The sequence below is a fragment of the Psychrobacter piscatorii genome (genome assembly GCF_904846415.1).
Taxonomy (GTDB): Bacteria; Pseudomonadota; Gammaproteobacteria; order Pseudomonadales; family Moraxellaceae; genus Psychrobacter; species Psychrobacter piscatorii.
The window spans coordinates 57672-115342 of sequence record NZ_CAJHAR010000009.1 but is presented as its reverse complement, the minus strand read 5'-3'; the positions used below and the strand labels follow the sequence as shown (position 1 = coordinate 115342).

42 protein-coding genes (1 of these 42 only partly in view) are annotated in these 57671 nt (G+C 43.7%); 21 read left to right on the top strand and 21 right to left on the bottom strand.

Translation table 11 applies throughout. From position 1 onward, the window contains the following. From JMX83_RS06220 to rsmG, 10 genes are all read right to left on the bottom strand, one after another. A protein-coding gene (locus JMX83_RS06220; protein ID WP_201599715.1) for a PilZ domain-containing protein crosses the window boundary here: on the bottom strand, window positions 1-102 show its 5' end (the start). It extends 246 nt beyond the left edge of the window; the window shows 102 of its 348 coding nt (coding positions 1-102); its start codon is at window positions 100-102; the stop codon falls past the left edge of the window. Between the two features lie 112 nt (window positions 103-214). Continuing rightward, on the bottom strand, window positions 215-1345 hold the full coding sequence (locus JMX83_RS06215; protein ID WP_201599709.1) for a DNA polymerase III subunit delta': 1131 nt from the start codon (window positions 1343-1345) through the stop codon (window positions 215-217). Between the two features lie 95 nt (window positions 1346-1440). Further along, entirely contained in the window at window positions 1441-2253 is an 813-nt protein-coding gene (gene kdsB, locus JMX83_RS06210) for a 3-deoxy-manno-octulosonate cytidylyltransferase (RefSeq protein ID WP_201599708.1), read from the bottom strand. A 47-nt stretch (window positions 2254-2300) separates the two neighbouring features. Next, window positions 2301-3422, bottom strand: a complete 1122-nt coding sequence (gene lpxK / locus JMX83_RS06205; protein WP_201599707.1) for a tetraacyldisaccharide 4'-kinase — start codon at window positions 3420-3422, stop codon at window positions 2301-2303. Window positions 3423-3488: 66 nt separating this feature from the next. Beyond that, a complete protein-coding gene (gene msbA, locus JMX83_RS06200) occupies window positions 3489-5276 on the bottom strand; it encodes a lipid A export permease/ATP-binding protein MsbA (RefSeq protein ID WP_227675759.1) in 1788 nt (595 codons plus the stop codon). A 76-nt stretch (window positions 5277-5352) separates the two neighbouring features. After that, window positions 5353-5784 carry an ExbD/TolR family protein gene (locus tag JMX83_RS06195; protein WP_058024949.1) on the bottom strand — a complete coding sequence of 144 codons (432 nt, stop codon included), beginning with the start codon at window positions 5782-5784 and terminating at the stop codon, window positions 5353-5355. Window positions 5785-5854: 70 nt separating this feature from the next. Beyond that, window positions 5855-6568 (bottom strand): MotA/TolQ/ExbB proton channel family protein, encoded by a 714-nt coding sequence (locus JMX83_RS06190; protein WP_201599706.1) that lies wholly within the window; start codon window positions 6566-6568, stop codon window positions 5855-5857. Window positions 6569-6669: 101 nt separating this feature from the next. Next, window positions 6670-7812 (bottom strand): ParB/RepB/Spo0J family partition protein, encoded by a 1143-nt coding sequence (locus JMX83_RS06185; RefSeq protein WP_201599705.1) that lies wholly within the window; start codon window positions 7810-7812, stop codon window positions 6670-6672. A 104-nt stretch (window positions 7813-7916) separates the two neighbouring features. Beyond that, window positions 7917-8696 carry a ParA family protein gene (locus tag JMX83_RS06180; RefSeq protein WP_201599704.1) on the bottom strand — a complete coding sequence of 260 codons (780 nt, stop codon included), beginning with the start codon at window positions 8694-8696 and terminating at the stop codon, window positions 7917-7919. 271 nt (window positions 8697-8967) lie between these two features. Then, window positions 8968-9684: a 16S rRNA (guanine(527)-N(7))-methyltransferase RsmG gene (gene rsmG / locus JMX83_RS06175; protein WP_201599703.1), complete on the bottom strand. Its 717-nt coding sequence runs from the start codon at window positions 9682-9684 to the stop codon at window positions 8968-8970. Between the two features lie 410 nt (window positions 9685-10094). On the opposite strand from rsmG, the gene JMX83_RS06170 reads away from it, so the two are divergent. The 3 genes from JMX83_RS06170 (at window position 10095) to JMX83_RS06160 (ending at window position 14846) form a co-directional block, all read left to right on the top strand. Beyond that, window positions 10095-12830, top strand: a complete 2736-nt coding sequence (locus JMX83_RS06170) for an ATP-binding protein (RefSeq protein ID WP_227675758.1) — start codon at window positions 10095-10097, stop codon at window positions 12828-12830. A gap of 194 nt (window positions 12831-13024) precedes the next feature. Further along, the gene (locus tag JMX83_RS06165; RefSeq protein ID WP_201599701.1) at window positions 13025-14149 is read left to right on the top strand and encodes a helix-turn-helix transcriptional regulator; all 1125 of its coding nucleotides are present in this window, start codon (window positions 13025-13027) and stop codon (window positions 14147-14149) included. A gap of 49 nt (window positions 14150-14198) precedes the next feature. Next, window positions 14199-14846 carry a TerD family protein gene (locus JMX83_RS06160; RefSeq protein WP_201599700.1) on the top strand — a complete coding sequence of 216 codons (648 nt, stop codon included), beginning with the start codon at window positions 14199-14201 and terminating at the stop codon, window positions 14844-14846. Window positions 14847-14979: 133 nt separating this feature from the next. Here JMX83_RS06160 and JMX83_RS06155 read toward each other — a convergent pair whose 3' ends face one another. Beyond that, complete coding sequence (locus tag JMX83_RS06155; RefSeq protein WP_201599699.1) at window positions 14980-15963, bottom strand: ion transporter; 984 nt, start codon at window positions 15961-15963, stop codon at window positions 14980-14982. Window positions 15964-16138: 175 nt separating this feature from the next. After that, window positions 16139-16366, bottom strand: coding sequence for a hypothetical protein (locus JMX83_RS06150; protein ID WP_201599698.1), 228 nt, complete (start codon window positions 16364-16366; stop codon window positions 16139-16141). Window positions 16367-16748: 382 nt separating this feature from the next. Between JMX83_RS06150 and JMX83_RS06145 the strand changes: the two genes are divergently transcribed. Beyond that, a complete protein-coding gene (locus JMX83_RS06145) occupies window positions 16749-17375 on the top strand; it encodes an OmpW/AlkL family protein (protein ID WP_201599697.1) in 627 nt (208 codons plus the stop codon). Window positions 17376-17538: 163 nt separating this feature from the next. Here the strand turns inward: JMX83_RS06145 and JMX83_RS06140 are convergent, their stop codons facing one another. Together JMX83_RS06140 and aceE are read right to left on the bottom strand one after the other, a co-directional pair. Then, window positions 17539-19233, bottom strand: a complete 1695-nt coding sequence (locus tag JMX83_RS06140) for a 2-oxo acid dehydrogenase subunit E2 (protein ID WP_201599692.1) — start codon at window positions 19231-19233, stop codon at window positions 17539-17541. A 25-nt stretch (window positions 19234-19258) separates the two neighbouring features. Further along, window positions 19259-22072, bottom strand: coding sequence for a pyruvate dehydrogenase (acetyl-transferring), homodimeric type (aceE, locus tag JMX83_RS06135; RefSeq protein ID WP_201599690.1), 2814 nt, complete (start codon window positions 22070-22072; stop codon window positions 19259-19261). Between the two features lie 860 nt (window positions 22073-22932). Between aceE and JMX83_RS06130 the strand changes: the two genes are divergently transcribed. The 5 genes from JMX83_RS06130 (at window position 22933) to JMX83_RS06110 (ending at window position 34980) form a co-directional block, all read left to right on the top strand. Beyond that, a complete protein-coding gene (locus tag JMX83_RS06130) occupies window positions 22933-25773 on the top strand; it encodes a DUF11 domain-containing protein (RefSeq protein WP_201599688.1) in 2841 nt (946 codons plus the stop codon). 258 nt (window positions 25774-26031) lie between these two features. Next, window positions 26032-26496, top strand: coding sequence for a hypothetical protein (locus JMX83_RS06125; RefSeq protein ID WP_058025306.1), 465 nt, complete (start codon window positions 26032-26034; stop codon window positions 26494-26496). Between the two features lie 43 nt (window positions 26497-26539). Continuing rightward, window positions 26540-28639 carry a hypothetical protein gene (locus JMX83_RS06120; protein WP_201599686.1) on the top strand — a complete coding sequence of 700 codons (2100 nt, stop codon included), beginning with the start codon at window positions 26540-26542 and terminating at the stop codon, window positions 28637-28639. 200 nt (window positions 28640-28839) lie between these two features. Next, on the top strand, window positions 28840-34071 hold the full coding sequence (locus tag JMX83_RS06115) for a DUF11 domain-containing protein (protein WP_227675757.1): 5232 nt from the start codon (window positions 28840-28842) through the stop codon (window positions 34069-34071). A 123-nt stretch (window positions 34072-34194) separates the two neighbouring features. After that, window positions 34195-34980 carry a hypothetical protein gene (locus JMX83_RS06110; RefSeq protein WP_201599684.1) on the top strand — a complete coding sequence of 262 codons (786 nt, stop codon included), beginning with the start codon at window positions 34195-34197 and terminating at the stop codon, window positions 34978-34980. A gap of 73 nt (window positions 34981-35053) precedes the next feature. Here the strand turns inward: JMX83_RS06110 and JMX83_RS06105 are convergent, their stop codons facing one another. The 4 genes from JMX83_RS06105 to glpK all read right to left on the bottom strand — a co-directional run bounded on the left by JMX83_RS06105 (window position 35054) and on the right by glpK (window position 39729). Further along, on the bottom strand, window positions 35054-35746 hold the full coding sequence (locus JMX83_RS06105) for a TetR/AcrR family transcriptional regulator (RefSeq protein WP_058025302.1): 693 nt from the start codon (window positions 35744-35746) through the stop codon (window positions 35054-35056). Between the two features lie 237 nt (window positions 35747-35983). Continuing rightward, entirely contained in the window at window positions 35984-37003 is a 1020-nt protein-coding gene (locus tag JMX83_RS06100) for an endonuclease/exonuclease/phosphatase family protein (protein WP_201599683.1), read from the bottom strand. 318 nt (window positions 37004-37321) lie between these two features. Beyond that, the gene (locus JMX83_RS06095) at window positions 37322-37834 is read right to left on the bottom strand and encodes a hypothetical protein (protein WP_201599679.1); all 513 of its coding nucleotides are present in this window, start codon (window positions 37832-37834) and stop codon (window positions 37322-37324) included. Window positions 37835-38082: 248 nt separating this feature from the next. After that, window positions 38083-39729 carry a glycerol kinase GlpK gene (glpK, locus tag JMX83_RS06090; RefSeq protein ID WP_201599677.1) on the bottom strand — a complete coding sequence of 549 codons (1647 nt, stop codon included), beginning with the start codon at window positions 39727-39729 and terminating at the stop codon, window positions 38083-38085. Between the two features lie 497 nt (window positions 39730-40226). On the opposite strand from glpK, the gene JMX83_RS06085 reads away from it, so the two are divergent. The 5 genes from JMX83_RS06085 (at window position 40227) to JMX83_RS06065 (ending at window position 46687) form a co-directional block, all read left to right on the top strand. Next, on the top strand, window positions 40227-41903 hold the full coding sequence (locus JMX83_RS06085) for a TolC family protein (protein ID WP_201599675.1): 1677 nt from the start codon (window positions 40227-40229) through the stop codon (window positions 41901-41903). 165 nt (window positions 41904-42068) lie between these two features. Then, window positions 42069-42935 carry a YihY/virulence factor BrkB family protein gene (locus JMX83_RS06080; RefSeq protein ID WP_201599673.1) on the top strand — a complete coding sequence of 289 codons (867 nt, stop codon included), beginning with the start codon at window positions 42069-42071 and terminating at the stop codon, window positions 42933-42935. A 48-nt stretch (window positions 42936-42983) separates the two neighbouring features. Then, complete coding sequence (locus tag JMX83_RS06075) at window positions 42984-44183, top strand: HlyD family secretion protein (protein WP_201599671.1); 1200 nt, start codon at window positions 42984-42986, stop codon at window positions 44181-44183. A gap of 3 nt (window positions 44184-44186) precedes the next feature. After that, window positions 44187-45497 carry an ABC transporter permease gene (locus tag JMX83_RS06070; protein ID WP_201599670.1) on the top strand — a complete coding sequence of 437 codons (1311 nt, stop codon included), beginning with the start codon at window positions 44187-44189 and terminating at the stop codon, window positions 45495-45497. Next, window positions 45497-46687: an ABC transporter permease gene (locus tag JMX83_RS06065; RefSeq protein WP_201599669.1), complete on the top strand. Its 1191-nt coding sequence runs from the start codon at window positions 45497-45499 to the stop codon at window positions 46685-46687. The genes JMX83_RS06070 and JMX83_RS06065 overlap by 1 nt, the downstream gene beginning before the upstream one ends. 93 nt (window positions 46688-46780) lie before the next feature. Here the strand turns inward: JMX83_RS06065 and sthA are convergent, their stop codons facing one another. From sthA to ppsR, 3 genes are all read right to left on the bottom strand, one after another. Continuing rightward, window positions 46781-48430 (bottom strand): Si-specific NAD(P)(+) transhydrogenase, encoded by a 1650-nt coding sequence (sthA, locus tag JMX83_RS06060; RefSeq protein WP_227675756.1) that lies wholly within the window; start codon window positions 48428-48430, stop codon window positions 46781-46783. 79 nt (window positions 48431-48509) lie between these two features. Further along, window positions 48510-48911 carry a DUF4377 domain-containing protein gene (locus JMX83_RS06055; RefSeq protein ID WP_201599668.1) on the bottom strand — a complete coding sequence of 134 codons (402 nt, stop codon included), beginning with the start codon at window positions 48909-48911 and terminating at the stop codon, window positions 48510-48512. A gap of 64 nt (window positions 48912-48975) precedes the next feature. Further along, window positions 48976-49872: a posphoenolpyruvate synthetase regulatory kinase/phosphorylase PpsR gene (gene ppsR, locus JMX83_RS06050; protein ID WP_371531258.1), complete on the bottom strand. Its 897-nt coding sequence runs from the start codon at window positions 49870-49872 to the stop codon at window positions 48976-48978. Between the two features lie 584 nt (window positions 49873-50456). Here ppsR and ppsA point away from each other — a divergent pair. From ppsA to JMX83_RS06015, 7 genes are all read left to right on the top strand, one after another. Beyond that, window positions 50457-52841 (top strand): phosphoenolpyruvate synthase, encoded by a 2385-nt coding sequence (gene ppsA, locus JMX83_RS06045; protein WP_201599667.1) that lies wholly within the window; start codon window positions 50457-50459, stop codon window positions 52839-52841. A 114-nt stretch (window positions 52842-52955) separates the two neighbouring features. Beyond that, window positions 52956-53939 carry an RDD family protein gene (locus JMX83_RS06040; protein ID WP_201599666.1) on the top strand — a complete coding sequence of 328 codons (984 nt, stop codon included), beginning with the start codon at window positions 52956-52958 and terminating at the stop codon, window positions 53937-53939. A 274-nt stretch (window positions 53940-54213) separates the two neighbouring features. After that, window positions 54214-54618, top strand: coding sequence for a 30S ribosomal protein S6 (gene rpsF / locus JMX83_RS06035; RefSeq protein WP_101205443.1), 405 nt, complete (start codon window positions 54214-54216; stop codon window positions 54616-54618). Between the two features lie 16 nt (window positions 54619-54634). Next, window positions 54635-54865, top strand: coding sequence for a 30S ribosomal protein S18 (gene rpsR / locus JMX83_RS06030; RefSeq protein ID WP_010198808.1), 231 nt, complete (start codon window positions 54635-54637; stop codon window positions 54863-54865). A 20-nt stretch (window positions 54866-54885) separates the two neighbouring features. Then, window positions 54886-55392, top strand: a complete 507-nt coding sequence (gene rplI, locus JMX83_RS06025) for a 50S ribosomal protein L9 (protein ID WP_201599665.1) — start codon at window positions 54886-54888, stop codon at window positions 55390-55392. Between the two features lie 321 nt (window positions 55393-55713). Then, window positions 55714-55953: a hypothetical protein gene (locus JMX83_RS06020; protein ID WP_075107364.1), complete on the top strand. Its 240-nt coding sequence runs from the start codon at window positions 55714-55716 to the stop codon at window positions 55951-55953. A 333-nt stretch (window positions 55954-56286) separates the two neighbouring features. Beyond that, window positions 56287-57642, top strand: a complete 1356-nt coding sequence (locus tag JMX83_RS06015; RefSeq protein ID WP_201599664.1) for a GntP family permease — start codon at window positions 56287-56289, stop codon at window positions 57640-57642. The last annotated feature ends 29 nt before the right edge of the window (window positions 57643-57671 follow it).

The following is a 57671-nucleotide window of genomic DNA, read 5'->3' as shown; positions in this document are numbered from 1 at the left end:
AAATAATGCGCCGTTATTCACAAAAGATAAATAGCTGGCATACAGCGTGTCGATACTTTCAATGTGACAGGTTAAGATCCCGCCGCGTCCTGGCATTGCCATAGTCAGCTTCCTTTATCAACTGGGTCTAATATATTTTTATGAGTTATTGAGAGATTATAAATAAAAGCAATTGTGAATGAATAAGCGATAATTAAGCGCTATATCACGACTTTTACAAGTCAGCTAATTCTTGCATTAGCTTATCATAGGCAAATTTTTCTTGCACATTTTGTTGCAAAGCAACTTTGGTCTGCTGCAAGCTGGTGGCGAATGTCTCTAATCCGCTATCGGTAGGTTGATAAGATTCTAGTGCAACCGATAGTTTGATATCTTTTTGGAGTTCACCAATCCCCAGACAAACGCGGCGCATATCAAGCAGCATCAGCTCAGACAGTTGGATAAACTCTTTTATACTTAACTGACTTTGCCAATAGTCACTTGCTGCTACGCTACTACGCTTACCACTACGTAGCGCTTGCCATGTGGTCAGCCATAAGGATCGCTTGCCATACCACGATGCCTGTGCCAGTGCTATCGCAGCGAGTGGCGCTCCGTTCGCTAGCTGTATAAGCTGTTCAATCGCCATTTTACCAACGGCTTCACGATTGATGGTGTGACCGAGAGCACGGGTCACATAATCGATAGCAACAGCAGGCTCAATAGTCTGTAATGCCAACTGTTGTACACGGCTCTTAATCGTTGGAAGTAGCTGAGCAGGCGTATCACTGATTAAAAACAGGTGAACTTGTGCTTGCGGCTCTTCTAATGTCTTGAGTAACGCATTGGCAGCGGCGACGGTCATTTGCTCTGCGTAGTCCAACACACAGATGCGCACCCCTTGCCCGCCTTGATAAATAAAAGGCTGCAAGGCACGAATGTCATCCACTTTGATTTTAAGCGCGCTGCTGCTTGTGGTCTTGGCACTTTTTTTATCTTTTGCGCTGCTTGGTTTGTCCTGAAGGGTGTCGCTATCCACATTGATTGGCATACTCACAATTGGCAGCACTTGCAAGCTTGGATGAGTGCCCGACTTAAGCCACTGACAACTTTCACACGCGCCGCATGCGCCTAGTGGATTCGTATCACGCTCGCGGCATAACAGCCAAGCCACTAACCGCCATACAAAGGCGCGTTTACCCATCCCTTGCATACCAGCAGCGAGCAATGCATGCGGCAAGGACTGCTGCGTCAATACTCGCTGTGTTAATTGTGACCACAACGTCTGCTGCCACGGCAGCAAGGGCTCAAAATAGATACTGTCTGAACACTCTTGCGTGCCTACATTTGCTGTCAGATCATTCATAGTTATAGCTCTATTGGCTCTATCACGTTTTTAGATATTTAGGATGCGGCACGCTAACGATACTCTGGATAATGTGCGAGTGCTTACTCAAACCATTATTTAGCAGGGTTTTTAAAATCAGCTAAGCTCATCGCATTTAAACGGTCTAGATCTTCTTGTGTATCGACACCAGCCGGCAGTTGACAAGCAGCTTCTGCAATGGCGATAAGCTCGCCATTTTCCAGCACACGTAGCTGCTCTAGACTTTCAAGTAACTCAAGTGGCGTCTGTGGCCAATGCACAAACTGCTGTAATAAACTAACGCGATAGGCGTATAAGCCCAAATGGCGATACGCATTCTTTGGTGGCTGTCTTTGATTGTCATCCGCCAATACGATATCACGATCACAAGGAATCGGTGCTCGACTAAAATAAAGCGCGCGCTGTAGATCGTTAGTATATTGACTGACCACTTTTACCACAGAAGGTCGCTGGAACGTATCGTAATCGTCGATAGGCTCACAGAGTGTCGCCATGACGCTGGCCTCATCCGCTACCAAAAGCGCCTGTACCTGCTCAAGCAGTAAGGGCGGTACAAGAGGTTCATCACCTTGCATATTGACCACAATATCATGATCAGCCCAGCCTTTAATAGCAGCCACTTCCGCCAAGCGGTCAGTGCCTGACGCATGCTCGCTACTTGTCATCACAACATCAAAACCGGCATCGATACAGACCTTTGCAATTTGCTCATCATCAGTCGCAATACACATATCGTCAGCAAAGGTTGCTGTTTTTGCCTTTTCAGCCACCCAAAGTATCATCGGTTTAGCATGAATGCTCAATAATGGCTTACCAGGTAACCGTGTGCTCTTAAAGCGTGCAGGAATCACAATATGGGTTTTGGCAGGTGTGGTGACAAGCGACATGGTTTATTCCTAAAAATTGTGGTTCAGTTTGACGTATCGACTATTATCTATGATGGCATTTTTGTACCAACATAAGAGTCAGCCTCAATACCCAAAGCTTTCAATTGCTGGTTTAGATTATCATAACAGTTATCGGATAATACGGCTGTCACAGGCAAAACCCACAACCTGCTAACGAGTTCTGTATACTCATCACTTGATGCTTGGTCCGCCGTATAGTCTGACAATAATGCTTTTATTTTTACCGCATCTTTACTAGTAACAACGATAGGATAATCGCTGTATTGTAAAAGCTCAGCCAAATTAAAGTCATAGTGATCAGGATAAGGATGCCCTATCACCTCAAAACCAAGAGACTCTAACGTATTAAAAAAACGCTGTGGATAGCCGATACCACTGACTGCGTGTACTCTACTATTACTGGTAGGTACGACATTATCTATTTGCTTGGTAGATGAGTGAGGACGCCATAGACGTTGCAATTCATCAGCTTGCAAACGCATGGTCAAACGCTCAGAATTCTGTGGCTTACTACTACTTTTAGTCGAGTCTGTATTTGGTTTTTCATGATAAATAACATGAGCACCTTCTAGTCGTGACATTGGCTCACGCAAAAATCCGGTTGGCAATAATTGCTCATTACCAAACCCTCGCGCGGCATCTACCACAATCCACTCTATATCCCGCTTGAGCGCATAATGCTGCAGCCCATCGTCAGCGATAATTAACTGCAAATCAGGATCAGCATCCAACAAGGTAGTAATCGCTTGCTGGCGATTGGGAGATACTGCCATGACAACACCTGTCATATGAACAATCAAACATGGCTCGTCGCCTACTACATTAGGCAAACTGGTCGTGCTAACCAATGCTGGCATTTGGCTCGTATCACCACCATAACCGCGGCTGATGACGCCGACTTTTATGCCTCGTTTTTGCAAGTGATTGACCAAGGCGATAATTAACGGTGTTTTGCCGCTACCACCCACACTAATATTACCAATAACCATGACGGGTATAGGTGCGCGATAACTTGATAGCAGCCCAATTTTATAAGCGTGACGACGAAGTAATGTGATCAATCCATAAAGCCAGCTAATAGGTAGCAAAAGCCATAACCAAGCGGCCTTACGTTGCCATGCATTAGTAACTGTCGTTTCAATACTCATGAATAATTGCCATGTATCTTATCGATTCGCTGCTTAGGCGTTGACGCTTTATCAAATAAATCTATTCTACTCAAAGTCTCGAGCATACATTTGCGCATAATGACCTTGCAGCTGCATCAGCTCATTATGGGTGCCAAGCTCAACTATCTGACCACCATCCATCACAGCAATACGATCTGCAGATTCAATAGTCGTTAAGCGGTGCGCAATCACTAGCGTCGTACGGTTTTTCATGACGTTATCGAGGGCTTGCTGAATATAATACTCTGACTCATTATCAAGCGCACTGGTGGCTTCATCCAAAATCAAAATCGGAGCGTCTTTTAACAGCGCACGAGCAATAGATAGTCGCTGACGCTGTCCACCAGATAGCTGAAGCCCTTCGGCCCCGATTTCGCTTTGGTAGCCGTTTGGCATTTTCATAATAAAGTCATGAGCGAAAGCCGCTTTTGCGGCCTGCTCGACCTCAGCTTGGCTCTTATTAGCCAAGCCGCCATAAGCAATGTTATTAAATACTGTCGTATTAAATAGTACGACTTGCTGATTCACCATGGCAATTTGCGCACGCAGACTTTCTAATTTGATGTCTTCAATTGGTATGTTATCTAAAGTAATTTGCCCAGAGGATGTCTCCAGAGTACGCGTTAAAAGATTCACTAAGGAGGACTTGCCTGCTCCGCTTCGTCCCACCAATGCAACCGTCTCGCCTGCTTTTATATTTAATGTAAAATCACGCAGAGCAACCGTCGAGTCTGGATATACCAAACTGATATTATCCAACGACATTTGACCAGATAATGCCTTGCTAATAGTGCCTGTGTCTTCTTCTTCTGGCTCATCAAGTAATGCAAAAATCGACTCACCAGCAGCAATGCCTTTTTGCAATTTTTGATTGATATCAGTCAGTGAGCGTACCGGTTTGCTCAGCAGACCAGCCGCCGCAATGTAAGAGATAAACTCACCCGCTGAGATATTGCTAATGACTGAAGGTCTCAATGCAAGCCATACCACCACCGACATGGCTATCGCCATCAGCAGCTGTACTGCTGGGGTATTGATACTATTGGTGACGACCACCTTCATGCCTTGGCGTAAGTTCTTTTTTGAAGTCTTATCAAAGCGCTCGGCTTCATATGCTTGTCCGCCATAATTCTTTACCACCTGATAGCCACTGATGACCTCATTGGTAATATGACTGACACTACCCATCGTTTTTTGAATACCTTTAGAGAGCTTAAGATAGCGCTTGGAGGCAATGCGGATGAGCCACAATATAGGCGGCAACACGACAAATAAAATGAGCGTCAAGCGCCAGTTGCTATAAAGCAAAAAGCCTATCAATGCCACAACCGTCAAACCATCACGCAGTAATGTCTTCATTGAGTCTGTACTGGCAGCAGTGACTTGCTCAACATCAAATATCAGCTTGGATGAGATCGTACCAGCAGGATTGGCCAAATAGAACGAACTTGGTAAGCGCAGTAGCTTATTAAAAACCTCGACCCGCAGCTCATAAACCAAATTACGTGAGACCAAAGCCGAGTAATAGTTACCCAAAAAACTGCCCAAACCGCGTACAAAAAATAGAGCAATGATGAGTAATGGAAATAACGCCTGCTTGCTTCGATCACTTTGGTTAATGGCATCAGTAATGTATTGCAACAGCTTGGCAATCCAAATCTCAGTTCCTGCGTTGATAGCAAAGCCCAAAACCGTCAGTAGCAAAGCCCACCAATACGGCTTTAGATATCTTAATAGACGCAGTAAGGTCTTACTTTTTGGCGGACTAGAAGGAGCTGCTGAAGGTTTTTTAGCAGAAGGTTTTGTAGAGTCAGGTATATAAGCTTGGCTCATAAAAGCCTCAATGTAGGTGTCATGACATGAATGGGCTGTGCTTGATACACAGTTTATAGTAATGATGCGGCAAATGTTATTGCGGCAAAGTTTGACCAAGTGGGACAACGGTGCTGATATTTAAGTTCAAAAATCCGAGTTTACCAGCGACATCCATCACCCGTACGACAGATTGATGGGTAGCGTTGGCATCTGCTGCGATGACAAATAGCATATCGCGATTGCTTCCTGCTTCTTGCTGCAACATGCTGGTCAGTTCAGCCTCATTGCTACTGGCGAGCGTAATACCATTGACCAAGTAACTGCCATCTTCTTGTACAGCTACTTCTATACTATTTTTTTGCTCTGTCTGTGCCACACCTTCTGCTTCAGGAAGGATAATATTTAAACGACTAAAATGATTAAAGGAGGTAGCCAGTAGCAGAAAGACGATTAAGAATAATAAACAATCAATCATCGGTGTCAGATTAATTTCAAGCGGCTCAACAGTCGGTTTTCTAAAACGCATATGAATCTCTTATATTTACCTGCTGTTACGAATGTACTTTGAGCATCAAACTTGGTAGAAAATATGACAATTATATTGTCGCCACATTGGTTTTATCTATATTTAACCGGTCAGGAGCACGCTCATCAATAGTGGTCGTACTATTAGCAGGGGCCGCTGCGTTAGCATTATCGAGCAATTGATAGTCGTATAATTCTTGAATCATCAGTCCTGCTTGAGTCTCGAACTGTGCATTTATGTCGATAATGCGGCGCTGAAAGTATCGATACGCGACAAGCGCTGGGATAGCGACGATCATACCAGCAGCCGTGGTGATTAGCGCTTGTGAGACACCAGCAGCAAGCATCGTTGGATCTTGCATCGCACCATCAGTAATCGCCAAAAATGAAGAAATAATACCTAATACCGTACCTAATAATCCAAGCAATGGTGCAATAGCACCAATTGTTCCCAGCATATTGATATTTTTTTCTAACTGGTGAACTTGTACGCTGGCACGGTTCTGCATATGCATGGTCATAGATTCTAGACCATACTGACGATAGAGCAAACCTGTCGCTAAGATATCACCAAGCGCCGTCTTTTCTTTGACATTCATCAATTGCGTACGGCCGATATCTCCATTTTCGCGTAAGCGAGTGATGAGCTGTTCACGCAATCTGCTAGGCACAATCTTGCTAAACTGTAGTGTATGGCTACGCTCAATAATGATAACCAACGCCAATATAGAACAGACGACAATAGGTGTCATTAGCCAGCCACCTGCCTTTACTAACTCCCACATATTTGCTCTCTTCCATATTTTTCAAAGCAGTTATTACGTAGATGGATTTATACGTAAATAGTCGTTATTAATAAATCAGTCCTACTAGCTTGCGTATTGTCTTAAGCCTGTGCTTCTATGTGCTTAATCAAAGCAGCTAACTGGTCTTGACTGTGAAAAAAGATCTCAACACTACCCTGCCCGTCTTTTTTGTGCTTAAGTTTTACCTCAGCACCCAGCATATCTGTCAGTCTTTGCGTGAGACGTTCTTCATCACGAGACTGTGCTTGTTCGACACGGTTGGCTTTGGGCGCAGGGTTCAAAATGGATTTGACCAGCTTTTCAGCTTCTCGCACCGTCATACCGCCATCGATGATCTTTTGTGCAATAATCGGCTGCTGCTCAGAAGACAATGCCAATAGCGTTCGGGCGTGACCCATATCTAGCGCGCTATTTGCCAAATGATCTTTTACCGTATCATGCAATTGATTTAGGCGTAGTAAATTCGACACCGTCGTACGCGCCTTGCCCACCACTTCAGCAATCATGGCATGACTCATACCAAACTCTGTATGAAAGCGCTGCAACGCGGCTGCCTGCTCGATCACAGATAAGTCTTCACGCTGGATATTTTCAATTAATGCCAGTGCAATGGCAAGCTCATCAGATAGCGCACGCTCAATCGCCGGAATAACCGACTTTCCTGCCATTTTTGCCGCGCGCCAGCGACGTTCGCCAGCGATAATTTCATGAGTAACAAAGGCTTCACTCTTATCTTCATTGGCAAGTAATGGGCGGATAACGATAGGCTGCATCACGCCATGCTGCTCAATAGAAGATGCCAATTCTGCAAGCGCTGTTTCACTCATATCACGGCGCGGTTGATATTTACCTGCTTGTAGACGCGTGACATCGATCTGCACGAGGCTGATTTGATCCTCTGAAGCGTTTACGTCTGTGTTATTACCACGCGTTTTGTTGCTAGCCGTCTTGTTCGTCACACGTGATGAACGAGTACTGTTACTGACAGTAGTGTCATTATCAGTGGATTTTGCAGCCGATTTTTTACTGGCTTTGGGCGCAGCCGCATCGACGGGTGCAGTTTTCACAGGCATATTGGTATCTAGCGTTTCAGCTGGCACGGCCATATCACGTGCAGCCATATCATCTTGCAAGGCAGAGGCGGTGATTTGCTTTTCTTTCTTGATTGACCCTAATAAGGCATCTAAGCCTCGATTGGCAGCCAACCCTCTTTTCTTCGCCATGATTACCTATCCTCTAACGCTAAAATAAAAGCCTATTGATTACTGCTGCGGCTTACTAAATACAATGTTAAGTGCTTTGTTGTTCAAAAGCTTTTATAGAAAAACTAGCTGCTTTGCTTCATCACTTCAGCGGCCAGTTTTTGATAGGCGCGCGCGCCTTTCGACCATCTCTCATATACAATAACTGGCAGACCATGGGCAGGTGCTTCTGCTAAGCGAATATTTCTTGGGATATGAGTCTTATACATAATATCGCCAAAATGCGCTTCTAATTCAGCAGACACATCACGGGCAAGCGTGTTACGCGCATCAAATAGCGTTCTCACAACACCGCGAATATATAACTTAGGGTTTAATTCAGTGAGACGCTCAATCGTCTGCGACAAATCTGCTAGCCCTTCTAGTGCATAATATTCACACTGCATTGGAATAATCACACTATCAGTTGCGACCAACGCATTAATCGTTAATAAGTTCAAACTTGGCGCACAGTCTATAATGACATAATCGTATGACGGCTTTTTTGTAGTGGCTTGATCGCTAACCAAATCTGCCATGGCCGTTTTGAACAATTCATGACTGTCGGTCTTACCCATCAAGGTGATATCCATGCCAGCCAAATCACGATTGGCACCGATCACATCAAACCCTGCCGGACTGGTCACAATGGCTTCAGACAGCGCTACACCATCCAGTAAAACATCGGCTATGGTAAGCGTCAGATCGTTTTTGTCGACACCAGTACCGCTGGTTGCATTGCCCTGTGGGTCTAAGTCAATCAGTAGTACGTGCTTGCGCTTAGCAGCTAAACTGGCGGTCAAGTTTACCGCCGTTGTGGTTTTGCCCACGCCGCCTTTTTGATTCGCAATTGCTATGATTTCCATACACTCACTCAATTTTATTAAGGTCTGTTACTGACTTTTTCTTTTAATTTATTTGACGCAGAATTTGCCGCTCAATCTTATATGCTTATGCAGTGCTGCTAACTCAGCGCTTCATGAAGGGCAGCCATTTATAAAAAAATTCTTTTATAAATTACCCAATTTTCGTTTGTATATTTTCAGTGCTTTTAAATACTATGCCATTTAGGTACAAACGTAAACTGCGTTTCACAAAAAAACGACTGCTGTTTCATGACTGAGAAGTATCTACCATTCAGGCATTTTTAGCAGACATTTCAATCAAATGACGACTATCATGCAGACGCGGTACTGTCAGCTTAATCGTCTTAATGTGCCAATCACTATCGAGCGCTTGCAGCTCTTCATCGCTCGGTGCTTTGCCTTTCATAGCACACAAATAACCGTCATCTGCCAATCTCGGCTGCGCTACTTCAACAAAATCTATCAAACTGGCAAACGCTCTAGAAGTCACCACATCATAGCTGGCTTCGTGCGCTTCAATACGCGAAGCGATCGGTTGCATATTACGTAAGCCAAGCTCACTGCTGATCTGCTTGATAAAGCGAATCTTTTTTTGATTACTATCAAGGGCTGTACACGGGCGCTCAGGCTGACAAATCGCAATAATCACTGCAGGCAACCCTGCGCCTGTACCGATATCAAGCAGCGACCCTGTCGGCAAATGCGTTATAATAGACAAGCAATCAATCACATGTTTGATCAGCGCTTCTTCTGGATCGGTGATGGCGGTCAGATTATACGCCTTATTCCACAACAAAAGCTGGTCTAAGTACAATAATAACGTGCGCTGCTGTTTCTCACTTAGTGATAGACTTAGCTCATTTACGGCTTGTGCTAAGATACTGGCCAGCTTTGGCAATTGTGAGCCAAGCTTCACAAAGCCAGTCGGATCAATATTGATATGACCCGTGCTAGTAGACGACGAAGAGGTTTTAGCGGAAGCTGACATACAACGAGTTATCCAGTTTTGACATGTGAACCGCCTATTTTATCATGCAGTCTGCTCATTGAATAGTTGCAGATTGCGCCAATGTGGGACATCTTATACTATCTGCACCGTTCATGACGCGTTATTCTGCGTTAACAGCATAAAACGCCTTGCCTAGTTTCTTTATTTTTCGTTTATCATGATCAAAGATTTCTGTAAATATGATACAAAACTGCGCTTAATGACTTCGCTAAAATGTGACTATATCTTGTAAGATGTCACTATTAATTATAAAAAGTTCAATGCGCGCATGACCAGAATAAATATATTGTCCCTCATACTCTTTCAATACTTTTAAGACGATTTCTCAAAAACCTATGACCGAACAATCCTATACCCCTATATCTCAAATATCAAAAGACGCTAATAATATGGTGCCACCTACCGCTGACTCACAAGACGACGGACAAATAACATCTAACGCCCCAAATCCTATTTTTACTGAGGTTCAAAAAAGCTGCCGTATTTCGGCTGAGCAACTAAAACGCTATAGCGACCCTGATGAGTTGCCTACAGACACACGTACTGCGCCTGACTTAGATGTTGGCTTCGGTCAACAGCGTGCACTCAAAGCCTTACACACTGCGTTAGACATCAAAGCAAGTGGCTATCATGTGTTTGCTGCTGGCGAGAACGGCTTGGGTAAGCGTACTGTCATCAGTCGCCTGTTGGCCCGTATTGCCGCCGATGCACCAACGCCTGATGATTGGGTATATGTGCACAACTTTACTGATCCACGTACGCCACTGGCTCTGCGTCTACCTGCGGGGCAAGCCGCCTTGCTACAACAGCAGGTCAATAACTTGTGGCAACAAGCGAAAAAGCGACTAAGCCAACGCTTTCGTAGTGACCAGTATCAAAGCAAAATCGAAGCAATCAAGAACAGCACGCACCAAAAAGAGAGTCATGCTTACGACGCGCTAAACGCTGAGGGCAAGCAGTATGACCTCGCCTTAACGTTTCGCTCATTTGATAATAAGGCAGTTTTTGTCCATCCCAGTCAGCTGACGACAGACAGTAGCAGCAACCCTATAAAGGCTTCTGAATCATCTAACAATAATGAAGACTTATCACCAAGAAATGATAACCAAAAAGTCAACATACTGAGCAACGATAAGACTAACCCTGATGAAGATCAAAACAACGCTCAAAACTCTGAGTATGGTAACAGTGAGTACGAGGCTGAGTTAAATAACTTTGTACAGAAAAACCATATGCAAAAGCGCCTCAGTCAACTAACCATTGCGTTAGAGCAGTTAGAAGACGAAGCCAACGATGCGATAGAATCACTGCATCGCAGTATCGCGCGCCGTGCATTACAACCTTTGTTTGCGCCTGTTTATGAGCAATTTGCCACGCACCCGCTTGTTGTTGATTATCTCAAAGCCGTATTTTCCGATATGGTTACTCATGTAGAGCGTATCGTTAACGGCGATGATGAAGAATTTGTGACAGCTGTATTGACCACAACACCCAGCCGTTACGCGGTCAATGTCATTGTCAGTCACGCACCAGACAGTGGCGCACCTGTTGTCTTTGAAGACCTACCGACTCACCTTAATTTGTTGGGTCATGTTGAGCAAATTACCCAATTAGGGACTGTAACGACGGATGTCAGCATGATTCGCGCAGGTGCCCTACACCGTGCCAATGGCGGCTACCTGCTGCTAGAAGCTAGCCATTTACTTGAGCATCCTTATGCATGGCAGGGTCTAAAGCGCGCGCTACAGTCACGCAAAATCAAACTCTCAAGCCTTGAGCAAATGCTGACCTTAACAGGTAGCTTGTCTTTATCACCAGCGCCCATTGATCTTGATATCAAAGTGATCTTATTAGGTGAAGCAGACTTATATTATGAGCTGCTAGAGCTTGAGCCTGAGTTTGATGCGGTGTTTAAAGTTCGTGCGGACTTTCATGATGATGTGACGCGCACCAGCGAGCATGAATTGGCACTGGTAGCGAAAATGGCAGACATCATTGATTATGCCGACCTTTATCCATTCGATAGTAGCGCGCAAGCCACGTTACTTGAGCATTTGAGCTTGCAAGCCGAAGAGCAGGACCGTTTAAGCCTACACAGTGATTTGTTGATTAAACTGTTGCATGAATCAAACCGTCATGCTCGTTTAAATAATGAGACAATGGTGACAGCAGATCATGTCATTCAGGCAATCGACGACATGGATGAGCGCTCAGGATATTTGCGCGATCTATACTGGGACGAACTCAAAAACGGCCAGCAGCTGATTCAAACCCAAGGCAGTGCGGTTGGGCAAGTCAACGCTCTGACCGTCGTCAGCTATGCCGATAGTGAGTTTGGCATGCCGGCGCGCCTCACTGCTGTTATTCAGCCCAATATTGGCGCAGGTGAAATCCTCGATATCGAGCGTGATGTAGACTTGGGTGGTAGCTTGCACGCTAAGGGTATGTTGATCATGACCAGTTATTTGCGTGCGTTATTTAGCCAACACCATGCGCTAAATTTTAGCGCTTCGCTCGCGTTTGAACAAAGCTACGCCCATATCGATGGTGATAGTGCCACCGTTAGCGAAGGTTGTGCGCTACTATCCGCCTTAGCAAATATCCCTATTGATCAATCCTTTGCCATTACTGGTTCTATGAATCAGCTGGGCGAAGTGCAAGCAGTTGGTGGTATCAATGCCAAAATCGCCGGCTTTTTTGATGCGTGCCGTGAGCAAGAGTTGACGGGCGCTCAAGGCGTGGTCATTCCGATGGCCAATGTCAAACAGCTCATGCTACGCGACGATATCATTGCTGCAGTAAAAGACGGCGACTTTCATATTTATGGCGTTTATACCTTGAGTGAAGCATTGACCTTGATGACAGGCCTACCCATCGATACCATGAATAAAAAAGGTCGCTACCGCAAGGACACCCTATTTGGCAAAGTTCTAAATCGTCTGATGCTATGGGATGAGAACCAAGACGGCGACGATGAGGTAGATGATAAAAAGTCAAAAAAGAAAGAGAAGAAAAAACGCAAAGCTAAGCGCCAAAAAAAAGAGGACAAAATAAAAAAAGAAAAACGTAAAGGCGAAAATAACGATAGTGACGTCATTGATAACCGTGAGCAAAGTGAAGCTTAAAGTGTCAATGACAACACACCAAAATGATAATTAGGACGTTTCTAGACTATGTTTAGACGGCGCCTAGACAGCGCCTAAACGATGCCTAAATGTATACGAACGTCCCTAGACGCTTTGATACTTTTCTGAGATGATAAACAACTAGCCAAAATCTGTAGAACAATGACCTGTGACTTTATAAAGGGTATTTTTTAATGACTTTACATTCTACTAACGCCGAGAACATCCAAGCTCAGTCAGATTCTGATGAGCAAGCGATTGCCATAGAGGCGGCAGAAAATGATGTGTTAAAAGAGACCCAAGATAATCGTCACGGGGCAGCAACAACGGCTCGTCAATGGCAAGTACTGTCACAGCTGCAGCGCAATCGCTGGGTAGGTACGACACATATTTATGAACAGCTCATGATGGCCGGTTTTGACATTAGCCTGCGTACCGTGCAACGTGATTTGAACGCATTGGCCAAACGCTTTCCTATCGAAAAAAACAATGCCAATCCACAAGGTTGGCGCTGGAAGGAAGACGCACCGCTACAAAGCTTGCCGCATATGAATCTATCGCAAGCAGTTGCCTTTAACATGGTTGAGGCCAATCTCACTCAGCTGTTGCCACCTGTGATTTTAGATGAGCTATTCCCGTGGTTTGATCTAGCAAGAAGACAGCTCAAAAACAGTAAAGTCACGCATTCATGGATAGACCGCGTGCGTATCGAACCTGCTACCCAACCACTTATTGCCCCAGATATAGATTTAGATAGCAAAGACAACATTTACCATGCATTGTTTTATCAGTTGCAAATTAATGCCTGCTACACTCGCAGCAATAAGTCAGAGGCCAGTGAATACACACTAAATCCTATTGCCATTATCCAGCGTGGCGTGATTATTTACCTACTGGCGACTCGTACCGATGACCCAAAAGCCACCATCCGCACTTTTGCGCTGCATCGATTTGATAGAGTCGAGATTTTAGAGAGCGCAGCACAGACACCAGATAACTTTCAGCTCGATACTTATTTGGATGAAGGCAGCATGGGCTTTAGCCATCCGTTGTTTGGTGAACTGGCTGAGCGTGGTAAAAATACAGCTGTTGAGCTACAATTTACGCAACAGGCAGGCAGAAGCCTCACGGAGAGCAAGCTGAGTGATGATCAAATCGTCACATCAAACGACGACACCCTGACGATAAAAGCGACTGTTAATTTGACCTCACAGCTGGTTTGGTGGTTACGTGGTTTTGGCAGTGGCCTGTTGGACGCCAAGCCTGCACTCCTTTATCAAGCAGTATTGGACCAACCTGCAATGACGAATAACGAATAACACTCGAATGACAATAATCGTTAACCACTAAAAATTAAAAAGGAATATTATGCCGACCACTGCCCCATCACCGCTGCTTTCCGACAGTTTAAGAGGACTGGGCTTGGATACGGGAACGTTATTTTTTGCGCTCAACTATGAGTTTACTAAGATCGAGCCAAAAGGGTTGTTTAAGCGTTTTAAAAAGGACAAAAGCGCGGTAGATATCGACTTGGCTTGCGTATTGTATGATGACAATTGCATCATTAGTGATATTGTCTGGTTCAAACAATTACGTGACAAAGCTGAGTCCGTCAAGCACCAAGGAGACAGTCTAAACGGTAAGGATCGCGGAGAGCAAGCCATGTATTTGGCTCCGCTTGATCAAGAACAAATTAGACTGGAGCTAGAAGAAATTCCCTTACATATCACTCATATCGCTTTGATTGCCAACTCCTATCACGGGCATTCACTCTCTAGGGTCAAAAAAGGTGAGATTCATTTGAGTGATGATGAGGGTAACCGCTGTTTTGAAGTCAACCTAAAGCAGCTCCCACGTGATTGTAAGACGCTTTGGGTGGCTCATTTGCGCCGATCTGTTGATGATTGGCATTTAACCCTACAAAACTTACCATTGAGCGCTGAAGATCTATCGAATGCAGCACAAGAAGTCGCACATGAATTGGCACGGGCGCTACCGATTCCTCAAGGAATATAGCGTTAGCCAATCATAAAATCTAAAAAAGGTACTGCGTCTCAATCACACAGTACCCTTTTATGTTTCCTGCCAAATATACTTGTTTCTAGAAATTTTAAGCATAAATTTCTATGATTGCCTGATAGATACTGAGCTATAAAACCTCACCGCAATGTGGGCAAAAATTCTTTTGACGCACTTCTACTTCTCTTTCTCGCCGCTCAAGTTCTTGTTCACGCAGTACTTGTAATACGATATTTTGTGCTTGCTCTTTGTCTAATCCTAGCTCTCGGCGAATCTTATCAATCATCATCTGATTTTGTACCAAATCAAAGTCGCTATCGATCAGTTGCTCACGAAAATGTTGCTCAAGCTCTTCACGGCGCTGCGCCAACTCATTTGCAAGACCCGTTGCCAAAATACCCGCAGGCAGTGCCGCTAGACCCACACCCAATATCGTAATAATAGCACCCAATATCTTGCCAGCATTAGTGATTGGTGTGACATCCCCATAACCCACGGTCGTGAGCGTTACCACAGCCCACCACATCGCCTTGGGTATTGACTCAAACTCTTCTGGCTGCGCATGATTTTCGACCAAATAAATGCCACTCGAGGCGGTCACAATCATAATAATTAATATAAAAATAACTGCTTGGAACGAGCCGCGTTCTTTACTGATGACCACCAAAAGGATACGCATGGACGCAAAATAGCGGGTCAGTTTGAGAATACGGAACAAACGCAAAATACGTAAGAAACGCAGATCAATATTGACAAAGAAGTTTAAGAAGGCTGGAACAATGGCTACCAAATCAATGAGTGCGGAAGGACTTCTCACCCAATCCCAGCGCTGCCTCCACGTTGTATTGTCCGGTTTGGCTTCAGCAACACTCCATAGCCGCAGCAAATATTCAATAGAAAAGATCACAATGGAGAAGTTTTCGAACCAAGTAAAATAATCTTGATAAGGGTAATACCAACTATCAACTGACTCGGCAATCACAGCGGCCACATTAGTCATAATCAGGAATATGAGAAAATAATCAATATAGCGGCTAAACAAAGTGTCATGTTCATCATTTTGCAAAGTATCATAAACAAAATGACGCAAGCGCCTTATAGATTTGAGTAGCATGCCATCCCTATTCGGTGAAATACCGGTGTTATATAAATAAAATAAAGTCACTATCGTAAAATATGTCTTGAACGCTCTGTCACAAAACAGCTCATCTCAATAAAAATTAAGATAGAGATAGTTTCAAATTGCCAATAGCAACACTGAATCATTGAGCACCAACCACAATCAACCCTCATGTGACATGCAAATAGTGAACATAGACCGCTATTAATAGCACCAATACTATTAATAAAACAGAAAATCGTAAAAACTGCTCATCAGCGAGCAATTGCTGGGTTATGTCTTGAGCAGGCACCAAAAATAAATGACATTCAGGGCAACAAGAATCTACCTGAGTCAGTATCTTTGCAGAACGCGCATTCTCACAGCGTAGTGGAGAGTTGCTACAATAACCGAGCATAATATATTACGCCTCTTGTCATATCATGAATATCAATTCAGTAAGCCATCACCATTTATTTCCAATTCTACCGTTTAGACATTAGCAATCATCAATATAATTCTTAGCTATCTATTTTCAGAATATCACAACACGCTTATACCCTACCTCACAATAATTATTTTTTAAATAATCAAAATAATTATACAGTTATCATCTTTACTATAAATAATTAAATAAAACTTAGTAAAGCACAATTAAAACCTTACAGTAATTGTGGTTTTATACTATAATAGAGTCATAATGTTACCGCTTTATCATCCATTATAACATTATGTATCAGTGTGCAATGTCATCCCTCATTTAGCACTGATAACCTTTTAATATATTAAGGAACCAAATCATGAAACTACAATCCCTAGTTTTAGCCGCTGCTACTGCCCTTACCATGACTACTGCTTTTGCTGTGCCTGCTGGCACTTGGTCTATTGCGGCTGGTGCACATTATGTTGACCCTAAAAGTGATAATGGCACTCTAGATAATGGTTTGTCTGTTGATGTTGACGGCGATATACAACCAACCATCAGTGGTGAGTATTTCATTGCCAACAATGTCGGTGTTGAGCTACTCGCAGCACTTCCATTTCATCATGATTTTGATCTAAATAGTGCTGATGGCACACAAGTTTTAACAGGTAAAACCCAACATTTACCACCAACTCTTTCTGTGCAATATCACTTTGACTCTGACAACATGCCAATGAATATCAAGCCATTCGTTGGTGTTGGCGTGAACTATACGACCTTTTTTAAAGAAAGAATCTCTACCGGTGGTGATTTAGATCTTGATGATAGCGTTGGTGTGGCCGGTCATGTCGGTTTGGACATTCCTTTCGCTCCAACTGAAGCTTTCCGTATCGATGCGCGTTATATGGACATCAAAACAGATGCTACTTTAGATGGCAGTGATATCGGTGAAATCGATATCAGCCCTTGGGTATATGGCGTTGCATTTGTCAAACAGTTTTAATCACAAACCGTATTAACCTCGATAATCTAAGTATAAAAAGCCAGCGCTGATGCTGGCTTTTTTGTGGCTAACATTTGCTTATTTCAAATACAGTACTGCTCAAAAAAAAGACCACCCTTAGGCAGTCTTTTTTTTGGTTTTAGCTTTTAGAGTAGCGTATCAGCTATAGCAAAATACGGCGTGGATCAGCAAGCAATGTAGCGACATAACGAGTAAATACCGCTGCATCCGCACCATTGATGACGCGATGGTCATAAGACAATGACAATGGCAGCATCAAGCGCGGCTCAAAAGTCTGCTTAGCCGCATTCCAAACAGGCTGCATAGTCGCTTCTGATGCGCCTAAGATACCCACTTGTGGCCAGTTGACCAGTGGCGTGAATGCTGTACCGCCCAAGATACCTTGGCTTGATATGGTAAAGCTTGCACCTTGCATGTCTTTAGTAGTGAGCTTTTTATCGCGTGCTTTGCCTGCCAACTCACCAATTTCGATGGCGATCTGCTTGATGCCTTTGTCCTGTGCATTTTTAATCACAGGAACCACTAGGCCGTCATCAGTCGCAACAGCAATACCCATGTTAACACTCTTACGCAAAATCACTTGCGTATTGTCATCACTCAAATGACTGTTAAAGCGTGGGTGCTGGGTCAAAGCGTAAGCAGTTGCTTTAACAATAAAGGCCAAAATAGTCAGGCCAATACCTTGCGCCTTCATGTCACCCTTTAGCTCACCGCGTAGTTTTTCAGTTTCGGTGATATCAGACAAATCAAACTGTGTCACTTGCGGTAGATACGTATTGTAGTTCAGCTGCGGGATTGACACTTTTTGCAAGCGGCTTAAATCTTGGGTTTCTGTTTCGCCCCAGATTTCAACGTTGCTCATATCAGGTAGCTTTGGCAGACCTGAGCTAACAGCGCCCTGAGCAGCTGGCGCTGCTTGTTGGGTGGTCAAACGATTTTTGACATGCGCAAACAGATCTTCTTTTAGAATGCGATCGTTTAGCGCTGAACCATTTACCTGTGTGATATCCACGCCAAGCTGACGAGCCAGTTTACGTACAGCAGGACCTGCATATACATCAACCAACTTTTCATTGACTTCCGCTTCACTCAATTTTTTGCCCGCAGGCGCAGCAGTTGAGGTCGGTGCAGACGCTTGCTTTGGCTCGCCTGTTGGGGCTGGCTGTGACTTGCTTTCAGCTTTCGGTGCAGGCTTGTCCGCTTTATCTTCAGTTTTAGCAGTATCCGCTTTCGGTTTTGCCTTAGGAGTACCTGCCGCTTTAATAACGATAAAGTCTTGACCGTTAGCAACAGTGTCACCAGCATTAACCAAGATTTTTTCGACCACGCCTGCTTCTGGTGCAGGCACTTCGACTGAGGCTTTGTCTGACTCAATCAGTAGGATAGACTCATCGGCACTGACCGTGTCGCCTACACTCACCATGATCTCAGCCACTTGCGCTTCATCAACGCCTATGTCTGGCAGTGCATGGGTAGTCGATGCGCCTTCGCCAGCATCATCAGTCGACTCTTCCTCTGCATCATCTTCAACAGATGCGTCTTCATTATTATCGTCTGCTTGTTCTGCCTCAGGAGCTTCTTCAGCAGTGTCGTCATTGTCATCGCTTGCGTCAGCACTCTCTACTTCGATCAATACCATGCCTTCGCTGACTTGATCGCCAATGGCAACATTGATTTTGGTGACTTTACCAGCAGCAGAGCTTGGTACTTCAACTGAAGCTTTGTCAGACTCTAGCAGAACGATGTTGTCGTCTTTTGCGATGACATCACCCACTGCTACCATAATTTCGCTGACTTCAGCACTATCGACACCCAGATCGGGGGCTTTAATGTCCATGTTTTATCTCCTAGTCTTATGATTATTATTCTTTGACATCACCGTCATTGAGCAAGGTTGCATCTGCTTGATCTTCGGCGCGGCCTTCATCGCTGATTTCTTCATCGTCGTCAGCAACGAACTCAGGCACAGGACTTGGGTTTACTTTGCCTGGTGCTGGTGCATCTGGAGAATGATCATAATAAGACTGTTGGTGCCATGCAGGTGGCTGATCCGCATCGATGCCTAAGCTTGAAATTGCATCTTTAACCAAACGCATTTCCACTTCGCCCTCATCCGCTAAGCGCTTAAGCGTAGCAACAACGATGTGAGCCGCATCAACGTTGAAGAAGCTGCGTAAGTTTTCACGAGTATCAGAGCGGCCATAGCCATCTGTACCAAGCGTGGTATAAGGACGGTTGTCTGGTAACCAAGCACGGATCTGTTCTGAGTAGTTACGCATGTAGTCGGTTGCTGCAACTACGATACCTTCGTGCGGTGCTAATTGCTCAGTAACCCATGGCACTTTTTCTTCATCCATTGGATGTAGACGGTTGTAGTCGTCACAAACCATACCATCACGAGTCAACTCGTTGAAGCTGGTGACACTCCAAACGTTTGATGTGATATTGAACTCATCTTTTAGGATCTGAGCCGCTTTTTGTACTTCACGTAAGATCACGCCTGAACCCAATAGCTGTACCTGAGTTGAGTCATTATCTTCAAGTAAATACATACCGCGCTTGATACCTTCCTCGCTTCCTTCTGGCATGGCAGGCTGGTCGTAGTTTTCGTTCATTAGCGTTAGGTAATAATAAACGCGCTCGCCTTCTCCATACATGCGGCGTAGGCCATCATGTACGACAACAGCCAGCTCATAACCATAGCAAGGATCATAAGACACGCAGTTTGGTACCACGTTAAATAAAATCTGTGAATGACCGTCTTGATGCTGCAAGCCTTCACCATTCAAAGTCGTACGACCCGCAGTAGCCCCTAGTAAGAAGCCTTGTGCCTGACAGTCACCTGCCGCCCAAGCCAAATCACCTATGCGCTGGAAACCAAACATTGAATAATAGATGTACATCGGAATCATTGGCAACGCATTTACAGAGTAACTGGTTGCTAAGGCAATCCAAGTACTCATCGCACCCGCTTCGTTGATGCCTTCTTCTAGCATATGACCATCGATCGCTTCTTTGTAGCCCATCAATGCTTCGCTATCTTCTGGCGTGTATTTCTGTCCAACTGCAGAGTAAATACCCAATTGACGGAACATGCCTTCTAAACCAAAGGTACGCGCTTCGTCTGGTACGATTGGCACAACACGGTCTTGGATATCTTTGTTTTTCAGCATGGCTGATAACAAACGCACGAATACCATCGTCGTTGATTGTTCTTTGCCATTACTGCCTTTTAAGACGCGATCAAATATCGATAGCTCAGGGATATTCAGCGGAATATGACCACTGCGGCGATTTGGTAGATGACCACCCAATGCTTCACGGCGACCTTTTAGATACTTCATTTCCGCCGAGCCTTCTTCAGGACGGTAAAATGGTAAGGTCTCTAGTTGCTCATCGGTAAATGGCAAATCAAAGCGATCACGGAAATAAACGAGCGCCTCTTGATCAAGTTTCTTGATTTGATGCGATTTATTGACCGCTTGTGTTGTGCTGGACAAACCATAGCCTTTGACAGTTTTGACCAGTACAACCGTTGGCTGACCTTTGGTTTTCATCGCTTCGCTAAACGCAGCATACACTTTTTGTGGATCATGACCACCACGGTTTAGGCGTGCAATATCTTCATCAGTCAGTGCATCTGCCATTTCTTTTAATTCAGGATATTTACCAAAGAATTCTTTGCGAGTAAATTCAGGCGTACGCGCTTCATATAGCTGGTACTCACCATCGACCACTTCTTCCATACGATGTTTGAGAACACCAGTATCATCATTGGCAAGCAGGCTATCCCATTTACCACCCCAAATGACTTTAATCACACGCCAGCCAGCACCGCGGAATACCGACTCTAGCTCTTGAATAATTTTACCATTACCACGTACTGGGCCATCAAGACGCTGTAAATTACAGTTAACAACCCAAATTAGATTGTCCAGCTTCTCACGACCAGCAAGAGAGATTGCACCCAAGCTTTCTGGCTCATCCGTCTCACCATCACCTAAGAATGCCCAAATTTTACGGCCTTCTTTTTCTAACAGTTTACGGTTTTCCATGTAACGATGCACGTGAGCATGATAGATCGACATGATCGGACCTAGGCCCATTGATACCGTTGGGAACTGCCAATAATCAGGCATCAAATATGGATGTGGATAGCTTGATAAGCCTTTACCACCCACTTCACGGCGGAAGTTATCGAGCTGATCTTCAGTTAGGCGACCTTCTAAATAAGAACGTGCATAGATACCTGGCGCTGAGTGACCTTGATAATAAATCATGTCACCACCGAAGTGATCGCTTGCCGCACGGAAAAAATGGTTGAATCCTGTTTCATAAAGCGTGGCACTAGAGGCAAATGACGCCAAGTGACCACCCAAATCATCATCGTTTTTGTTGGCACGCATGACCATTGCCAAAGCGTTATAACGAATCAACGCACGAATCTTACGCTCCATACCAAGATCGCCTGGATACATTGGCTCATCTTCAACAGCGATACTATTAATATACGCGGTATCCAATCTATTAAATGGTAGCCCTTCTTGAACAGCCATATTGTACAAGGCTTTTAGAAGAAACTGAGCGCGATCCTTATCTGCATGTTTGAGAACAGACTCAAAGGCTTGTAACCACTCTTTGGTCTCGGTGCTATCAGCATCCTTGTAATAATTCATTGTTGTCGATCCTTTTATATCAGTCATACCTACCTATCTAGACGGTAGGGCTTTGTTAAATACTGGTGTGAAGTGAGATATCGGTTTACTTATGACTTCCTTGCTATGTCCAAGCATTCCCTTGTTTCATACGGTGAGATACAGCTAGATTATACAAAATAGTGCCACTGAGAATTGACATATGCGTCAAATGGACGAAACTACAAAACAGATCATACTGTTGTCCCTGTATATTCAGTCATGGATGATTTTGACACTCTATTATAAGCGTTTGCGAGGCAATTGTTTATGGCTGTAGAGAAATGGATAAATAACAAGTATTTTTTAAATAAATAATGATTAGTTTTTTGGAAAATGATAATAAAAACAGTGTGTCTCTTTACTCAAAAGACAGCTACGTGTAATTCCTTAACCAAAATATACTTCCTGTCATGCTAAATCGACCATTAGGAACTTTGCACTGGATTTAACATAAATTGCTTATTAGTATCTCATACTGGTATATTTGTATAAGTATAGTTAAGCTCCATATTGACTGAGCAACCTTGATTCTTAGGAATAGTGACATGCATAAAGCTAAAAAACCCTTAAATATAATGAATGCTTTTTCCTCCAGTAAGTATCAATCTCGAATACTGAATTTGATAGGCTTTGTAATATTGTCATTGATGAGCATCTCATCTCATGCGCTTACTCTAAATAATGGCTCTGCTACCACTTGCCCTGCTGGCTCAACTAAAGGTATTTTAACTAATTCTAGTTATAACAATCTTGTCACGAGTTTTAGCAGTAGTAACTATCAAACTGTATCTAGTGAGAGCACAAACGGATCATCTGTCTCAGTCCCTCTAAGAATCAAGATGAGTATTGCTGATTTTAATAACAGTAGGAGCAGTAGCGTTGCTACGCTAACTAGCGGTAGCTATACTGCCATTAGGTTTACTGGAAGCGCGGCTAATACCTCAGTTCGCAATGAAATCTCACTAGAATTTCAAAACAGTTCAACCAGCGAACCTCTTTTCTTGAACAAAGTCGCCCTCAGCGTTTTTGATATTGATAAATTAACTAATACAAGCAGTTATTGGGATGATAATGTCAAGTTTGTCGGGACCACGCAAAGTAATGCTCCTATAAGTGGTGTATTTCAGACGATAGCTAACTCTAGTGTCATCAATACCAATGGGGAAGGCTTACGACTAGGTACAGACTTTAACTGTGGAAGCACTCTAGAATCCACCTGTCAAGGATCGGTAGTTTTTAGTGAGCCTGTAAAGTCAGTAAAGATAATCTATACCAATACAAATAATGATGTAAGTACCAATATCACCAGTCGAATAATTGACTTTCGTTTAGACAGCTATTGCTATCAGCCCGCATCATATGAAATTACCAAAGATGACGGTATATCCAGTATAGGTACAAGTAGCACTACAAATTATATTATCAAAGTGACTAATAATGGTAATACGCCATTATCCAATATTATCTTAAAAGATCCGATTGTTACTGGTCTTACCAAACAAGACAACATTACCTGTGATACGACAGATAATACCAACACTTGCACCACAGCACCAACCAAAACGCAGTTGGAAAGTACAAGCGGTTTTACTATCTCAAGTCTTGCGACAGGAAAGACTTATAGTATAAAAGTGCCAACTAGAATAACAGCCTCCGAAGGGTCAACAGTTACCAACACTGCTACTATACAAGCAAGCAATCTAGAACTAAAGAGTGCAAGTGATACTAATACCGTTACCTCTATATTTAGCGGTGGCTCTCCTGTAGCACCGGCTAGCTGTCCGAGTGGGCATAAGATGTTCTATATTGGTAGTAACCCTCCAAGCTATACTCCTAAAGAGACACTACCAATTGGTTGGACAGCGGGTGATCCAGAAAAAACATATACTTTTAATAAAACAGAGTTCAAACTTTCTTTCACAAATATTGTTAATTTAGCTTCAGGCTACCCCTCTTCTGTTGATGTAACGAATACAACCTCTAATGCATTAAATATGTTTCACAATAGCTTTCGTACAAATATTGATCATAGGCTGACAGCCACTATCAACAAGCCTGTATCCAAATATGGTTTCGTTGTTCAAGATCTAGACGCTAACGAAGCCGGACAATATATAGAGTCGATATCACTAGCTTCTCCTGGCGGTGTTTTTTCGAGAATAGAGAGCAAGCCATTCCAGCTCTCTAATGGTAATCAAACCATTTCAGGTACTGCTTGGGATAACTGCAATACGGCTAGTCCTTGTAATTTCAATATAGACTGGGGCTATAAGTCTGCGCAAACACCTTTTGCTATTACACATGGCAACCCATCTGTAGGATCTACTTCTACTGCTGCTGGTGCTTATGTTGTCGGCTATTCTGATTTTTATTTCTGCCTAGCACCGCCAAAACTTATCGTAAAAAAATCACTAAACGGTAGCCGAGTCAATGATACTGATACCAAACGTGATCAATTTGAGATAAAAGTTACTGGAAACGCTTTAGATGCTAATACTTTTACCACTACCGGTACTGCTAACACTATTACTAATGGTACTAGTGATCTGTTAAGCTTAGCCGAATCTACAATATATACTATTACTGAAAATGTACTTAATGGTACAACTCTTGGTGATGTAGCAAACTACAACGCGACTTATGCTTGTACCAACGCTACAACTAATAGTACAACGATTATGCCCACTGTCGCTATGAGCTATGACGCGACAAACAAAACTCGCTCATTTACGCTCGCCAATGTCAACTATGGCGATGAAATCACATGTACGATTACTAACAGTCCTGCTACATATAACTTCTCAGGCTTTGTCTTTAACGACAACGGTGGGATTACTGCTAGTAGCAGTAATCAGTATGACACTTCAGCGACTTTTACGGGCAATGGCAATTATGCTAACGGCGTATTTGATAGCAACGAATCTGGCATTTATGTCAGTGGCTTACAAGTCAGACTGACTGATTGTAGCGGTAACAATCTCTCTACGACATCTGCCAACCCGCAAACGGTCTCAAACGCTGCAGGTACACTAGGCCAATACAGCTTTACGGTATTACCAAGTGTGCTATTGAATAAGACCAAAGTCTGTATTATTGAGACAGAGCCCAATACTTGGGAATATCCGATAGACACTACTGCAGACAGTAGAGAAGTAACGCTAGCGTCAAATGTTTACGACTACAAAACAGAAAAAAATACGTCTGGGGTTATTACGCGTAATCTTGATTTTGGTGAGCTAAAATCACAAAACGCGACGCTGGTATTAAAAAAATCTCAGTACGTCCATCAATGCAACGCATCGCTCAATTATGCAAGTATAGGTGACACCAATGATCCTAATACTGGCTTTAGTATGAATGCTGCCAACAATGTCAAACCTGGTAACTGTATCGCTTATAAGATTGATGCTTATAACCGTGGGCATATTGATATCGTCGATGTACAGATTAAAGATATATTGCAAACAGCACCCGTTATATCGACCTTTCAGTTGCCAAAACCAACAGGTAATCCTAGCAATGTTTATCAGAGCAGCAATACTTCAGCTGTCATGGGCAACAACGGTACTATCGTGTCAGACAAGTTTGATTTGGTCAAAGTGCCTACAGCCACAACAGTGCCGACCAAAGCTTCGCTTTATTTTAATAGCAAGTATGGCACCACGACCAGCACCCCATAAGTCAACTTAATGAATTAACTTTAGTATTTTATTTTTTTGATAAGAACACCTCAATAGCCACTATTGAGGTGTTTCCATTTACACACCTGAAACTACCTTTTGTCATTTTTTTAGTGACTGTATGTAATTGTTTTGTAATAATGCCAGCTACAATAAATGCTCACTACTATCAATCAACGTTTATTTATTGATTGTCCATATTTACAGGAAGTTATCTGGCTTGTGTCTGACAATAATGAACTAAACAAGGAATCTCGTATGAAGCCGTTTTATCGTTTACGCCACGCTCTGATTGCGATTGTCGCCTCTACTGTATTGCTCAATAGTGCTTATGCTGCTGACGCATTGCAGATGGAGCTGACCGCCAACAAGGTTACTAAAAACGCAGATGGCAAAGTCAGCTACACTTCGGTACGTAATGCACCAGCAGGTACAGTGATTCAATACAAAGCAAACTATACCAATACTACCAATCAAAACATCAGTGATCTTGCGGTCACCTTACCTATTCCTGCGAATATGACTTTTACTGGTGAAGTGTCTCCTGCCAGCGCACAAGCAAGCACAGACGGTAAAAACTATGCCGACATGCCGCTAATGCGCAAGGTAAATGGCAAACTGGTGAAAGTTCCATTGTCAGAATACAAAGCACTTCGCTGGAACATCAAATGGCTGCCTGCCAATAAGTCAGCAGACGTTGCTCTAAATACTGTCGTTAACTAAACCCAACCGTTATTTTGTGTCAGACACCTAGGAGAACCAACCCATGAGTAAACGTTTATTCAAACAATCCGTACTAGCCGTCAGCGTTATCAGCGCGTTCGGCTTGGCTGGTACTGCAAACGCGGCAAAGTCTACCGCTGACTCGACGCCGACCATTGACAACATTGCAACAGCGACCTACAGCATCGCTGGTGTCGCACAGAACCCTGTACAGTCAAACAAAGTCACCGTAAACATCACCCAAAGCGCAGCTTTCAGCTTAGTTGCTAAGAATGATGACGGCGACTTGACTGATGACTATAACAAGGGGCTTACCGTAACTCCTAAAGGTATTGTGACCTTTAACCACACCTTGACCAACTCAGGTAACGTTCAAGACACTTATACTCTAAGCCTAGCTCAAGGTGGCAATATCCCAAATAGCCCACAAGGCAGCGGTGCTTATGACTTGGCAACGAGCAACGTCACGTACACCATCTACAATGCTGATGGCACGCTGAAGAGCACGACAACGGTTACGGGTACTGAGTTCCAAAGCCGCGCCATTACACTACGCCCGAACGAGTATGCAGACATCTCTGTTGCGGCAAAAACCTCGGGTAACGTGGGCGGCGACACCCAGAATCTAACGCTATCTGCGGTCAGTACTTTCTTCAGTAGTGCAGACACTACCAAAGCGACATTGACCAACATCAACAACAGTACAACTAAAGTACCTGTGTTTAAGATTACCAGCACGGTCAGCAGCACGCTAAACCTAAACGACCCAACCTCGAAAGTGACGTACACCATCAAAGTTCGTAACGACGAGCGTGCCGCTTATGCTATAGCTGCAAATAACATCGTGGTGATTGACAACCTGCCAGCAGGCTTACGTCTTGCCGAGCAGCCAAATCTAAGCGCCAGCAACAACGCTACCATCGTTGCAGGTACTAATGGTGCAGGCACAGGTTTTGAACAAGACAGTATTCGTGTGACTTTGCTTAACCTAGCACCAGGTCAAGAAGCTATCATTACCTTTGATGTGCAAAAAGACTCAGAAGAAAACCTTGCCAATTTAAAGAGCACAGTCAATCATGCGGTCGCAACGCTTGACTTGGGCGGCGGGCAGGTCATTTATGATACCACTGATCCAACAGATACCAATCAAAATACTGCTAATTTCTATCCATCAACAGATGACAGTGAAGTCATTAACGGTACTGCGAACAATGCGATCGGTGGCGATTCAACTGCACCCTTGGTAGCAAACCAACGTGCCATAAACCTCGAATCACCAAGTAGTAAACAAATCCCAACCACCACCACCACAGGTACACAAATCACACAAACCGCTGTGATTAAAAACACGGGTAAAGAAACTGAAGGTGATCAGGCAGGTGAAATAAAATTCACCATCACTGAGGGTGCGAACGACAAGATTACACAAGTTGATGGAAGTGTACGTATTGTCTATGATGCGGATAACAATCCAGCAACGCCAAATGCAACGTACACTCTTGTTAAAAATGGTAATGGTGAATACGACTTATCTACCGCTACGCCTGTCGATGGCGCACCAGCATGGACAGGTATGGCACCAAATTCAAGCGTAACAATCCAGTATAACGTTTCATCCTCTAATGCACTGCTTGACTCAACAGAAACTACAACCGTTAACCTAGTGGTCGGTGGTCAAGACGCGCCAGCCGTCGGTGATCGCTCAGTACAAAACACCACCACAGTCAAAGGCTTAGGTCTGATCAAAGAACAAGCATTGAACACCACGTGCTCAGCAACAGCTTCATTGACCTTTACCCAGTCACCAGTAGCGGCAAAACCTGGTGATTGCATTGTGTACAAAATCACAGCGTTCAACCAGTTCGCAACTACTGATGCACGCTTTAGCTTTGACAATGTCGTGATTAAAGATACCACCGACCGCTTTAACAATAAAGCGCAGGTGCTTAGCAGCAGCACGACTCCTGCATACGCTATCAGGCTAGACGATGCGGCAAATGCTACCGCGATACCTGCAACTAATAAATATAGTGCCGCCAATGATGGTACGGCAGTAAATGGTACCGTAACCACACTAGCGCCACAAACATACGCGGCAATGGTATTTGCTGTGAAAATCAACCCAGATGGTACTACGCCATAAGACTTGATAATTTGTAATATCAGACTGTCCATAGCATAGATTATGGACAGTCTACCCACCTCATAGCGATGAAAATAATGATGATCGTCGCTGTATTCTCTGATTTGATTGTATAGGCACGCATAATGATATCAAACTGCATTGTCCCGTCTACTCATTTAGTAGCTAAGCTATCGGCTTTGACAGTAGCTATGTTGCTTATGCAATCACATTCTGCATTTGCAGCACCTGTGATAATTGATACTATCAATAACACTGCAGATGCGCGCTATACTATTAACGACACACAAACCACTTTAAGCGTGGCATCAAATACCGTCCAACTACAAACTGTCAATGCTGACCAATACAGTATATCTTTTGACGCTGGCAGCAAACAAACTGTCATGGCAGGTAGCAAAGTTACTTGGAAAAACACCATCACCAACACAGGCTATGATGCGGTTACTATTAACCTAAATTTTAACTACCCAAGCAGCCTATCGAATTTTGAAGTCTATCAAGATCTTAATAAAAACGGCATTATTGATGCAAGTGACCGCCTTATCACAGGTCTTGACCAAATCAAATTGGGACAAAGTGAGCGTCTTGATTTAATCATTCAAGCCGTCACCAATAGCAATGCCAGTGATGGTAGCAGCACCGACATCAAAGTTGGCGCAACAGTATTAGAAGACAGCTCAGTAACCGCCTCAGTAAAAGACAGCTTCGTCATTGTTGCCCCCGGCGTACACTTTACCACCCCAGATTTTTTATCTGACAAAAGCAGCACACAAATCAATGATAATGTATATCTTGAAGCTGGTTACACGCAATGTAACGTGCAGACGGATAAGCCTGATCAAATTTGGGTGACCATCACCTCACCTACTACGGGCGACACTTATTCATTAAAAGGTATTGAGACGGGCAATAATACAGGCAAATACCGTCTGTCAGCACCGACCGAAAAAAATGCCAATGCTATCAAAGACAGCATTATCCAAACGATGACTGGCGATACATTACAAGCTAAATTGGTTGCGTGTATCGATCCGTCTGTCGGTTTAGATGAGACGCCGAGCAAAAGCGACTTTACCACCAATATCAGTGGTTACAGCAGCGAGATTAGTATTGTCGATAACAACCCAAGCCTACAAGTCAAAAAAGAAGGCGATCTCAAATCGGCAGCGCTTGGTGACTATGTCAATTACACTATTAATATCACCAATAATGGCGCAGCTACCGCTTATGACGTACAGCTAAAGGATGCCCTACCGCGCGGCTTTGAATATGTGAAAGGCAGTGTACGCTATGCGGATAACGATTTGCTTATCAATAGCATGCAAACCACAGAGTTTCAGGCAGAAGGCAAATACCAAGTGCTGCACTTGGGAGACTTACCTCAAGGTACGAGCAGAGAGATTACCTATCGCGTTTTGATTGGGTCATCAGCGCTGGGTGGCGATGGAGTTAACCGTGCTGTTGCCACCACGCGCATGAATAACGACCAAATCCTAAGCTCAAGAGAGGCGCAATGGCATGTCGATGTCGATCGCGGCGTAATGAATACCGACGGTATCATCATCGGTAAACTATATCATGACATCAACCGCGACGGCATCCAGCAAAAAGATGATGGCGAGCTAGGTGTGGCGGGCGTACGCATTTACATGGAAAACGGTAACTTCATTGTGACCGATCCTGAAGGTAAATATAACTTCTACGGTGTCAGCGCCAAAACTCATGTGCTCAAAGTCGACCGTACAACACTACCTGTTGGTACACATCTGATTACCCAAAGCAGTCGTAATGCTGGTGACGCAGGCAGCCGCTTCGTCGATTTAAAATATGGTGAGCTACATCGTGCAGATTTTGCTATCGTTGGCGGCATGGGCGACAGCACAGAACTTTTAAACCAGAATCTTCTTGCACGTAGCAAGCAAGTTGATGCCAAAAACGATGCCTTAGAGCAGGCGATTAAGCGTGATCTGACCCTAGAGCCAGACTACAACCGCGACTATAACGATAATATTGATGCTAGTGGCTGCAAATCTAACGATGACCTAGATAGCGGCTTAAATTGCGATTCAGCCATCGTAGCAGATACTAACAGCACCACACCGCGTATAAAAATGAGTGTGAGCACCATCACGCCACCAAAAGCAATCGAGCTTGAAGAATACCTCAAAAAAGTACCTAATAACGAGGTCTTATTTCTCAATCTACAATCCGGACAACAGCTGGCTACTTATAAGCAGTTGGTGCAAGTTCAGGCACCGCTTGGGGGTCGCTTCACACTTTACGTCAATGGCAAGGCCATATCTGATAGTCAAATTGGCAAGACCGCTGAGCAAGAAAAACAGCAAGTCACGGCTTTCGACTATTACGCCGTGGCCCTCGACCGTGGCCGCAATACTTTGCGCGGCGTCGCAACCGATGTCACAGGTAGCATTATTTCCGAACAAAGTATCGAGGTGATTGCCCCTGATAGTCTGCAACGCATTGACTATCGTACCCAAGACATCTTTGTCGAAGCCGATGGCTTCAGCGAATATCAAGTGGTCATTAGCCTAAAAGATTTGGGTAACCTACCCTTTATTGCCGATACCCCCATCACTTTAGATACCAATATCGGTCGTATCAATTTACCCGACACCAACAAAGACCAAGCAGGCATACAAGTAACCGTCAGTGGCGGCGAGCTGCTCATTCCTATCACTGCGCCAACAGCACCTGGCAAAGGGGAGCTGGTCATCAACACTGGAAACAATAAGCAGGTAATTCCACTACAGTTTACGGCTAAGCTGCGTCCACTCATTGCTGTGGGTATCGTCGAAGGTGCCATCTCACTCAAAGACTTTGACGGTAGCAGTATTACGGATGCTCAAGGTGCCTTTGAACAAGAGCTGAATGATTTTGCCGGTAATGATGACTATACCGCATCTGGTCGTGCGGCGATGTTCTTGAAAGGCAAAGTACGCGGCGACTATTTGCTGACGCTGGCTTATGACAGTGACAAAAAAGGTGAGCGATTATTCCGTGATATCGAGCCTGGCGAATATTACCCTGTCTATGGTGACTCATCTGCCAAAGGCTTTGATGCGCAATCAACCAGTAAGCTCTATGTGCGTCTAGACAAAGGTCGCTCATTTGCTATGTATGGCGACCTAAAAACACAAATTGACAATGATGAAGGCATCAAACTGGGTCAATACAACCGTACATTGACTGGTCTAAAGACGCAATTTGAAGATAATAATACTCGCGTAACTGCATTTCTAGCAGAGACCAGTACTAGCCAGCGCGTTAATGAGACTCGCGGCTTAGGTATTTCAGGTCCCTACCCACTAGCGGAGAACTTTGACGCAGTACTAGAAAACTCTGAAATCGTCGAAGTTATTACTCGTGATGCCAATAATCCCGGTCTTATCATCAGCCGTGAGACGCTAACTCGTTTTGCTGATTATGAGATAGACCCAATTAGCCGCAGCTTATTTTTGAAATCACCGATTGCGAGTCAAGATCTCGAAGGCAATCCTATCTACATTCGTGTCACAGTAGAAGTGGATGAAGGTGGTGAGGACTATTTGGTTGGTGGTATCGCTGCCAAACAGCAACTGACTAATAAAGTCGCTATCGGTGGTAGCTATATTAATAGCGACGATCCGTTGAACAAAGAAGAGCTGGCTAGTGTCAATAGCGTTATCAAGTTCAACGATAAGCTAAAGCTCGTCGCTGAATACGCGATGAACAAAGCTGAGAACCCTAACTTTCAGCCAAGTAATCAGATCAACACCACAGAATTAGACGATAACAATGTTGAGGGCAATGCCTTACGTGTCGAGCTTGATTTTGATAATAAGAAAGACACGCGTGCCAAGGCTTATTACAATGATGCAGATAAAGGATTTGTCACTGGTGCGTCACCGCTTACTGCTGGACGTACGGAGTCTGGCGTAGAAGTCATCCATACATTCAACGACAAGAAAACAGCGCTAAAATTAGAAGGTGTACGCACCAAAGATCATACTACTGATGCGAGTCGTGAAGGCGTACAAGCCAGTATCGAGCAACGTTTGAGTGAAAACGTCGTTGGTGAAATCGGTGTGCGTTACTACAAACAAGATGCCACTGCTGCCTCACGCAATAACCAAGCAGCCACAGATGTGGTAGATGTTACTGATGACACGCTGTTCAATGACGACATTATCAACCAATCAGCGTTGAATGGCGTTAGTGATGCTGACAAAGACATCGAAGGCACCACGGTTCGTGCCCGTATCACCTCTCGCCTACCCAAGCTAAATAATAGCTTGGTATTTGCAGAGTATGAGCAAGATATTGAAAATAGCTCACGTAACGCGACGTCCATCGGTGGTGAGACACCAATCGGTGGCTTGGGTCGTCTGTATGCACGTCATGATTTGATCAATAGCTTGTCTGGTAGCTACGGTCTTGATGATACTGATGAGCGTCAACGTACCGTTGTTGGCTTTGACGCCAATTATATGAAAGACGGTAAAGTCTATAGCGAATACCGCATGCGTGACGCGATCAGTGCGCGTGAAGCGGAAGCCGCTATCGGTCTAAAAAACAAGTGGTATGTACAAGAAGGTCTGACTCTAAATACGTTGCTTGAGCGCGTTGAGTCATTAGAAGGCGAAGAGAACAACACCGCCACTGCGGCAGGTTTTGGCGTTGAGTATCTTGCCAAAGAAAACTACAAAGCATCAGGACGTGTTGAGAAACGTTGGGGCGAGACAAGCGACACTTTACTTGGTAGCGCAGGTATTGCCTATCGTTATACCGATGAGATTACCTTATTGGCTAAAGATACCTATTCGCGCATCGACTATAATGATGGTGATCGCACGATTAATCGCTTCCAACTTGGTGCCGCTTATCGTGATTACGACAGCAACCAACTAGACATGCTTGCAAAGCTTGAGTATCGTTTGGATGACAATAACACGGGTGATGATACTTATCAAAAAGACACCACTGTCTGGTCATGGAATGGTAACTACCATCCAACGCGTGCCCTAACCTTGTCTGGTCGCTATGCGGGTAAGTATACAGAATATGAAGCAGACAACATTACCAGTGACAACACTGCTCATGCCGTTTATGGTCGCGGTCTCTACGATATTAGCGAACGTTGGGATGTTGGTTTGCAAGCGGGTACTTACTGGAATAAGCAAGCAGATGATCTGTCTTATATGTTAGGTGCTGAAGTGGGCTATAGCCCAATGACCAACCTTTGGTTGTCACTTGGCTACAATTTTATGGGCTTTGAAGATGAAGACATCGCCTATGACGATAGTACTCAAGAAGGGGCTTACTTTAGATTGCGTTTCAAGTTTGATGAAAATCTATTCAAGCGTGAAGACCCACGTAAGAACAAGCGTTTAAAAAGTGACTCTACGCAAGTTAATACGACTACCTTGTAAGACAATGATAGCGTCTTAACTCCTGTCTAATGGCAATATAATAAGCGATTAGACAGGAGTCGCAGAGTCAGCCCTAATAATGGTAAATACCCACACTCATTACCTTCAGATAAGGTTTGCATCATGTTTAAAGCTGCCATTAAAACCACTGCTTATAAACAACCAGTATATACTGCACTCTCAGCACTGTTACTTTTGAGTGTCGCATCCCTTGCTTCAGCACAAGATAGCATCGCTAACAACACGGCTCAAATCGTTGATACGAATAGTGCTGTAGACTGTCGTGATGATATTCAGGCTCAAGCGCCTTCTTATAAATATCAAAGCACACAGCAACGTGTACTCAACTGTATGGTAGAGCAACTACAGCCCTATCAGCAAAAAGACAAAACCGCTCATCAGCAGTACCTCGCTTACAAAGCACAAGCATGGCTTACTTATGCTATTCATCAAGACAGTATGAATAGCCGATCAGCTGCGGGCCCATTAGCAGTAGAAATGGCTGAGAATATATTACAGTCACTAAAAAATAATACAGCACAAAACATCAAACTACAGCAAGATATCCCTACTACCTCTGCTCTAATGCGACCTGATCTGTGGGCCACGCTGAGTGCGCTAAAAGACAGTGGCGGTATAGAGTCAGCGCCACGTGAGATGGCATTTAGTGAAGTGGCGTTAATTTGGGCGGCGACCAATCAATGTAAGCGAGGGTGGCGCGAGTCAGGCATACATTTTCGTATGGCAGACCGCTGGCTTGAGCAAGCACGCGAAGCTTATGTGAATGCTCACGATTCACAGACTAACGTGGCTTTAGAGCAATCTATCGTCAGCTACTACAAGCAGTATGCGCCTTTAGATGCCAGTGATGATATCTGCCGCGGACAAGATCTAACGCCTGATAATTAAAGCGCCTTACTAAATGACAGATATAAAAAAGCCGACAGATTTGTCGGCTTTTTTGTGTCTAATATAGATAAAATTAGCGGTTTTTACGTGGTAGTTTTTCTGGTAGATAGCAGCGTAAGTACGCGATAAATGCTGTATTTGCTTCTTGAATATAGTCTTCAGTGATATTCTGATGACGACGATAAGACAAGGTAAATATCGCATTAACAATGCTATAAGCAATCAATAACGTGTTTTGGATATCCTCAAAATTTGGCATCTCATAACGTTCTGATAAACGCTTATAGACCAAGTCAACAATTTGATGGTCCATATCTTCACCAAATTCATCACCTTCAAAATCAGGTGTATTGGTGTCATAGATGAGTTTGGCTTTGGTCTCATCGTTGTGGAATATCGTCACGCATTGATCAATCAGCGCGGTTAGATATCCTTGCCATCTATCGTAGTTACCGATATCAACGGTTTCTACCATCTCTAATATTTCAATCGCATTCAAAAATCGCAATGCTAAAAATATTGCTTCAATGTTAGGGAAGAAATGGTAAGCAGACGCTCTTGGTATGCCTGCTTCTTCACACACAGCCGCCAAAGTAATATCATTGATGGCTTGTGTTTCACTCAACTTTTTGGCACCAGCCAAAAGTTTTTGACGACGTGCGCGGCCCTGCTGACTGGTAAATTTAAACTTGTTTGGTACAAGTTTTTTTGCCAATTCCGAGTCTACCAACACATCTTCAATTTTTTCGTCTTTGTTATCACTCATTATAAGTCTCTTAATGTTACGCCCTATTTTATAAATATAATCCTCATCGAATAGTATTCATCCTAAATGACCGGATTACGAGTTATTGACTGCAATACAAAGCCAATATTATCGCTACTAACCTCAATGAGGAGGCATCATAAACGCTTGTACACTATCAAGCAAGGGACATGAATGGGTTAAAAGTTAATGTATCGATTAACACTCTACTAGAGTTAACTATCTAATTTTATGAAGTTAATCATTCAGTTTAATTTTCGCTCTTATAATACCATGATCAGTCACCCTATCTGAATAATCCCACTTAAGATGGTCGTTGAAATAATCAACTCTTTCGACCTGACCGAGCGAAAACTTGCTATCAGGTAAGAACTCTTCTGAGACAAACAACTGATCGATCACTTCTGGCATACCTTGGTGAATATGGGTATAAGCCACATCTTTCATCCAACCATAGCGAGCTTGAATACGAGCGGCGTCAAAAAGTGCGACATCACGCATACTTTTATCATAATTAACCTCGCCAGTCTCAGTCATGAGCTGAGTCGTTACGCTACCAGTCACATCATTCATGTCGCCAAGCAGTATCAATGGCTCACGCGTGTGATGCAAACGTTCCATAATAGACATACGAATAGATGCCGCCTCTGCAGCACGCATGCACAAACTACGAAGCTTGGCACGAATACGGATATTTGGATCATCCATATCTTCTAATAGGTGACCATTTTCGTCACGTAAGAAAAACGCACGTTTACTTTTCAGATGCGCCGTGATGATCGTTATTGGTTGACCATATGCGTCAACACGCAATATCAAAGGTGGACGATTAAAATGCTGATGAGGCCCGATATCAGGGATATCAATCACAGCTTTTAGTGCAATCTCTTCTAATAAGGTCGTCTCTAACTGCTCAAATCGACTAATAATACCAACGGCTGGCGTATCCTGTGCGCCTCTACCTTGAGTATATGGACTTGCAGTGTCATTGCTTGCAAGCGGAATGACCACCTGTTCTGGTTCAAATCCTAGTGAGACAGCTAGTGCTTCTAGTGCATTGCTATCCCATACTTCTTGTACGGCAATGATATCAGCGTGTGCTTTAGCCAGTAGGTCTGTCAGACCACTTAGCTTATGCTCATAGGCTTTATTATCATAAGCTGGGGCATTCTCATAATAAATGCGATTAGGGTTAGCAAAGTTCAATAAATTAGCTGTGGCAATATAAAACTGTTTACTACCGTCATTATTAGTCATAAGTCCCCTGTCATTCTTGTTTTTCTTATATTATATTATATTATATTCATACATATAGATTCATAGCAAATTTTATGCCAAAAAAAACTTCCAAAGGTTAACTTTGGAAGTTTTAAAATAACATAAATACTGCTGGTCAAAGTCATTAATAGAACCAATCGTACAATCAATCTATTTTCAGCAACGAAATAGTAATCTCTTGTCAGCTTTTTTAAAAGACCGATCGCCTATCAAACTGGCTATCTATTAAAGTCATTGAGTAAACAGTAGTCATATTCTTAAATATTTTTAACATTTAACTTTTTTGTAAAATACGTACTACGATACACGATGCCATGCGTCACGTGATGCTAGACGCGCTTCATCCCACGCCAAACGAGAGTCGCCTTTCACTTCATGCCATGAACGCTCTAAGTCGGCTTCATGATCTTCAAAACGTGCATCTACTGGATAGCGAGCGCGGTTTGCATAGCCTACCGCATACGCTGGGTGCATATCGCGATCAAAGTCATAATCTTCTCTATGATAGTCAGCGTTTGCATACTCTGCACGCCAGTAAGCTTCTTCGTGTGTTGGATCAATGGCTTCGGCTGCTGCATGACCTGCGCCGCCACCAACGATAGCACCAATAGCGCCACCAATTAGTGTGCCTAATGGACCTGCCATTGTACCGATGGCTGCACCTGCTGCTGCACCGCCTACACCGCCAATACCTGTACCTACTGGATGTGAGCCTGGCTCACCCGTGATGATGTCTGCATTCAAATCTTCTTTTGTCTCTTTAGACATGTTTTTTACTTCACTGCGATCGATAGCGTCATGGTTGCTCATAGTATTGTCCCTAAATTATTTATTATTTGTTGAATTATTTATTTGCTAAAAGATTAGCGATTTTGCTAAATCCAACTGAAGTATAGAAACTTATAGGTAGAGACAGATAGCCTGATTATGTAAACTGTGTCCGTGTTGCGATTGTATTGCGTTACAGCCTGTATCTTTATGACGTCTATGTACAGTGCGCTCATACTTTGGGTAATTGTATGGGCTTAGCATTGATATATTTACTATAGAAATCAACCCTATATCTGCATTAATGACCTTGCGATGGCACGTTGCCATTTATCAAGATGTTGCTCACGAGCATCAATCGACATGCTTGGCTCAAAAACACGATCCACTTGCCATGAGGCTTTCATGGTTGACTCATCGTAAAGCCCAGTTTTTAAACCAGCAAGTAGTGCTGCACCCTTTGCCGTAATCTCTGTGTCTCTTGGGCGTAGCACCGGAACATCTAGCAAATCTGCCTGAAACTGCATCAGCAAATCATTATTTGCCGCCCCGCCATCTACTCTAAGCTCAGTCAAGGGATGAGGGCTGTCTTTTTGCATGGCGATGAGCACATCATAAGTCTGGTAGGCAACTGCTTCCAACGCAGCACGGGCAATATGGGCTTTGGTAGTACCGCGGCTCATACCAATGATGCTGGCACTGATATCAGAACGCCAATAAGGCGCACCCAATCCAGTAAAAGCAGGTAACAGCACCACATCTTCGCTACTGTCTACTTGGCGAGCTAAATCTTCGACATCGCTACTTTGTTGAATCATACCCAAATTGTCACGTAACCATTGGATGATAGCTCCTGCCATAAAAACACTACCCTCCAAAGCATAGGTAACTTCTTTTTTGGGTGGCTGTAGCATTCGCTTACCTGACTGTACGATTTGATCAAATGATAAATTGTCTGGACGAGTTGGCGATATTTTTCGCTGCCATGCAATGGTGGTTAACAGCTTGTGCTCGCTCAGTTTTGGCTGCTGACCAATATTCATCAGCATAAAGCAACCTGTGCCATAAGTATTTTTGGCCATGCCAGCATCGAGACAGCCTTGCCCAAAAAGCGCGGCTTGTTGATCGCCGAGCACCGCTTGAATGGGTATTTGCTTTGCAAATAGGCCTTTTTTGGTTTTGCCAAAATCACCGTCAGATGGTAGTACCTTAGGCAATATAGTCATAGGAATGGCAAACCGATCGCAAAGCGTCTCTGACCATGCCAATTTATGAATATCAAATAGCAAAGTACGAGAAGCATTGGTCACGTCGATGACATGCTCGCCGCCGGTTAACTTATAAATCAGCCAGCTATCAATGGTGCCAACGGCAACCTCTCCTTTACTAGCACGTACGCTGAGTTTGGGATTATTTTCGAGCAGCCAAGCAATTTTACTGGCGCTGAAGTACGGATCTAAGCGTAAACCTGTGATGCGTTGTACTTCCGCTGCCATATCATATTGAAGGTCATTGTTGAGATCATTGTGATTGGTGCCTTGATTAGTATTTTGATTGCCACTTTTACTCATGCTGTTATCAGCGCTTTCAGCAGCGAGTGTTTTGCAATAGTTTGCCGTGCGTCTGTCTTGCCAAATAATAGCGGGAGCCAGCGGCTTCCCTGTTTGTTTGTCCCACATAACAATAGACTCGCGTTGATTGGTAATCGCGATACTGGTGACATCAGTCGCAAGCAATCCTGCCTGATTGATAACATCATGCGCACAGCTGATCTGAGTTTGCCAGATTTGCTGTGCGTCTTGCTCAACAAATCCAGCTTTTGGCGTTTGTAGCGTCGTTGGCTGTTGTGCCATTTTAATAGGGCGCGCATGATCATCGTATAATATCGCGCGGCTCGATGTTGTCCCTTGATCTAACGCCAAAATATATCCTGCCATTACGCATACCCTCTACTGATATTGTTGGTTCTATTTGATGAAAACCAGTGGCTATTCATTGTTTGCTGTTAATCTATCACTGTATATTTTATAAGTGATTGGCCAAATTATTTAATGGTAAAAATAAAAGTACGTTGATTTAAATTGGTTAACGCTAAGCTATGATATTACTTATAAACGAATATTTAAAAAACAGCTCAAACCTCTATCATACCGCCAGGGATGACACAATAGAGAATAGCAGAATACTGAGCATTGACCCGTCACCATTGTGGCTCTACAGTGTACGCCTTATTTTGAATGATACGTTTTAGTGCTTTCGTATTAGCACACATTTTGATATTTCAGTACAAATACTTTATTTCAGCATCATTTATTCGCTTACTAGCAAATCGTTTATAATAGTATGACCGCTTTATATTCTAAGCGATCAAATCTATTGATGCTGTCCGTTATTTTATAATACCTTACATTCTAATTAATGGCTTATGTGACTTATGAAATTCACTTTATCAGCGCTACCGACTGCTATGATGACAGTTGCACTCATGAGCGGCCCTGTAGTGACTTATGCGAGCACGGGCTCAGATAATATAGAATCACCAGATGACATGACACCAGTGACTGTGACAAAAATTGTAGATGCCGATAATCAGATTAATAATCAGACAGCTCAGACAGCTCAGATAGCAATGGCACCTAGTCATACATTAGCAGAGACTCATGCTGAGCAAAGCGCATTAAACACCCTTATCGATCCAGTCACACACAAAGCCGTGGATAATAGCTATCCACTAGAAGTCTCTAGCTTTTTAAGCTTAGAGCAAGCGCAAAAACTTTTGGTCCAAGTCTCGCCCAAAATGGCGGCCAATCAAGCAGCCATTGCTGCCAGCGAATACCAAACTGACGCCCTCAGAACTATCGATAATCCTCTCGTATTTGCGCGCGTCTCTGCCAGCGCTTACCATCTGGATGAGGATATAGATCTATCGTCTCTCAGAAACGGTATCGTCAATGAAGTAAATAATACTGTCGATAACGCGGTTCCTCCGATTGCAGACCTGCCAGATTTACCAAACTTTGGGGAGTTGGTCGGTGAGCGAATTCCAGACTCTTATAATGTCAAGCGCTCAGGGTCCACAACGGGCGCAGGTCTTGGTGTGGTCTGGCCTATTTATACCGCTGGGCGTACGGATGCATTGACTGGCGCCTCGGATGCACGCACCCAAGAAGCAGTCGCCGATAGCATTCTTGATAAAAACGAGCTCTATAATACGTTAATTGAACGGTATTTTAAGGCTCAATTGGCGATTATCGCTGCTTACTTACGTGAGGATGCTTACGATACCTTGCAGCAAACCGATCATATGGCAGAACGCTTGTTTGAAGAAGGCTTTATTTCGCGCGTCGATAGACTAGAAGCACAGTCTGCGCTTGCTGATGCCAAAAGCGAGTCCGTCAATGCCAATAATGACGCGCGCTTAGCTATGATTGCGTTACAGCGATTATTACGTACTGATTATCGTATTAAACCGACGACGCCATTATTTGTCTCTAGCCGTCCTCTACCAGACGTTAGCTATTTTCAGGATTTGGCATTGAATAATCATCCAGGATTACAAAAGGTCGTCGCCAAACGCGCGCAGGCTCAGCAGTTGCATGCATTATCAGATACTGGCTATAAGCCGACAGTCTTGCTATATGGTTATGGTCAGCTCGAAAAAGACCCAAGCTGGGTCGCTGGTATCTCTGCCAGTTGGAAACTGTGGGGCGGACTTGATAAAACCGCATCATTGGCATCAAGCAATGCTCAAATACGTCAGGCAGATCTTTCTGAGATTGAAGTCAGCGACAACCTGCTACTGCTGGTAGAAAAAAACTGGCACGATGTTAACAATGCTCAATCACGCTATCAAGCGCTACAAAGTAACGTTGATTTGGCTGCAGAAGTTTTAAGATTGCGCCGCTTAGGACTACAAGAAGGCGTGAATACCACAGTCGATGTGGTACAAGCACAAACGCAATCGCTTAAAGCACGTACTGAGCAAGCGCAAGCTGCCAACAGTTATGTACAGTCATTGGCCGCACTCATGCAGAGCTGCGGTACGCCGCTTGCTTTTAACGCTTATCTTAATGCCGCTGATATCCAACTGCCGACGTTGTACACTGAATAATGATCGTATATGAAAGCTCATGAAGTATACGAATAAGTGCCATGTCATTGTTTCAATTTTAAGTGTTACCAAGCTAATGAGCGAAGATATATACCAAATCCGCATGACGCTACCAAAAAATAACGCTCAATAAACCATACTATTACTATAGTGAATCACTGTTTTATGAAAAAACCAACGTCCAAATCGATAAATAACTGGCTACAAACTTTATTAAAAACGTGGCCTATTGCGAATACCACTAACGTTTGGGCACATTGCGCCAGTGTCGGATTTTTTGGTTTTTTATCCATCTTTCCAGCAATGGCAGTATTTGTGCTGATTTATGGTCTCGTATTTTCACCTGTTGAGATGCAGGAGCATATCTCCATTTTGCGTCCATTTATACCTGATACAGTATATGAAGTCCTTAATTCGCGCCTAAGCGAGTTGGTCTCTAATACCAAATCCACGCTGACATTTAGTCTGATCATATCGACCTTACTTGCCCTTTATGCTGGTTCCAAAGGCATCAAATCTTTGATTGCCCTTGTCAATCTTGCTTTTCATATCACCCAAGAGCGCAGCTTTATACAAGGCACGATTCGAGCAGTGAGCCTGACCTTTGGTGCGGTAGTCGTCTTGATGATAGCGGTGTCTTCTATTGCTATTATCCCTGTAGCAGCGAATTACTTCCCCTTTCCTCAGGTGGCTGAAACGGTTGCACTGTGGGCCAGATGGCCTGTATTAGCGGGTATTATCTTTTTAAGCTTTTTAGGTCTCTATCGCCTAGCACCAAATCGCGATGCCGTTGCACTAAAAAAACTGGTTCCAGGAGCAACGCTCGCGACCATTCTTTGGATTATATTGTCCGTACTGTTTTCGATTTATGTGCAAAACTTCAACAACTATAGTGCTGAGTTTGGGGCGCTGTCAGCGGCGGTGGTCATTATGCTTTGGCTGTATTATTCGGCATTTATCGTCGCTTTTGGTGCGATTTTTAATTCTGAAGCCATAGACAATGCCAAACCTTATGCTGTTCGAGTGTACTAATCATAAATCTTTTGTTCTCAACTTTGCTGCTTTAGGAATCACACCGTCATGACTGAATTTCCAAACGAATCAGACAACTCAAATAAATCAGTTGATTCAACCGAGTCAGTGACCTCTCGAGATGCAAAAGCCTCCGTCGATCCAGTAGAAAATGTATCTGGTGGGTCTGACGTTCCAGAGCAATCTGTACCCGCTTATAGTCGTGGTAACGCAAAAGCTGATAAATCTGCTCGTATGAAAAAGATATTGCTCATACTGTTTGTATTAGGTGTTCTTGGCGCAATTGCGTACGGTCTCTATAAAAGCAATCAGCATAATGAACCAGAAGTCATCACCCTCCAAGGTCAAATGCAGATGCAGCAAACCTCTATCGCTGCAAAGGTAGCAGGCCGCATTGCTAACATTATGGTGACAGAAGGTGATACGGTTACGGTGGGTCAACAACTCATCGAAATGGATTCGCCTGAAATTAATGCCAAGATCAACCAAGCACGTGCTGGTAAGCAAATCGCACAAAGCCAATTGGACAAAGCAGAAAACGGGGCACGCCCGCAAGAGATCGCTCAAGCCAAAGCCGCTTGGCAAGCCAATAAAGCCGCGTCTGATTTGGCAGAAAACACCTATCAACGTGTCAATCGCCTGTATGAAGAAGGATTAATGGCACGGCAAAAACGCGATGAGGCTTACGCGCAATACCTAGCCACTCAAGACCAAACTGAAGCCGCACGTTTGCAATATGATTTGGCATTAGAAGGCGCTCGTAGTGAAGACAAATCAGCGGCTACCGCTCAAGTCGCACAAGTCGATGCCCAGCTAGATGAAGCACTGGCAGCAAAAGAAGAAGCCAATCTAAAGAGTCCTATCGCTGGTATTGTGGACAATGTCATCGTTAGTGCTGGAGAAGTCATCGGTCAAGGTGTTCCTTTGCTCACGTTGGTGGATACCAATGACCAATGGGTAGTGCTCAATGTCACTGAGTCGTATTTAAACAAGTTCGCTATTGGTCAGACATTTACAGGTACGATTCCCGCATTATCATCAGCAGATAGGCCTTATAGCAAGCAGTTCACTGTTTATGCGACATCAACCTTATCTGATTTTGCCACTTGGCGACCGACCAATAATGATGATGGTTTTGATGTGCGTACCTTTGAGGTCAAAGCACGACCAGCCACGCCCGATACTCGCATTCGCTCAGGAATGAGTGTGGTCGTGCATATTAATCCTATCAATCAGAACCAAGAGTAGGCCATGCACTTGACTAAGTTAAGTGAGGCTTTTTTACGTAGTGCCGCTTATGAGCGCCGTTTTTTAGCCAAAAACTATTGGGACCTTAGTATGGTGGTGTGGATACCACTAGCCACAGTCCTGCTGATTTGGTGGATATTTTCACAGACTCAGATTACTGACTTACCCATTGGAGTGATCGATCAAGACAATAGTGCTGTTGCCAATACTACCGTACGTTACTTAGAAGCCAGTCCTACGCTTACGGTTAGACAGCTTTATTATTCACCAGCGGATGCAGAGGCTGCGATCTTGCAACGTGATATTTATGCGGTTGTCATCATTCCTGAGGACTTTTCGCGTAATATTTTATCTAACAAGCCTGCCCCTTTAGTCCTACAAGTAAACGCCCAGTACGGTACACACTCAGGGATTATTCAAACGGCTGTCCAAGCAGTCGCTAGCACATTGTCCGCAGGGGTAGAGATCAAGCGATTGATAAAGCAAGGCGTAGGGCCGTCGCAAGCCATGACTGCTTACTCGCCTATCAATATCCAGCGTATTAGTTTGTTCAATGCTGCAACCAATTATCAGCAGTTTTTGGCATCGACCGTCATACCTGCACTACTACATATATTAGCGATGGTCGTCGGGGCAACTACCATTGGTCGCGAGCTGCGCGATAAAAATATTGGTCGCTGGTATCGCTTTATCAGTACAGGTACGCCTGACTTAGCCTTGGTTGAATCCTCTAAAAAAGCAGCTGCGCTGAATACCACACAAGATAGCAATAATAACACTGCACCATCATCAGAATCAAAAATACCCAATTCTGTCAGTATATCAGTGTTGTTATCTGGTCTATTAGGTAAGTATTTTTGGCCAATATTGGCCTATAGCTTGTGGTCGGCTTTGGTATTGTGGCTTGTAACGTCGAACCAAAATATAAGCATTGGGTCAATCATCGCAGTATATATCGGCCTGTTGTGCTTGATGATACTGTCATTCTGGCTTGGTGCTATCTTTACTTTGAACTCCTTTTCACTGCGTATGGGTTTATCAACCACTGGTTTTATTTCAGCGCCTTCTTATGCCTTTGCCGGTGTGACCTTTCCTTATATTGCGATTAGTGATAGCGCGCAATACTGGTCGAATGCATTGCCGCTGACACATTACCTCAAGCTGCATATTGCCCAGTTACAAATGCAAGCGCCGCTTGCTATCTCCCTACCCATTGTCTATGGTTTAGCGGTTGCTACCATGATAGCCATGCTACTTGCAGCCTTATTAACCAAACGCGCATTGGCGCATCCTGAACGTTGGGGAGCACGCTGATGTCCGCACAATCAAATATCAAGCGCAAAGAGCCTCAGTCAGACATCGCTCCAGCATCTCAAACATTTTGGACGAGCTTTCTTCAAACTTTCAAAGACGTTTTTGGGGATAAAGGCGTACTTTTGATGTTGATTATTGCCCCGATTATCTATGGGTTCTTTTATCCTTGGCCCTACTCAACTGAAGTGGTCAACCATGTTCCAGTGGGTATTGTTGATTATGACAATAGTAACTTGTCGCGTACGCTCGCCCGTTATGCAAGTGCCAGTCCATCTCTAGATACTGAGCACTTTATCAATGAACAAGCAGCCAAAGAAGCCATATGGTCCGATCAAATTGCAGGTTATATGGTGATTCCAAGCGGCCTTGAAGAACAAGTCATGTCAGGGCAGCAAGCCTATGTCAGCGTCCTCGGCAATGGCGGCTATTTTATTTTAAATAAAAACGTCCAACTGGGGTTCTCTAAAGCAGTTGGTACCGTATCAGCGGGGATCAAGGTAAAGAAAAATATCGCGAAAGGCACTTATGCACCCACCGCAGCACAGAGCGCTCAAGCGGTACCACTACAAATCATGCCACTTTATAATCAAACTGAGGGCTATGGTGCCTACGTCGTGCCAGCTGTCTCCGTCATTATCTTACAGCAGACACTGCTGATGGCGACCGCCATGCTGATTGGCACTTGGTATGAGCAGCGCCGTCATGCTGCAAGTGTACGCGGTTGGCTCGGACGTATCGCAGCGCTGAGCACGCTAAGCTTTATCATTGGCTGCTTTTATTATGGCTGGACTTTTGAGCTGCATCATTATCCACGTGGGCAAAATATGCTCGGAACGCTATTGTTTTTAGCATTATTTTGTCCGACAGTCGCAACGCTGGGCTGCGTACTTGGGCTATGGTTCCGGCAGCGTGAGCGCAGTATGCAGATATTAATTTTTATCTCCTTACCGATATTTTTCTTAAGTGGCTATCCATGGCCAGCCGACCAGTTGCCTCAAGTTTTGCAAGTAATACGCTGGATCGTACCAACTACCCCTGCGATCAACACCTCTGTACAGCTTAACCAAATGGGTGCAAGCCTCTCTCAAGTCGCCATAGGGTTTTATGCATTGGCAGGCTTGTGGTTGCTCTATTTTGTTTTATTGCTATTTTTACGCGAGCGTATTCCGCAAAAAAAGAGCGGCTTATAAATCTTCAAATGAATTAAATCTATGAGCATAAAAAAACGCCTGCTAATGTTAGTAGGCGCTTTTTTTCATTCATACGATATAAATAGCGGTGGTTTAAAACACTCGGTTCAAACCATTTAATGCTGCCACACGGTATGCTTCTGCCATCGTTGGATAGTTAAAGGTCGTATTTACAAAGTACTCAAGCGTATTGTTGCTCTTACATTTCATCACTGCTTGACCAATATGAATAATCTCTGACGCGTGGTTACCGTAGCAATGGATGCCTAGAATCTCTAACGTATCACGATGGAACAATATCTTTAATACGCCCGAACGTTCACCAATGATTTGGGCACGTGCCAGATGTTTAAAGAATGCCTGACCCACTTCATACGGAACTTTTTCATCCGTGAGCTCTTGCTCTGTCTTACCGATACAAGAGATTTCAGGAATCGTATAAATACCAGTTGGCACACTAGATACTGGTTCCGCATCACTATCACCAACCATAAAGGCAGCGGCACAGCGACCCTGGTCATAGGCAGCAGAGGCTAGTGATGGCCAACCGATTACGTCGCCCGCCGCATAGATATTGTCGACGTCCGTACAGTAAGTGTCATCTACTTTTAGCTGACCACGGCCATTTGCTTTTAACCCAATGGCTTCTAAATTCAAGCCTTCGGTGTTACCTGAGCGACCATTTGACCAAAGAATGGCATCAGATTTGATGCGCTTGCCACTCTTTAAGTGTAGCACCACATAGTCATCATGAGTCTCAAGATGATCAATCTCTTCATTACTACGGATAAGCACACCGAACTGCCTAAAGTCATGCGCGATCGCATCACTAATTTCGCTATCTAGATAATTGAGCAACTGGTCTTGATTGTTGATCAAATCAACCTTGTAGCCAAGACCCGTAAAGATAGACGCGTACTCACAACCAATCACCCCTGCACCATAAATGATGATTTTTTTGACCACATAATCCATTTGCAAGATTTTGTCGGAGTCAAAAACGCGTGGATGGTTAAAGTCTAAAATCTCAGGACGGTAAGGACGGCTACCGACAGTGATGATGGCTTTATTAAAGGTAATAGTTTCGTAGACATTGTCGTCGACTTCAATGCGCAGCGTATGAGCGTCAATGAAACTTGCCCACCCTTGAATGACTTCGATACGGTTGCGCTCATAAAAGCGGGTGTGCGTACTGACTTGACGACGGATTACTTGACGAGCCTTAGCCAATACTTCATTTAGCGGAACTTGCTTATACTCCATCGCTTTGGTAAACATTGGATCGCGACGGAAGTTAATTAAGTTAAATACTGATTGGCGCAATGCTTTACTGGGAATGGTACCAACATGAGTAGAGTTACCACCTACCTGATCTCGTGGATCAACGACCACCACTCTTTTACCAGATTTGGTCAACTTCATGGCAGCCGCTTCACCAGCAGGACCCGCCCCTAAAACCACCGCATCATATTCATACTCGTGATCGTCACTTTTTAGTCGACGAGAATCTTTGGTAAACCCAGATTTGATATCAATACGAGTGTCATCAAGCGGGTTGATGAGATCAGGGTGATGCATGATATCTTCAGTGACCTGCTCATGCGTCTGCTCGATTTTCTGTTTTGTGTCTTTACCTTCAGTATGTTCAGGATTGGGCGAACGACCATTAGATTTATTCGATACTTCAGTATGGACGTCTTTACCAGTATCATTGGTTGCGTCACTTATATTCTTACTTACCATCATGTCCTCTTTATGTATTTAAAGATCGGGTATTTAGAGTGTGAATGAACCAGTACACAGATATGTCAAGGTCATAACACTAAGGCATGCTTACCATACGTTGTGACAATATTTTTTGCAATGTCCAATGTCCAGTAATACTCTGCTGTCCTTCATCAATCTGTGGACGAGCACTGATTACGTACTCTGTGCCAAGGCTTGGCGTAAAATCATCGATCCAATCGTAAGGAATTTGGAACACACTGCCGTCTTTAGCCTTAGCAAGTAAACACTGCATTGGCAAAGTCGAAGCACAGGCTACACGGTTTGGCATAATCGTTAATGTCTGCGACTCTCCCAATACGATACTTGGAATATAACGTGGCTCAGGTACTGGATCCTTTGCAAATGGTGACGTTTGGCAAGCACTCAGTAAAGTCGCTGCACTGATTAAACCTGCCAGAAACAACGATGGCTTTATAGATTGATAGGCTGAAATCATAGTACTCTCTATATGATATTGTGTTAGGTAATGAGTTCGTGATTTTTTTCAAACTGATACGCTACTACCCAATGCGGCGTTTAAGACCTGTCATCTGCAAGATACGCGTCGCAATCTCTTCAACAGACATCTCTGATACATCTAAGCTTGGGATACCATGCGTGATATAAATTCCCTGTATCGCACGCTGTTCTTGCTGGCATTGCTGATAACTTGAGTAACGACTGCCTGCACGGCGCTCTTGACGGATTTTTACCAAGCGATCCGTATCAATGAGTAAACCAAACAGTTTGTCTTTATGCTCACGCAGCGCTTTTGGTAGTTGATTGTCGTATAGATCATCTTCGGTCAGAGGATAGTTAGCGGCTCGAATACCGAATTGTAATGCTAAGTATAGAGAAGTCGGCGTCTTACCAGAGCGTGACACACCCACCAAGATAATGTCGGCTGCATTATAATGACGAGTACGCGCCCCATCGTCATTGTCTAAGGCGAAATGGACTGCATCGATACGCTCTTTGTATGTCTCAGAATCAACATCATCATGCGCATGACCTGAATGACCATCTGGCTCTACGCCAGTCTCTTCTGCAACACGGCCAATCAACCCTTCGTACATATCCAAATTACAGCTGTGTGCTGAATTGATTTTTTCACGAATCTCTGGATTGACGATCGTATCAAACACCAACGGCAACGACCCATCACGTTGATATGCCATGTTGATCTGCTCTACGGCATCATCAGCACGCTCTAGGCTATCGACGTATGGCAACACTCTTGTCTCAAAAGGGACCGAGGCAAACTGACTTAAAATAGCGCGTCCGAGAGTCTCAGCCGTAATCGCGGTGCCATCTGAGATAAAAAACGCCGTTCTGATGGCTTGTGAGCTGTCCAAGTTTAGCGCATGACGATTTTGGATAGTGGACTTGACTTGTTCAGATGGATTGCTTGAGTACATAACGTTGACACCTCGGTTGAAAACTCAATAATGATCTTCATTTCATTTTTAGTATGGATCTAATAGCGTTTATCTAACTTTGGCTGCCTTATTTCTTTTAAATACAGAACGATGGCAGCGCTGCTATTGCACATTTATATAGCCATATGCATCACTTATCTATCCGCTACATTATACGCATATTAGCACCCTAATAGAAATCAATGTTGCAGGTGTACACTTAGAGACTCATGCTGTTTTAAGTTCATACATCACCTGTAATTTATGATCAATTATCTGCTGTTGATATCACATGTCGTATATAAAGGTAGAAATTTTGCGAATAATTCAAATAAGCTCGCGTTAGATATGTCTATTTTTAGCCTCGTTAGCAGTTATTAATACATATCATCATCTGTACTACTGATATTTTTTATCTTGCTAAAGGTAATATCTTTAGAAACTTGCCTTAATTTATAGGGCAATTCCTACAATTTGTGTATTTTTAACAAGTTTTTTGGTAAAACCCCTCGAATTCCTCCTAATATGGCGGTATAATTCACCGTTATAATCTTTACTAAATAACCTTATTTTCTGGAGTTATCATGGCAGCGCAATCTACAGCACTTGTAATCAATCTTGATCAGCTAGGAAAAGACGACATCGAAATGGTTGGTGGCAAGAATGCCTCACTTGGCGAGATGATCAGCCACCTTTCTGATTTAGGCGTTAGTGTTCCAGGCGGCTTTGCCACCACTTCAAATGCGTTCAATCGCTTTTTGACAGAAACAGGTTTACTAGAAAAAATCAACAGTGAGCTAAACACATTGGATGTCAATGATGTTAACAAGCTTGCGGCGACTGGTAAAAAAATCCGCACGTGGATTATCGAGCAAGAACTGCCAAAAGATCTTGAGCAAGAAGTACGTCAGTCATTTGAAACCATGAGCGGCGGCGAAGACATCGCTGTTGCGGTACGCTCTTCTGCGACTGCCGAAGATTTGCCAGATGCGTCATTTGCTGGTCAACAAGAAACCTTCTTGAACATTCGCGGTATTGATAACGTCCTAATTGCTATTAAAGAAGTATTTGCCTCGCTATATAACGACCGTGCAATCTCTTACCGTGTACACAAAGGTTTTGAGCACGAAGGCGTGGCATTGTCTGCTGCCGTACAGCGTATGGTACGTTCAGAGACTGGCGCGGCTGGTGTTATGTTCACGCTAGATACCGAAAGCGGTTTTGATCAAGTCGTGTTCATCACGTCAAGCTATGGCCTAGGTGAAATGGTTGTACAGGGCGCGGTTAACCCAGATGAATTCTACATCTCAAAACGTCTACTAGCCGATGGGAAGCCTTCTGTTATCCGTCGTAATCTAGGCAGCAAGCACAAGAAAATGGTTTATGGTGATGAAGGCAGCACCGCAAAATCAGTGAAAACGGTCGATGTTGAAAAACAAGATCGCATGCAGTTCTCTTTATCGACTGAAGAGCTAACCTCTCTTGCCAAGCAAGCGGTCACGATCGAGCAGCATTATGGCCACGCGATGGATATCGAATGGGCAAAAGACGGTGACAGCGGTGAAATCTTTATCGTTCAGGCACGTCCTGAAACCGTTAAGAGCCGTCAAGACAGCAATGTCATGGAGCGTTATGTCATCGACACGACTGGGGCAAAAGTATTGTGTGAAGGTCGTTCAATCGGTCAGCGCATCGGTTCAGGTAAAGTCCGTATCGTTACTCACCTAAACGAGATGGACAAAGTAGAAGAAGGCGATGTTCTTGTATCTGACATGACTGATCCAGATTGGGAACCAGTCATGAAGCGCGCTTCTGCCATCATTACCAACCGTGGTGGTCGTACGTGTCACGCAGCGATTATCGCGCGTGAGCTAGGTGTGCCAGCCATCGTTGGTTGTGGTAACGCCACTGAGCTATTGGTTGACGGTCAAGAAGTGACTGCATCTTGTGCTGAAGGCGACACTGGTTTTATTTATGAAAGCCAGATTGATTTTGAAGTACAGACCAACTCAGTTGAGTCTATGCCAGAGCTTGCATTCAAAGTCATGATGAACGTTGGTAACCCAGATCGCGCCTTCTCATTCACCCAAATGCCAAATGAAGGGATTGGTCTTGCGCGTTTAGAGTTCATTATCAACCGTATGATTGGTGTGCATCCAAAAGCGCTGCTAAACATGAACAGCTTGCCACGTGAGATAGCGCAAGCCATTCAAGAGCGTATCGCAGGCTATGCTTCACCTGTTGACTTTTATGTTGATAAGTTGGTTGAAGGTATCTCAACCCTAGCCGTTGCCTTTATGGATCAGCCAGTTATCGTTCGTATGTCAGATTTCAAATCAAACGAATATGCCAACCTACTTGGTGGTAAGCTGTACGAGCCATCAGAAGAAAACCCAATGCTTGGTTTCCGCGGTGCTAGCCGTTATGTGTCTGATAACTTCCGTGACTGTTTTGAGCTTGAGTGTAAAGCACTAAAACGTGTTCGTGATGAGATGGGCTTAACCAACGTTGAGATTATGATTCCATTCGTTCGCACCACTGGCGAAGCGGCACAAGTGATCGAGCTACTTGAGAAAAACGGTCTAAAACGCGGTGAGAATGGTCTGCGCATCATCATGATGTGTGAGCTACCAACCAACGCGCTATTAGCAGAAGAGTTCCTAGAGTACTTCGATGGTTTCTCAATCGGCTCTAACGATTTGACTCAGTTGACGCTTGGTCTTGATCGTGACTCAGGTATCGTCTCACATCTATTTGATGAGCGTGACCCTGCTGTTAAGAAATTGCTCACTATGGCTATCGACGCTTGCCGTAAGCAAAACAAATATGTTGGCATCTGTGGTCAGGGCCCATCGGACCATCCAGATCTAGCGTTCTGGCTAATGGAGCAAGGTATCAGCTCGGTATCATTGAACCCTGATTCTGTGCTAGATACTTGGTTCTTCCTAGCTGGTGAAGAAGCAAAGTAAACCGTTACGTTCAGTCGTAGCGGTAACTCACACAGTCATTAAAGATACCACTACTAGGGTCTATTTGATTTTTTCAAATAGACCCTAATATAATGTCTTAAGACATGACTAACTATGCAGGCAATTATGCAGATTTTCCTTGCTCGAAATAACGTACAAGCTGGTCCATACAATTTGGAACAGCTCAATATCATGCTGGCATCAGGCGAAGTATTGCTTGATGATTTAATGTGGCATGAAGGCTTAGATCAGTGGCAGCGCGTAGGAAATGTGACCAATAATCAAACGGTTTATCGACCGACTGGTGCCACCACCCCTGATGCGAATGATTCTATTATCAATAATGTGACCGTCTTCCCTGAGGAGACGACCAGCAATACTAAAGATAATAATTCAGTATCATTAGATAGACTATATGGCAAGCCTGAACGTTCTAAAAATGTGAAGGCCGATATGACGACCAATCGTCATCAGACGCCACACAACAATGTATCATTAAGCAAGCCGACTATTAAAAAGGCTGCCACGGACAAAGATAAAACCGTTGGCAACGTGGTACTTGCCCCGATTATGTCGCGAGTATTGGCGACTGCGCTTAATGGGCTGCTGTATGTATTGGCCATATTGCCATTAGTAATGGCATTGACCAAAATGGATGTGGACTATACCAAATTCCAAAACATCCAAGATATGGATGCTGCTTATCAATACTCAATGACATTGATGGAAAGCCTTCCTAGTAGCACGCTGATGATGTCGCAAGTCATGGTTTTTGGCTTGTTTGCACTGCAGCTGGTATTTATCACCATGCGTGGTCAATCACTAGGCAAAGTAATCACTGGTATTCGGGTTGTGGATCAGACCACACATCGTCTACCTTCGTTCATTAAGCTTGTCGGCACACGTACATTACTGTTGTTTATTATCTATAATCTACTGTTTTCGTTTACTAGCTTTTTGGGTTTTGTGATTATTGCTATTCATTATTACATGGCATCAAAAAGCCCTGAGAATATCGGTTGGCATGACAAACTTGCCAAAACCTTAGTGGTCAAAGCAGACAGTAGCCAACTGGTAAAAAAATCAAAATCTGAGTAAATATTTTTTAACCATATAATTCATGATAGTCATAAAAAAGCTGCGTATGATCGCAGCTTTTTTTATTGAGTAAACACAATAATTATATGATTTCTCAACTTTATTGACAGCCGCCTGGTTATTAACCTTTGTGTTAATCGCCAAGTACTGTTATAATACGGCGCTTTATAAACTAAGCTTATTTCTTACTATATTTTTAAGAACGTGGGCTTACCTTATAAATCTCCTTGCTATTAACATAGGGTTAATAGCTACTAATCCGTAAGGAGTCATAATGCGACATTACGAACTGGTGTTACTTGTACACCCAGACCAAAGCGACCAAGTGGTTGGCATGGTTGAGCGCTACATCAAGTTAGTTCAAGACAACAACGGTGTTATCCATCGTCTAGAAGATTGGGGCCGTCGTCAATTGGCTTACCCAATCAACAAGATTCACAAAGCTCATTACGTTCTTTTCAACATTGAAACTGACGGCGAGACTTTGGCTGAACTTGAAGAATTATTCCGCTATAACGACGCGATCATTCGTAGTCTAGTTATGCGCCGTGACGAAGCTGTCACTGAAGAGTCGCAGTTAGCCAAGAATGCCGATGAAAAACGCGCACGCAAAGCAACTACTCGTCGTCCAGACAATCGTGAAAACGATAATGACGACAACGACAACAGTGAAGACTAATTAAAGGAGAATACTCATGGCACGTTTCTATCGCCGTCGCAAATTCTGCCGTTTCACTGCTGAAGGCATCACTCACATCGACTATAAAGATGTTGAATTGCTAAAACAGTACATTAGTGATAATGGCAAAATCGTACCAAGCCGTATTACCGGTACGTCTACTAAATATCAGCGTCAACTAGCGACTGCTATCAAGCAAGCTCGTTATTTATCGCTACTTCCATACACTGATAACCATCAAGGTTAACCGCTAACTAGGAATGACTCATGCAAATTATTTTGTTACAGCGTATCGTCAACCTTGGTAAACTCGGTGAAACTGTCGATGTAAAACCAGGTTACGGTCGTAACTTTCTTATCCCTCAAGGCCGCGCTCTACCTGCGACTAAAGCTAACATTGAAAAGTTTGAAGCACGTCGTGCTGAGCTTGAAGCTGAAGAAGCAAAAGAGATCGCAGTTGCTCAAGAGCGTGCTGATGCACTAACTGACGTTAATGTTATCATGCGTGCGAAATCAGGTGACGAAGGCAAGCTATTCGGCTCTATCGGTACTCGTGATATCGCTGAAGCATTGACTAACTCAGGTCTAGAAGTAGACCGTGCTGAAATCAAGCTACCTGAAGGCACTCTACGTCAAGTTGGTGAATACAATGTTGATATTCAGCTACACCATGACGTTACTGCTAGCATCTTAGTGACTATTCTTTCTGAAGATGGTAACAACGAAGATTCAGCTGACGAAGAAGAAGCTGACGAAGATTATTCTGAAGAGTAATCTTCTAGATAATTAGACTCAGTCTATAAAAAAGCCAGTGACCTTGTGTTGCTGGCTTTTTTTATGTCGATATTTTATACATGCGATCATAATGTTTTCCCATTACATCAGAGTTTTCTTGATGCCTTGTAAGTATCAATCGATTACTGAAAGCCGTATTCAATACTATTTGTCAGCATGATATCTTGCAGTAACTAATTGCAACAACTCAATTAAAAACGCTATACCAACCAACAAGATACTGTCTATATAATTGTATTCGCCATAACGAGTAGAGTTCATGCTCTATTTTTATATTTTTCGTTAATAGAGTACTATAATATGACCAACACTGATGAAATAAACACTGACGATAAACTACTTTGTGTCAAAGGTAACGATTTCTATTCAGAGGGTGAGATCTATACGGTAGGTAGAATCGTTAATGATAAATACTTTCAGATACTGACCAGTGGCGATGATGATCACTGGTATGCAACGCTAGATGATAAAGGTATTTACGTAAGCTTCGACTCTATGATAGCCACTGACAATAAAGCGTTCTTCGATAAGATTGCTTAGGTTGGAATTTATATAAAAACTCATCTTGAACAAAAAAAATAAGCGATACCTTATAAAAGACTGGCCATCTATAGTGGTCAGTCTTTTTTTTAGTGAAAAACCTTGATTAAAGGCGGTCTGAAATTCGAAAAAACGATAACTCTGCAGACATAAGAATGCCACTATTCTCATCAGAAAATGTTCATATCGCCATAACAAACAGCATCTCTTTGACAAATGTATTTCCTAGTGACGCCTATTTGCTATAAAATATGCCCCTTCAAAATTTCGTATCGTTATTGATGCCTGTTTGCGTGAATAACTCATTAAGATATAAACCATATTGAGACAGTGATGATTGTATTTTGGCTTGTGCTGACCATTCTTTTTATTATTTTCGCTACCGCAAAATTAAAGTGGCATCCTTTTTTAGTGTTAATTTTGTCCGCTTTTTTGGTCGCACTATTTTATCAAGTACCACTTAATACGGTCGCAAAAACGATCTCTGATGGTTTCGGTGGCATCTTAGGTTATATCGGTCTTGTTATCGTATTTGGTACGATTATTGGCTTAATCCTTGAAAAAACGGGTGCTGCTATCGTAATGGCAGAGTCAGTCATCAAAGTACTAGGGCCACGCTTCCCTACTTTGACCATGTCTATCGTCGGTGCTGTCGTTTCGATACCTGTATTTTGTGACTCTGGCTATATTATCTTGAACTCTCTAAAAGAGTCTTTGGCTGAGCGCCTACATGTATCAAGTGTCGCGATGAGTATTGCCTTGGCCACTGGTCTATATGCTACCCATACCTTTGTACCGCCGACCCCAGGCCCAATCGCGGCGGCAGGTAACTTAGGTCTAGAGTCCAATTTAGGTTTGGTTATCATGGTTGGTGTGGTCGTGACAGCAGTTGCTGTACTGGCTGGCTGGTGGTGGTCTAATCGCTTTCTTAACGCGACTCCTGATAATATCAATGCGGTAGACGCTCCAGCAGCCATGCCTGAAGGAATGAAGACTCGTGACGATTATAGTCATCTGCCTTCAGCGACAATGGCGTTTTTACCTATCATTGTTCCTATCATATTAATCTGCCTGTCTTCGGTTGCTAACTTCCCAAGTGCGCCGTTCGGTAGTGGTACGCTAGCAGAGATTTTAATATTCATTGGTAACCCATTGACTGCGCTACTTATCGGTTTGTTCTTATCATTCTTCTTAATTAAATCAAGCCAAAAAACGCAAGAAATTAGCGATAGTATCTCGCAAGGTTTGGTAGTAGCAGCCCCTATCCTATTGATCACTGGTGCTGGTGGCGCATTTGGTGCCATGCTAAAAGTGACGCCGATTGGCGATTATCTAGGTTCGACGCTATCGGCTTTGGGTTTAGGTATCTTTATGCCATTTATCGTCTCTGCTGCGCTAAAAACAGCACAAGGCTCAACCACAGTCGCATTGGTTACGACTTCTGCTATGGTTGCCCCACTATTAAGCCAGATTGGTTTAGACAGTGAACTTGGACGCGTGTTCTGCGTGATGGCAATTGGTGCCGGTGCCATGACCATCTCACATGCCAATGACAGCTTCTTTTGGATTGTTAGCCAGTTTAGTCGCATGAGCGTGGCGCAAGCGTACAAAGCTCATTCAATGGCTACTGGTATCCAAGGTGTGACTAGCATCGTATTTATCTGGTTATTGACCCTAGTATTTATCTAATTCATAAGATTGGGTACTTATATATACGT

Coding starts and splice junctions, on each gene's coding strand:
- JMX83_RS06100 (WP_201599683.1), bottom strand. CDS start 37,003: ATGACTAATAATGACGGTAGTAAACAGTTTTATATTGCCACAGCTAAT.
- lpxK (WP_201599707.1), bottom strand. CDS start 3,422: ATGAGTATTGAAACGACAGTTACTAATGCATGGCAACGTAAGGCCGCT.
- JMX83_RS06170 (WP_227675758.1), top strand. CDS start 10,095: ATGGTGCCACCTACCGCTGACTCACAAGACGACGGACAAATAACATCT.
- rsmG (WP_201599703.1), bottom strand. CDS start 9,684: ATGTCAGCTTCCGCTAAAACCTCTTCGTCGTCTACTAGCACGGGTCAT.
- JMX83_RS06065 (WP_201599669.1), top strand. CDS start 45,497: ATGTCCGCACAATCAAATATCAAGCGCAAAGAGCCTCAGTCAGACATC.
- JMX83_RS06055 (WP_201599668.1), bottom strand. CDS start 48,911: ATGATTTCAGCCTATCAATCTATAAAGCCATCGTTGTTTCTGGCAGGT.
- JMX83_RS06160 (WP_201599700.1), top strand. CDS start 14,199: ATGCCGACCACTGCCCCATCACCGCTGCTTTCCGACAGTTTAAGAGGA.
- JMX83_RS06120 (WP_201599686.1), top strand. CDS start 26,540: ATGAGTAAACGTTTATTCAAACAATCCGTACTAGCCGTCAGCGTTATC.
- ppsA (WP_201599667.1), top strand. CDS start 50,457: ATGGCAGCGCAATCTACAGCACTTGTAATCAATCTTGATCAGCTAGGA.
- JMX83_RS06145 (WP_201599697.1), top strand. CDS start 16,749: ATGAAACTACAATCCCTAGTTTTAGCCGCTGCTACTGCCCTTACCATG.
- rpsR (WP_010198808.1), top strand. CDS start 54,635: ATGGCACGTTTCTATCGCCGTCGCAAATTCTGCCGTTTCACTGCTGAA.
- aceE (WP_201599690.1), bottom strand. CDS start 22,072: ATGAATTATTACAAGGATGCTGATAGCACCGAGACCAAAGAGTGGTTA.
- JMX83_RS06185 (WP_201599705.1), bottom strand. CDS start 7,812: ATGGCGAAGAAAAGAGGGTTGGCTGCCAATCGAGGCTTAGATGCCTTA.
- JMX83_RS06140 (WP_201599692.1), bottom strand. CDS start 19,233: ATGGACATTAAAGCCCCCGATCTGGGTGTCGATAGTGCTGAAGTCAGC.
- JMX83_RS06085 (WP_201599675.1), top strand. CDS start 40,227: ATGAAATTCACTTTATCAGCGCTACCGACTGCTATGATGACAGTTGCA.
- JMX83_RS06190 (WP_201599706.1), bottom strand. CDS start 6,568: ATGTGGGAGTTAGTAAAGGCAGGTGGCTGGCTAATGACACCTATTGTC.
- JMX83_RS06155 (WP_201599699.1), bottom strand. CDS start 15,963: ATGCTACTCAAATCTATAAGGCGCTTGCGTCATTTTGTTTATGATACT.
- JMX83_RS06110 (WP_201599684.1), top strand. CDS start 34,195: ATGTTTAAAGCTGCCATTAAAACCACTGCTTATAAACAACCAGTATAT.
- rpsF (WP_101205443.1), top strand. CDS start 54,214: ATGCGACATTACGAACTGGTGTTACTTGTACACCCAGACCAAAGCGAC.
- JMX83_RS06080 (WP_201599673.1), top strand. CDS start 42,069: ATGAAAAAACCAACGTCCAAATCGATAAATAACTGGCTACAAACTTTA.
- sthA (WP_227675756.1), bottom strand. CDS start 48,430: ATGGTAAGTAAGAATATAAGTGACGCAACCAATGATACTGGTAAAGAC.
- JMX83_RS06125 (WP_058025306.1), top strand. CDS start 26,032: ATGAAGCCGTTTTATCGTTTACGCCACGCTCTGATTGCGATTGTCGCC.
- glpK (WP_201599677.1), bottom strand. CDS start 39,729: ATGGCAGGATATATTTTGGCGTTAGATCAAGGGACAACATCGAGCCGC.
- JMX83_RS06020 (WP_075107364.1), top strand. CDS start 55,714: ATGACCAACACTGATGAAATAAACACTGACGATAAACTACTTTGTGTC.
- rplI (WP_201599665.1), top strand. CDS start 54,886: ATGCAAATTATTTTGTTACAGCGTATCGTCAACCTTGGTAAACTCGGT.
- JMX83_RS06115 (WP_227675757.1), top strand. CDS start 28,840: ATGCAATCACATTCTGCATTTGCAGCACCTGTGATAATTGATACTATC.
- JMX83_RS06195 (WP_058024949.1), bottom strand. CDS start 5,784: ATGCGTTTTAGAAAACCGACTGTTGAGCCGCTTGAAATTAATCTGACA.
- JMX83_RS06070 (WP_201599670.1), top strand. CDS start 44,187: ATGCACTTGACTAAGTTAAGTGAGGCTTTTTTACGTAGTGCCGCTTAT.
- JMX83_RS06040 (WP_201599666.1), top strand. CDS start 52,956: ATGCAGGCAATTATGCAGATTTTCCTTGCTCGAAATAACGTACAAGCT.
- JMX83_RS06105 (WP_058025302.1), bottom strand. CDS start 35,746: ATGAGTGATAACAAAGACGAAAAAATTGAAGATGTGTTGGTAGACTCG.
- JMX83_RS06015 (WP_201599664.1), top strand. CDS start 56,287: ATGATTGTATTTTGGCTTGTGCTGACCATTCTTTTTATTATTTTCGCT.
- JMX83_RS06150 (WP_201599698.1), bottom strand. CDS start 16,366: ATGCTCGGTTATTGTAGCAACTCTCCACTACGCTGTGAGAATGCGCGT.
- ppsR (WP_371531258.1), bottom strand. CDS start 49,872: ATGTACTCAAGCAATCCATCTGAACAAGTCAAGTCCACTATCCAAAAT.
- msbA (WP_227675759.1), bottom strand. CDS start 5,276: ATGAGCCAAGCTTATATACCTGACTCTACAAAACCTTCTGCTAAAAAA.
- JMX83_RS06215 (WP_201599709.1), bottom strand. CDS start 1,345: ATGAATGATCTGACAGCAAATGTAGGCACGCAAGAGTGTTCAGACAGT.
- JMX83_RS06075 (WP_201599671.1), top strand. CDS start 42,984: ATGACTGAATTTCCAAACGAATCAGACAACTCAAATAAATCAGTTGAT.
- kdsB (WP_201599708.1), bottom strand. CDS start 2,253: ATGTCGCTTGTCACCACACCTGCCAAAACCCATATTGTGATTCCTGCA.
- JMX83_RS06095 (WP_201599679.1), bottom strand. CDS start 37,834: ATGAGCAACCATGACGCTATCGATCGCAGTGAAGTAAAAAACATGTCT.
- JMX83_RS06165 (WP_201599701.1), top strand. CDS start 13,025: ATGACTTTACATTCTACTAACGCCGAGAACATCCAAGCTCAGTCAGAT.
- JMX83_RS06180 (WP_201599704.1), bottom strand. CDS start 8,696: ATGGAAATCATAGCAATTGCGAATCAAAAAGGCGGCGTGGGCAAAACC.
- JMX83_RS06130 (WP_201599688.1), top strand. CDS start 22,933: ATGAGTATTGCTGATTTTAATAACAGTAGGAGCAGTAGCGTTGCTACG.